This is a genomic window from Actinotignum schaalii FB123-CNA-2 (genome assembly GCF_000411135.1).
GTDB lineage: Bacteria > Actinomycetota > Actinomycetes > Actinomycetales > Actinomycetaceae > Actinotignum > Actinotignum schaalii_A.
Genome location: NZ_KE150262.1, coordinates 52,419 through 110,089, shown reverse-complemented (window position 1 = coordinate 110,089; position 57,671 = coordinate 52,419). Strand labels below are relative to the sequence as shown.

The following is a 57,671-nucleotide window of genomic DNA, read 5'->3' as shown; positions in this document are numbered from 1 at the left end:
GGCGGGAACGGTAGGAAGCGCCGTCGTCCGCCTGCTGCAAGCCAATGCGGAAGAATTTAACCTGCGAGCCGGAGCGCGCCTGCGCGTGATCGGAATTGCGGTGCGTAACCTGGAGGCCCCGCGCGATCCTGCGATTGATCGCGCACTGCTCACCACCGATGCCCACGCCATTATTGCCCAGGCGGATATTGTTATCGAATTGATGGGCGGTATCGAACCGGCGCGCGAATATATTTTGGCTGCTTTTGCCGCCGGTGCCTCGGTGGTCACCGGAAATAAGGCGCTGCTGGCCGAACACGGTCCAGAATTGTACGACGCCGCGGCGCGTGCCGGCGTTGACCTCTATTACGAGGCCGCGGTGGGCGGGGCCGTTCCGGTGGTGTACGGACTGCGCGAATCCCTCGCCGGGGATCGCGTTACCCATATTCTCGGAATCGTCAATGGCACCACCAATTACATTCTCGACGAAATGACTACCAACGGGGAAAGTTTCGATGCCGCGGTGAAAAAGGCGCAGGAGCTTGGCTATGCCGAAGCTGATCCGAGTGCCGATGTGGACGGGTACGACGCCGCGGCAAAATGCGCCATCCTGGCCTCTCTCGCTTTCCACACCCGCGTCCAGCTTTCGGATGTGCATACCCATGGAATCCGCGATATCACCCCGGAGATGATCGCTTCGGCCGGGCGGGGCGGGTACGTGGTCAAGCTGGTGGCTTCCGCCAAGCGGCGCGCGAACGGCATTGAATTGTACGTGGGCCCCACCCTTATTCCTGCTCAGCATCCGCTCGCCACCGTACACGGAGCCTATAACGCCATTGTGGTGGAGGGTGAAGCCGCTGATCGGCTCATGTTTTACGGGCCGGGAGCTGGCGGGAATCCTACCGCCACCGCGGTGCTCTCCGATCTGGTGGCCGCCGCGCATCACCGCGTGCACGGCGGGCTGGCCCCGCGCGAACTGGCTTACGGAGAGCTGCCGATTCTGCCTCCCGCCCAGGCGCGTTCGCGTTTCCAGCTGAGCATGGACGTGGCTGATCACGTGGGTGTTCTCAGCGAGGTTACCGGTACTTTTGCCCGCCACAATGTGTCCATTAGCGGGGTTACTCAAGAATCGCCCACCGCGGACCACCTGTGCCGTCTCACGGTCACCACCCACGAAGCCCTCCAAGCTGATGTGGAAGCGACCATTGCGGATCTCTCCGCCGCCGCGGGGCCGGCAACGGTGAGCACCGCGAGCTTTGTGCGGGTGGAGGTGGCCTAATGCGTATCGCCACCTCCGAAGCGCGGGTGCGGGTCCCGGCGACCTCCGGCAACCTCGGTCCCGGTTTTGATTGCATGGGTATGGCGCATAACCTCTGGGACGAGGTCAGCGTGCGCCTCACCACCGGTGCCACCCGGGTGAGTATCGAAGGGGAGGGCGCGGATGTTCTTCCCACCGGAGAAGATCACCTCATCGTACGGGCCCTGCGCCGCGGTTTTGAGGCCGCGGCCCTGCCCGGCGTCGGCTTCGAGCTGCACTGCGTTAACGCAATTCCGCAGGGGCGCGGCCTCGGTTCTTCCGCGGCGGCCGTGGTGGCCGGCTTACTTTTAGTGCGCGGCCTCGTGGATCGCCCCGATATATTCGACGACGGCGTGCTCCTCTCCCTCGCCACCGAATTTGAGGGACACCCCGATAATGCCGCACCGGCAATTTTCGGGGGCGCCGTCGTTACTTGGATGGAAGGAACGCAGGCCCGGGCGGCGCGTATCCCCACCGCGGTGGAAACCACTCTCCTTATTCCGGGTGAACAACTCCTGACTGAAAAGGCGCGGGCCGCATTACCGGATACCGTTCCGCACGCAGATGCAGCTTTTAATGCTTCGCGCACCGCGATGCTTGCCCTCGCCCTCGAGCACTACCCGGATTTGCTGTGGCAGGCCACCGAAGATCGCCTCCACCAGGACTATCGCGCCGGGGCGATGCCGGCATCCGCGGACGCGGTACGGGCCTTGCGCGCGGCCGGGTTCCCGGCCGTTATTTCCGGTGCGGGCCCATCCGTGCTAGTATTTTCACGCCTTGACGCTGACACAGTATCTATGATGCAGCGGCGTGGATTTACGGTGAATACTGCTGGAATGTCCACACAGGGCGCCTATCTGGTGTAGACTAAGGTCTAACCGACGTTCTTATACCGGTTATTTCCCACGTACTTGAAATTGTCATAAGTGCGTTAACAACCCCTGAATTCCGAGGAAGGAACCTCGTGACGGAAACCCCAACATCAGGCGCAATCTCAACGATGCGGGTGCCGCAGCTGCGCGCGCTCGCCGAAGAACTCGGCCTGGACATTGACCCGAAAGCTAAGAAGGCGGACCTGCTCGCGGCCATTCGCGAAGTTCGCCCCGCGCGGCGCGGGCGGCCCCGTAAGGAAGATAGCCTCGCCAATATCACGAAGCCGCGCGAAAAGTCCGCTGCTGCCACCACGGCCAAGACCGCAGCGAAGAAAGAAAGCGAAGCGGTTGCTACCGAAGCCGCGGAAGCTGTCGCTCCGACTCGGAAAACACGAACTGTTACCCGCGCAGCGGTATCGGCACCCAGTGCGGAAAGCGCCCCGGTAGCAGCTCCCAGCCGTGAAGAACGGGAAGATCGTGAGGAGCGTAAGGTGCGGCGCCGGGTGCGCCGGGATCACCGCGAACCGGTTCATATCGATTTGCCTGAACCAAAGCCGGAAGCCGGCCAGGCCGCGCGTCGCTCCGATTCCCTCAGCGATGAAAATACCCTCGCGGTTCTGGATGCCATTGGCGATGCCGCGGAACGCCGCGCCGGTGACCACCATGACACCACCTCGGAACGCCGCCGCCGTAAGCGCAACCGGCGCGGTGAAGAACATGACGAGGCCCGCCGCTCTCGGCGCACCGCGGAACGCACCGAACGTACTGATCGCACGGATCACGAGGCGGAGGAGTCCGCGCCGGCTTCGAAGCCCGAACGTGAGGAACGCCAGGAGATTCCGGCCGGCAAGCGCCAGGCGGAGGATACCCTCGTTCCCGTTGCCGGCATTGTGGACGCCCAGGGTAACCAGATGGTGCTGCGCACCGGCGGCTACCTGCCCGGCCCCAATGACGCGCAGATTTCCACCGCGCTGGTGCGCCAGTACGGGCTGCGCCGCGGGGATGCTGTGGTGGGCGCTATTCGTCAGCACGATGAGGATAATTCCTCGCATAATAACCGTAATAACAAGCGTAATCCGCGCCGTCGTTACAATAACCAGAACAATAACCGTTCCGGTAATCAGCTTGTCCAGGTAGATACTATTAACTCCCTGCCCGCAGCCGAAGCAGCGCGCCGCCCGGACTTCAATAAACTCACCCCGGTCTACCCGGATGAGATTTTGCGTCTGGAAACCGAACGCAAGGGCCTGTCCACCCGCGCTATCGATCTGGTTGCTCCTATTGGTAAGGGCCAGCGTGGTCTCATTGTTTCTCCGCCGAAGGCCGGGAAGACCATGATTATGCAGCAGATCGCCAAGGCGATTGCCGCTAATGATCCCGAGGTTCATATCATGGTGGTCCTCGTGGATGAACGCCCCGAAGAAGTGACGGATATGCGTCGCATCGTCAAGGGTGAAGTGATTGCTTCTACCTTTGATCGCCCGGCTTCGGATCACACCATCGTCTCTGAACTCGCTATCGAGCGCGCTAAGCGCCTGGTGGAACTCGGTCAGGATGTGGTGGTTCTCCTCGATTCCCTCACCCGCCTTTCGCGTGCCTACAATCTCGCGGCCCCGGCCTCGGGGCGCATCCTCTCCGGTGGTGTGGATGCCGCGGCACTCTACCCGCCCAAGAAGTTCTTCGGTGCGGCGCGCAATATCGAAAATGGTGGTTCGCTCACGATTATCGCCTCCGCGCTGGTGGAAACTGGCTCGAAGATGGACGAAGTTATTTTCGAAGAGTTCAAGGGCACCGGCAATATGGAACTGCGCCTCTCGCGCCAGCTCGCGGACCGGCGTATCTTCCCGGCGATCGATATCAACGCCTCGGGTACCCGCCGCGAAGAACTGCTTTACAAGCCCGAAGAACTCAAGGTCATCTGGCAGCTGCGCCGGGCCCTGGGCACCCTCGGGGTGGATGAAGCGGCGGACTTCGTGCTCAAGCGGATGCGGAATACCGAAAATAACGCGGAATTCCTCGTGTCGATTATGCGTTCCATGCAAGGATCGCGCGGCGAATAAGCCGAATAAAACACGGCGGGAAGATCCGGCCGGGGGTCGGGTACCGAGCACGCGCAGCACGTCATGATGTGATACGCGCACGGTACCTTGTCTCGGCCGGGCCGCCCGTGCCATAATTTTCTGTCGGCTCCCGGTTCACCGTGATACGGAGAACCGTGCTCGGACCCGGGAGCAGCTACGAACCAAGGAGAGATAATGAAGCAGGGAATCCATCCCGATTACCACGAGGTCTCCGTGACCTGTACCTGCGGTAATGAGTTCACCACCCGTTCCACCTACAACGGTGACCACATGCGCGTGGAAGTGTGCAATAACTGCCACCCGTTCTACACCGGCAAGCAGAAGATCCTGGATACCGGTGGGCGTGTGGCTCGCTTCGAGGCACGCTACGGCAAGCGCAAGAAGTAAGCGCCACGGAAAGGAGCGTCACCGCAAGGGCGCTCCTTTTCTTTTTGCACTATTGTCGGTAGAGCTGCCACAGTCCCGTGGCGGTAGGGCACGCGCGGGGTGCGCGTGAAGAAAGGTCCTCGTTATGGCTGATACACGTCGTGAGGTTGCCGAGCACCATCTCGCTGAATTTGAAAAAATCGAAGCGGATATGGCCAGCCCGGAAGTTCTCTCCTCCCCGGATAAATTGCGTTCACTCGGGCGGCGCTACGCCGAACTCGGGCGGGTGGTACGCGTGTACCGGCGTTTCCTCCAGGCCGAACAGGACCTGACCGAAGCCCGGGAGATCATCTCCCAGGGTGGGGAGGATGCTGAACTCTTCCGCCCCGAACTTCCCGGAATGGAAGAACGCTACGAGGCAGCCTCCCAGGAACTCACGGAAGTCCTCATTCCCCGCGATGAAGATGACGCCCGCGATGTCATTATGGAAATCAAAGGCGGGGCCGGCGGGGAAGAATCCGCCCTCTTCGCCGGGGATCTGGCCCGCATGTACGAACGTTACGCCACCTCCAAGGGCTGGACTTGGGAAGTGCTGGGTGCCAACCAAACCGAGCTGGGTGGCTACAAGGACCTCGAGGTCGCCATCCGTTCCCGCGGGCAGCTTGAGGATCCTTCCGACGGCGTATGGGCCCACCTCAAGTACGAGGGCGGGGTTCACCGGGTGCAGCGCGTACCCGTGACCGAATCCCAGGGGCGCATCCAGACCTCCACCGCCGGGGTGCTTGTTTTCGCGGAAGTGGACGACCCGGGCGAAGTGGAAATCGCCGCCAATGACCTGCGCATTGACGTGTACCGATCCTCGGGGCCTGGCGGGCAGTCCGTGAATACCACCGATTCGGCGGTGCGTATCACCCACCTTCCCACCGGGATCGTGGTGTCCATGCAGGACGAAAAATCGCAGATCCAAAATCGCGAATCTGCTATGCGGGTGCTGCGCGCGCGGTTGCGCCAGCTCCAGCTGGATCAGCAGGCCGCTGAAAACGCGGAATTGCGTCATTCCCAGGTGCGTACCCTGGACCGTTCCGAGCGCATCCGCACCTATAATTTCCCGGAAAATCGTATTTCCGATCATCGCACCGGCTACAAGGCCCATAATCTCGACGCGGTCCTCGATGGGGATCTGGATGCCGTTATTGATTCGGCCCGGATTATGGACGAAGCGGCTCGCATGGAAGCCGCGGAAGAAAAGTAGAGAGCAGCCGAGCGCTATGACCACCTGGGCGGAATTGCTGGCAGGTGCCACCGCGCAGCTCACCGCGGCCGGGGTGGATTCGCCGGCCGCCGATGCCCGCTGGTTGGCCGAAGCGGTGGCGGGCAGGCGCCCCCATCCGCGCGATACCCCATCTCCCGCCCAGTGTGAGCTTTTTGCAAGCTACCTGGCCCGCCGCGCCACGCGCGAGCCGCTGCAGCATATTACCGGGCGGATGTATTTTCGCTACCTCGAGCTGGTTTCCACGCCCGATGCGCTGATTGTGCGCCCGGAAACTGAGATCGTAGCCGAACGTGCCATTGAGCACGTGCGTGCGTGCGTGGCCGCGCAGAGCCGCGGTAACGCCGCATCTCTCAAGAACGACGGCGCAGCGGCGGCGCGCTCCCGCGCCGCCGCGCAGCAGGCAGGCCCCCTCGTCCTCGATTTGGGCACCGGTAGCGGAGCCATTGCCCTGAGTATTGCGACTGAAGTCCCCGCCGCCCGGGTGATCGGCGTCGACACAGATCCCCGGGCCCTGCAACTAGCTGCCACCAATAATGCCCGCTACGGGTCACCCGTCACTTTCCTACACCACGATGTAGCTGAGCCGCTCCCGGAACTGGACCACGCGGTGAGCGTCGTCGTCGCTAATCCTCCCTATATTCCACCCGATACGCCCGTTTGTGCAGAAGTACGGGCCGATCCGGCGCGCGCCCTGTGGGGCGGGGGAGCGGACGGCCTGGACCTGCCCAGGCTTTTTGTCGCGCGCGCGGCGCAGCTATTGCGGGACGGGGGTATCCTCGTTCTCGAACACGCGGAGACGCAGAGCGCGCCCCTGCGCGAGTATGCCCGCAGCGTCGGTTTTACCCGGGTGGCAACCGGCCGGGACCTGGCCGGGCGGGAACGTTTTTTGGAGGCAGAATATGGACACATGTGATGCCGCGGTAGCCGCCCTCGCGCGCGGCGAGCTCGTGGTTCTCCCCACCGATACCGTCTACGGGCTGGGTGCCGATGCGTTTTCGCGCGCGGCTGTCACCCGGCTCCTCACCGCGAAGGGGCGCGGGCGCGATAAGCCCTCCCCGGTTCTTGTCGCGTCGATGGACGACGCCGCACGTTTGACCTCCGGCATCCCGGCCGGCGCCCGCGCGCTCGCGGCGGCGTACTGGCCCGGGGCTCTTACCCTCATCCTCCCCGCGAATGACAGCATCGGCTGGGATCTGGGCGAAACCCACGGCACCGTGGCGCTGCGCATGCCCGATCACCCGCTCGCCCTGGAGCTGCTGCGCCGCACCGGTCCGCTGGCCGTATCCTCCGCGAATCTTACCGAGCACGCGCCGGCCCGCACCGCCGCGCAGGCTCGCGAGCAGCTGGGAGAGAAAGTCGCGGTATACCTGGACGGAGGCACCGCACCGGGCGGAGTGCCGTCCACCATCGTGAGTTTCGCGGGAGAACGGGCACACATCCTGCGCCACGGCGCTATTCCGGACGAGGATATTGCCGCGGTGGTGCCCTTGGGCTGAAGCGGTTCGGCGGCGGCGCACTGATGCAGGAGCCGGGCCGGCTAGACTGAACGGCAGCGGTCAAGGTAAGGAGAGAGCGTGCGCGTTTACCTGCTCATGATGGTGCTCAGCTGCGCCATCACCTACTTCCTCGTCCCCGCGATTCTGCGCCTGGCGCTACGCGTGGGTGCCATGACACAGGTGCGCGAACGCGATATCCACACCGTGCCTATCCCGCGGCTGGGCGGAGTGGCCATGTTCCTGGGCTTTTCAGCTTCTTTCGCTATTGCCTCTCAGATCCCCTACCTGCATCGGGTGCTCGGGCCCGCCTCGCAAGCCTGGGCGATCTGGCTGGGCGCCGGGCTCATGTGTCTGGTGGGTGCCATCGACGATATCTGGGAACTGGATTGGATGACGAAACTGGCCGGCGAGGTGCTGGCTGCCGGGGTCATGGCCTGGCAGGGCGTCCAATTCGTCACGCTGCCCTTTATGGGCCTGACCGTGGGCTCCACTCGCCTTTCGATTTTCTTTACCATCCTCATGGTGGTGATCACGGTGAATGCCGTGAACTTCATGGACGGTCTGGACGGGCTGGCCGCCGGGATCGTGGGCATTGCATCCCTGGCTTTCTTTATTTATTCCTATATTCTTACTCGCAATGCCACCCCGGGGGATTACACGTCGGTGGCCTGCGCGGCCGCGGCGGCCACGGTGGGGATGTGCGCGGGTATCCTGCCGCATAATTTCCATCCGGCCCGTATCTTTATGGGTGATTCGGGAGCGCTCATGCTCGGCATGGTGCTGGCCGCCTCCGCAATCCAGGTCACCGGGCAGATCGACCCGCAATCGACCTCCCTCGGTTACGCGCTCCCGGCATATCTGCCGCTGCTGCTGGCCCTCGCCGTGGTGGTGCTGCCGCTCTCTGATTTCATCTGGGCCGTCACCCGGCGCCTGGCCCGCGGGCAGTCTCCTTTCCACGCCGACGCCGGTCACCTTCACCACCGCCTGCTGCGCCTGGGGCATTCGCATACCGGCACCGTGCTCATCCTCTATTTGTGGACGGCCATTTTTTCATTCACCTGCATTTTGCTTATTGTGTTACCCGCCCGGCACGTCGCCCTGATTGGAGCGGCCGGGGTGGTGCTCGGTTGCGTGGTCACCTTCGGGATGTTCGGGCGACGGCGCAGCTCGGCAGCGCGCGGGGAGCGCATTCCGGAGGAGAATGCCGGAGATGCGCCCATTTCCGAAGTGGAGCCGGTGCGGGAAGCGGAGGAGGCATCATGAGAGCCCAATCCGGGTGGCGAGCTGCCCCGAGCGGAGGCGCCGGGCGATTGCTGCACCGTGCCCAGCTGAGCGCAACACTCGGTTGCGTCGTCGTCGGAATAATCGGGGTGGCGGGGTGCCTGCTTGCCGGCCAGGGCGAGCATGCCTGTGCCATGGGCTGGGCCACCCTCATTGCGCTGATACTCCAGGCGGTCACCTGGGCTAGTGCGCGCTACCTGCCCGGCGGGGCCGGGTGGGCCCTGGGCGGCTACGCGGTCAAACTCGCGGTGGTCTTCGGGGGACTCGGGGCAGTGCGAGCCCTCACGAGCGCGCCGGTGGGAACCGCGGCGCTGGCACTTGCCGGGCTCATTATCTGCGCGCTCGCAATGCAATCTTGGGTGGTGCTGCGCGCTGATCTGCGCGCGGACACACCGTGAGCCTGGCTCTGTGTAGGACTGCGCCGCGCGTACTCTTCGGGACCAGGGCGCTAAGTCCTAGTCGTGCAGAGGCGGCAAGAGTAACGTAGACCACTGTTCACGGCGGCGAAGTTCAAGGCCGTGCGGTGATGACAATTGTGATTTCCACGCTAAGATAAGTTAGCAGTGCCGTTCAGGCGGGGTTCCCGCCGCGGAAAGATTCGATGGAGAGGGTGAGCGCATGGCAGTCGGTTCGTTCGCGAATCTGAGCATGCTCGGCCTGCCGATGGAGAACGACGGGTTCCACGCCCCGGGAGTTGAGGAATTCTTCCCCGCCCCCATCTTCTTCGCCGGCACGCCATTTGAGATGAATCGCGTGATGGTGATTCGTCTTCTTGCGGCTTTAGTTCTTCTGGTTTTCTGCGTTATCTACGCCAAGCGCGCCAAGCTCATTCCGGGCCGCGCGCAGGCCGCGATGGAATCCTTGCTGGACTTCTCGCGGGTGCAGATCGGTGAAGAAATTCTTGAAGGGCAGGCACGGAAGTACCAGCCCCTGCTCGCTACCATTTTCCTCGGTACTCTCTTTATGAACCTGACCGGCGTTATCCCGGGCTTGCAGCTCGCGGGTACGTCGGTTATTGGTATGCCGCTCATTTACGCCGTGGTGGCGTACGTGGCTTTCATTATTGCGGGTATGAAAGAACGCGGGGCGGGTACCTTCTTCAAGGAACAGCTCTTCCCGCCCGGGGTGCCCTGGCCGATTTACATCATCATGACGCCCATTGAGTTGCTCTCCACTTTCATCATTCGGCCCGTCACACTGACGGTTCGTTTGTTGGCCAATATGCTTTCCGGGCACATGTTGCTCGTGCTTTGCTTCCTGGGTACCCACGCGCTCTACTTCTCCATGGGCGGGGGTCTCGGCATTGGCCTGGGTACGGTTACCCTGGTGGCCGGTATCCTCTTCACCGTTTTTGAACTTTTCGTGGCGTGCCTGCAGGCGTATATCTTCGCCCTGCTCACCGCCGCGTATATCCAACTTTCTATTTCCGCCCACTAAAAACAACAAGAAAAGGACAATCCCATGACTGGATCTGCAGCAGTTCTCGCGACCATCGGTTACGGTCTCGCGGCCATCGGCCCCGGCATCGGCGTCGGCCTCATCGGTGCGAAGAACCAGGAAGCTACCGCACGCCAGCCCGAGATCCGCGGCTACCTGCGTGTCAATATGTTCCTGTCCATCGCCTTTACCGAAGCACTCGGCCTGATCGGCTTCGCCGCGGGCTTCGTGTTCGGAGCTTAAGCAATGTATCTCGCTGAAGAACACAGTGTTATTATTCCGGCCATCCCGGATCTGCTGTGGGGCACGGTATCTTTTCTCATCGTCGCCATCGCGGTGTATAAATTCGCCTGGCCTACGTTGACGAAGATGCTCGATGAGCGGCGGGAGAAAATCGAAGAAGGTTTGCTCGCTGCCGAGCGTGCCCGCGAGGAAGTGGCTCAGGAACGTGCCACTATCCAGTCCGAAAAGGATGCCGCGGTGCGCGAAGCCGCGGATATCCGCGCCCAGGCACAGTCCAATGCCTCCGATATTATCGAGCGTGCGCGCCGGGAAGCCGGTGAAGAAGCGCGGCGCATTTCCGCCGCGGCCCAGGTTCAGATTAAGGCTGATACCGACGCCGCCGCGCGGATTCTCCGCGCGGATCTGGGTACCATGGCTTCGCAGCTGGCCGGTCGTATCGTGGGTGAGCAGATTCGCCTCGATCCGAGTGTAAATCAGGGCGTTGTCGATTCGTTCCTCGATAATCTCGAGGAACAGGCGCGAACGGGGGCGTAATGCGGTCCACGAGTAAGCAATCCGCCGCCGCGGTCACCGCCGAGTGGGACGCGCTGCTTCAGGAACATCCCGGCCGGGAAATTGACTTGGCGCGCGAACTTTTCGCCGCTGCAGACGCCATCAATGCCTCTCCCTCCCTGCGTGGAACCCTCGCGGATACCACCCGGGCTGGGGCGGCACGGAAAAGCCTGGCAGGTACCATTTTCGCCGCCCACGTGAGCGCACCGGTTCTTACGGTGCTGCGCGCGGTAGCGGGGCGGACGTGGACGGAGGACGCTGATCTCGTCACGACCGTGGATACCCTCGGCGCACACGCCGTGCTGGTGCGGGCGCGTGGCGCCGGGGTGCTCTCCGGCGTCGAAGATGAGCTCTACCAGCTCATGCGTACCCTTAAAGAAACTCCCGCTCTACGCATCACGCTCTCCCGCGAGGAATACTCCGCGGAGGAACGCGCCGCGCTCTTTGATCGCGTGGTTCCGAATATTCGGGAGGAAACTCGGGTGCTCGCGCACCGCGCCCTCGCGCGAGTACGGGAGATGACCCTGGCCGCATTACTCATGGAGTACGCGGCCCAGGCAGCTGAGTTGGGTGATGTATCCGGAGTATCGGTGCTGGTAGCCCAGCCGCTCACTCCGAGCCAAGAGGAACGTCTCCAGCGCGCCCTGACCGCGATGTACGGAACTGAAGTTTCCATCCACGTCTCGGTAGATCCGACTGTGGTGGGCGGCATGCGTATCCAGCACGGTTCGGATGTTATTGACGCGACGCTGCAGTCCAGAATTAAAGATGTACGCGATAAAGTCGCGGCCATGCCGGCGGCACCGGCGAGCAACAGGTAAGGAAAAAGAATGGCTGATCTGACAATCCAGCCCGAAGAGATTCGGGCAGCGCTCGATAACTTCGTGCGTAGCTACACGCCGGAGCAGTCCGAGAGTGAGCAAGTTGGTCACGTCACCATGACGGCGGACGGCATCGCCCGCGTGGCCGGCCTGCCCGGTGCGATGGCCAATGAACTTCTCGTTTTCGAGGATGGCACCCGCGGACTGGCGATGAACTTGGAAGAGCGGGAAATCGGCGTTGTGGTTCTCGGCGACTTCTCCAATATTGAAGAAGGTCAGGAAGTGCGCCGCAGCGGTGAGGTGCTCTCCGTCCCGGTGGGCGACGGATACCTCGGCCGCACGGTGGATCCGCTCGGCAAGCCGATTGACGGCCTGGGCGAAATTGAGAATCTCAGTGGCCGGCGTGCTCTAGAGCTGCAGGCTCCCGGCGTAATGATGCGTAAGTCGGTGCACGAACCGCTAGAAACCGGTATCAAGGCGATTGACTCAATGACCCCGATCGGGCGCGGGCAGCGCCAGCTCATTATTGGGGATCGCCAGACAGGTAAAACCGCCCTCGCGATTGATACCATCCTTAACCAGCGTAAGAACTGGGAAACCGGGGATCCTTCCAAGCAGGTGCGCTGCATTTACGTGGCCATCGGCCAGAAGGGTTCCACCATCGCTTCGGTGCGCGGCACCCTGGCCCGCTACGGCGCGCTGGAGTACACCACTATCGTGGCTTCCCCGGCATCTGATCCGGCGGGCTTCAAGTACCTGGCTCCCTACACCGGTTCGGCCATCGGCCAGCACTGGATGTACGAAGGTAAGCACGTGCTCATCGTCTTTGACGATCTGTCCAAGCAAGCCGAAGCCTACCGCGCTGTGTCCCTGTTGCTGCGCCGCCCGCCGGGGCGTGAAGCCTACCCGGGCGACGTTTTCTACCTGCATTCGCGCCTGCTGGAACGCTGCGCCAAGCTCTCCGATGAGCTGGGCGGGGGGTCCATGACCGGCCTTCCGATTGTGGAAACCAAGGCGAACGACGTGTCGGCCTATATTCCGACCAACGTTATTTCCATTACCGACGGTCAGATCTTCTTGCAATCCGACCTCTTCAACTCCAATCAGCGCCCGGCCGTGGACGTGGGTATTTCGGTGTCCCGCGTGGGTGGCGACGCGCAGATCAAGGCGATGAAGAAGGTTGCCGGTACCCTGAAGATTACCTTGGCGCAGTACCGTTCCCAGGCGGCCTTCGCGATGTTTGCTTCCGATCTTGATCCGGCTACCCGCCAGCAGCTCACCCGCGGTGAGCGCCTCATGGAACTGCTTAAGCAGCCGCAGTACACCCCGTACCCCATTGAGGAACAGGTGGTCTCGGTGTGGGCTGGCTCGAAGGGATATCTCGATGATGTCCCGGTGGAGAAGGTGCACGATTGGGAAGCCCGCATGCTCGACTACGTGCGTCACAACTCCTCGGTGCTGGAAACCATTGCCTCGACCGGTGAGATGGATAAGGATCTCGAAGCCGAACTGGAAGCCACGGTGAGTGCCTTCACGGAGTCCTACCGCACTGCCGAAAACCTGCCCGCGGGTGGGGAAGAGGATGTTCCGGCCGAGCAGGCCCGTGAAACTCTCGCGCGGCCGACGAAGGGTTAATCGATGGCCGGCGAACAGAGGATTTACAAGAGCAAAATTCGTGCGACGAGCACCCTGCAAAAGGTGTTCCGCGCGATGGAGCTCATTGCGGCCTCGCGTATCGGCTCGGCGCGCCGGGAAGCGCAGGAACTGGACCCCTACGCGCGGGCGGTAACCCGCGCGCTCGGGTTGGTGGGGCGCCACGATTTTGACGCCCAGCACCCGCTGATGCGCGAGCGCACCGATACCAATCGGGTAGCGGTGCTCGTGGTGACCTCCGATCGCGGCATGGCGGGAGCTTATTCCGCCAACGTGTTGCGCGAAGCGGAACGCACCGTGGAGAATCTGCGCGCCGAAGGTAAGGATCCGGTGCTCTACGTGACCGGGCGGCGTGGCCTGCAGTACTTCAAGTTCCGCGGGGTGAATATCGCCGGGGAGTGGAGTGGTACCTCGGATAAGCCCGATCCGGAGCAATCCGATGAAATCGCGCGCACCCTCCTCGAGGCTTTCACCGCTCCGCCGGAAGAAGGCGGCGTCGCCGAAGTTCACGTGGTCTACACCCGTTTCGAATCGATGGTGAGCCAGGTGGTGCAGGTGCGCCATATGCTTCCGCTAGCCATTGTTGACTACGGGGAAGGTGATTTGGAGGATACCGGATCGGAATTCTCGGGCGGCGGTACGGAAGAAACCGAACCGCTCTACGATTTCGAACCCTCGGCACACGACGTTTTCGAAGCGCTCGTGCCCATGTATGTTCGCAAACGTATCTCCTCGATTCTTCTCATGGCGGCGGCCTCCGAACTCGCCTCGCGCCAGCAGGCGATGCACGCGGCTACCGATAACGCCGCTGAACTTATTGAGAAGTACACCCGGCTCGCCAATAACGCGCGCCAGGCTGAGATCACCACCGAGATCACTGAAATCGTCTCCGGTGCCGATGCCCTAAGTAACGGATAACGCGCTTCGTAACGGATAAGGAACACACTATGACTGCACAACTAGAGGAGCAGACCGCGGACCTGGCCACAACCGGCCGGATTACGCAGGTCATTGGCGCCGTCGTCGACGTCGAATTTCCGTCCGACGCGCTTCCCGATATCAATAACGCACTGAAAACCACGGCTACCCTCCCCGCCGGTGACGGAAGCGTCATCGAGCAGGAGATGGTCTTGGAAGTGGCCCAGCACCTGGGTGATAACGTGGTGCGCACCATCGCGATGAAGCCGACGGACGGTCTGGTGCGCGGCGCCGTCGTGATCGATACCGGTGCCCCCATCACCGTTCCGGTGGGAGACGTGACCCGCGGGCACGTCTTCAACGTCGTGGGCGAACCGCTCAACGTCTCTCCCGATGAGATCGAGGTGAAGGAACGCTGGTCGATTCACCGTCAGGCTCCCGCTTTCGACGAACTCGAGCCGGAAACCCAGATGTTCCAGACCGGCCTCAAGGTTATCGACCTGCTCACCCCGTACGTGCAGGGTGGCAAGATCGGCCTCTTCGGCGGCGCGGGCGTGGGTAAAACGGTCCTCATCCAGGAAATGATCCAGCGCGTGGCCCTCGACCACGATGGTGTTTCCGTATTCGCCGGGGTGGGCGAACGTACCCGCGAAGGTAACGACCTCATCCACGAAATGGACGAAGCCGGGGTTCTTGATAAGACGGCCCTCGTTTTCGGCCAGATGGACGAGCCGCCGGGGGTGCGCCTGCGTATCGCGCTGTCCGGTTTGACCATGGCGGAGTACTTCCGCGATGTCGCCAACCAGGACGTGTTGCTCTTCATCGATAACATCTTCCGCTTCACCCAGGCCGGTTCGGAAGTATCCACCCTGCTCGGGCGCATGCCTTCCGCGGTGGGCTACCAGCCCACCCTGGCCGATGAAATGGGTGCGCTCCAGGAACGTATTACCTCCACGCGCGGGCATTCCATTACCTCGCTGCAGGCCATTTACGTTCCCGCGGACGATTACACCGACCCGGCGCCGGCAACCACCTTCGCCCACTTGGATGCAACCACCGAGCTCTCGCGTGATATCGCCTCCATGGGTATTTACCCGGCGGTGGATCCCCTCGCCTCGACTTCGCGTATTCTGGACCCGCAGATCGTGGGCCAGCAGCACTACGAAGTCGCGACCCGCGTCAAGGCAATCCTCCAGAAGAACCGCGAACTTCAGGACATCATCTCCATCCTCGGTGTGGATGAACTCTCCGAAGAAGACCGCCTGACCGTCGCCCGCGCGCGCCGGATCCAGCAGTTCCTCTCGCAGAATATGTACACCGCGGTGAAGTTCACCGGCGTGGAAGGCTCCACCGTTCCGGTTGCGGAAACCGTTGAAGCGTTCCGCCGTATTTGCGACGGCGAGTACGATCATGTCCCCGAGCAGGCCTTCTTCAATATTGGAGGCATCGAGGATCTGGAACGCAAGTACCACGAACTGCGGAGCGAATAATGCTGGACGTTGAGATCGTTTCCCAGCGGGAGTTGGCGTGGCGCGGGAATGCCGAATCGGTAACCGCGCCCGGCACCGAAGGCTCGGTGGGTATCCTCACGGACCACACCCCGCTTGTTGCTCTCCTCACGGAAGGCAATGTCGAGGTGCGCGGCTGCGCGGACGGGCGCGATCGCAGCTTCACAATGTCCGGCTCCGGCTTCCTCACGGTGACCGCGAACCAGGTTATTGTGGTGGCCGATTCGGTCAGCGAGCAGTCGGTCAACGGGCAGTAGGCGGAGAGCGCGAATGAGCTGGCAAAGCGTAGCACTGATCGTCGTGCTGGTTCTCCTCGCGCTCCTCATCTACTTCCTGGCGCGGGTGCGGTACCTCTTCAACCAGTGGGGGTCTTCCCAGGCGGCAGTACGCCGGCAGCACCGCTGGCATACCGGAGTGGTGTTTTTCCGCACCGATGCGCTGGAATGGTTCCGGGTGGCCTCCTTATCGTGGCGCCCGGCGCTGCGCCTCGACCGGCGTTCACTGAGCATTAACCTGGTTAAAATGCGTGACGATATCGCCACCGCCCGCGTGGGGGATGCTCATACAGAAATTGATATGGCCATGAGCCGCCAAGCGCATACCGCGCTGGTGGCGTGGGCGGATTCGGCCCCGCCCCGGGGAGATTGGGTGTTGTTCTAGATGCGCGTTGTTTTTGCTACCTGTTCGGTGGATTATTCCGGACGTCTCGACGCACATCTCGAATCAGCCACCCGGCTCCTCATGGTCAAGGCGGACGGCTCGGTGCTGGTTCATGCAGATACCGGTTCCTACAAGCCCCTCAACTGGATGATGGGCCCGACCCTCTTCACCGAAGAAGAACCGAGTGCCGCCGAACGCGAGGCGGGTGTGCGCACCATTTGGAACGTGGAGCACAAGAAAACCGATGACCGGCTGGTTATTCGGATCTATGAGGTCTTTTCCGATTACGAGCAAGACCTCGGGGAAGATCCCGGCCTTATCAAAGATGGTGTGGAAGCGCATCTGCAAAAATTGCTCGCCGAACAAGTGGAGCGCATCGCCCCGCAGGCCACGTTGGTGCGCCGGGAATACCCCACCGCTATCGGCCCGGTGGATCTTATGGTGCGCGACGGCGAGGGTGGCTATATCGCCGTCGAAATTAAACGCCGCGGCGAAATCGACGGGGTTGAGCAGCTCACCCGCTACCTCGATTTGCTGCGCCGCGACCCCCTTCTCACCCCGCTGCGCGGTATTTTCGCAGCCCAAGAAATTAAGCCCCAGGCTCGTGTGCTGGCCGAAGACCGTGGTATTGACTGTATGATCTTGAACTATGACGATATGCGTGGCATAGACCACCCGGAGGATCGACTGTTTTAGGACGGGATAATGGGGTTCTTATACGGCCGGGCAGCGTTGCCCGGCGGCGTGCGCGAATGCGATATCGCGTGGGACAACGGAGTTTTCACGCGGGTAGCGCCCAGCGAAACGCGATTGCACAAACCTACTAAGAACGACGACGCAGCTCCCGGCCACCAGGCCGCTGCGGCCGCGGGTGCCGATTCCGGCGGGGAGCTGCCCGAGGGTTGGCTTATCCTGCCCGGGCTGGTGGATGAACATTGCCACGGCGGGGGAGGAGCATCCTTCCCGGATGCTGCGGATAGCGCGGAGGTGGCGCAGGCAGCTGGCGAGCACCTGGCCCACGGCACCACCTCCATAGCCGCGGCCCTGACCACTCTGAGCGTGGAACGCATGGAGGCCGGGGCACGCCTGCTGGCCGATGCGGTGGAGGATGGGACCCTGGCGGCGATTCTTATCGAGGGGCCATTCCTTTCCAGCGAGCGGGCCGGGGCCCAAAACCCCGCCTATTTGGAAACCCCGAGCGTGGAGATCGCCAGCCGGCTCCTTGATGCGGCCCGCGGGCACGCCTGGGGGATGACGCTTGCCCCCGAGTTATCGGGGGCAAGCGAGGTGGTGGACCTGTTGCTCAAGCGCGGTGTGGTGCCCACCTGGGGGCATACCCACGCGGAGGCAGGCCCGGCACGTGAGCTCCAGGAGCGGGCGGTGGCGGGCGGGGCAACCCCGGTGGCCACCCACCTGTTTAATGCCATGCGCGAATTGCGTCACCGCGCGCCCGGCCCGGTGGCCGAGTATTTAGCTGCCGCGCGCCGCGGCAGCTGCGTCGTCGAACTTATTGGAGACGGCGTGCATATTAGCTCCGAGCTGGTGCGCAATGTGGTCGAAATTGTGGGCCCAGAAAATATCGCGCTCATTACCGACGCCATGGCGGCCGCAGGCATGGCGGATGGCACCTATGAATTGGGCGGATTGCGTGTGCACGTGACCGACGGGCAGGCGCGGCTGCGCGGGGGTAATCTCGCGGGCGGCACCTCGCATCTCCTCGATATTGTGCGCACCGTGGTCGGTGCGGGAGTGGAAGTGAGCGACGCCGTCACCATGGCGAGCGCCACTCCGGCCCGCGTGATGGGCTTGGATGACCGCGGGGCGCTCGAAGTGGGCAAACGCGCGGATCTGCTGGTGGTGGATGAGGAACTGCGCCCGCGGCGGGTCTACCGGGCCGGGAAGCTGGTCGCGCAGGACGGCAAGCTGGTGGCGTAGCCGGGCGTGCACCTTGTGTAGTGCGGCGCGCACGTTGGTAGTTTGACGCGCGCGGGTAGCCGGGCGGCTGCGGCGTCGCACGGCGCGCTAGTGGACTCAGCGCGCTTAGGGGCTACCATGGAAGAATGCGCCGGTCGAAAAAGTACTCCCGTCCCGTTCGCCCGCTGAATATCAGCGCGGCGATGGGTGGGCTGCGCTATGAGAACGGCCGGGATGGCGCCACCTACAAAGTGCGGCGCATCGCCAGCGCCGCGAAGGACTATGTGTGCCCGGGCTGCGGCGGGATTATCCGGATTGGCGAACCCAATATTGTGGCGTGGACGGAGGACACCATTTGGGGTGCCCAGTACGGGGTGGATTCGCGCCGCCACTGGCATCCGGGTTGCTGGCAGCACCGCGGCCGCGCCTAACCGGATTCCCATTGTGTGACCGGCGCAAGTAGTTTTATATTTGCTTTATGGTCTTGACCGAGACTCAGGTGAGCACCCGGGAATTACGCGAAAATCTTTCTCAGATTCTTGAAGAAACTACCCGAGAAGGAAAGCGCTTCATCATCGCGCACGAAGGTAAAGCTGTTGCCGCTCTCGTCACCGTCGACGATCTTCACGCCTTAGAAGAATTCGAGATGGCTCAGGATATCGCTGCCTATGAGTATGCCAAGCGTACTGATGACGGTGTACGCATTACCCTGGAAGATTTCAAGGCGGGTCTCGCGGAAGAGGGCTGAAGAAGCCCGGTGAGGATCGCCAGAGCCGCCGTACCCGGGGTAAGTTCCGGTAGCGGCGTTACAATCGAGTTATGAAACTTGCCACACATATTCACGAAGGTGCGGGTATTCCGCTTGTCCTGCTCCACGCTATGCCGATGACGTCCCGGATGTGGGAGGGCGTGCGCGCTGAGCTTTCGGATCTGCACACGATTGCTATTGACGCCCCCGGTTTCGGAGACTCGCCTTCCGGTCCTGAGGTCGACGCCGCCGCGGGCGCCACCACGCCACATATCAATTCCTACCTGACCGCCCTCGAAGAAACTCTGGCGGAATACGACTCCATCGTCCTCGCCGGAATTTCCATGGGCGCTACCGTCACCGCTGCTTACGCCCTGCGCAATCCCCGGCAGATCGCCGGGCTCGCCCTGCTGGACGGCTCGATCTTGGGGCCGGAGCCTTCGCCCTCTCCGCGAGAAAAAGCCATTGAGAAGCTCGCCTCGGGCCAGAGCTGGGATGTGCTGGCAGGCTGGGTGAATACCATGCTGAGCTCGGATGCCAGTCCGGAGCTTAAGGACAAGGTTGCCGCCTATTTCAAGACGGTAGATGCCGGGGCTTTCTCCTGGTTGCAGCAGATGATGCTGACCCGCCCGGATACTCGCGGGGTTATGGAGCTTGATGTTCCCATTCTGCTGCTGCGCGGGGTGGATGATCCGAATGCCAAGCATGAAGAATTTGCTCAGCTGCATGAGGCACGTCCGGATCAACCGTTCGTGGAACTTGAAGGTGCCGGCCACTTCTCCGCGGTGGAAAAGCCGCACGAGGTCGCTACCGCACTGCGCGAGCTCTACCAGGCAGCTACTCGTTAGCCGCTCAGCGCTTGGGCTAACTGCGCCTGAGGGCGTGGCCGGGGGACACGAGAAGTGCTCCGGCCACGCCCTCAAACTATGTTGGTAGATGCTATACGGCACGGCTGCGACCCGCGGGAGTTGTGTTCTAGCGCTGAGCGGCCGCCGTCGTGAGATTCGGGAATCACACGGCTCTCAAGAATCGCATGAGTCTTAGCGGGGCCACGAGGTGTTTTCAGAGCTGTAGTGCATATGTCGTACGTGCGAAGTACACCTCGAAAAAACACCTCTGCCCCAGCTCGTGAGAAGACGCTACCGGTTGTCGGTGGAATCTCCGTGTTCTTCTCTGGCAGTATTGGATTCTGCCGCTGCGGGAGACTGATCCCCTGCCTGATCTCCTGCCTGTTCTCCGGCCTGTGCCTCGCCCGCGGAAGGTGCGTCCGTTCCGGAATGTTCGCCACCCGCGGTACGTTCCTCGGCGCTGCCCACGATTTCATCCAGGGCCAGCGGGATATTCGAGGTAGCCAGCATGGTGCGCATATCCTCCAGGTAGGAGGTGAGGGTGCGCCGCTGTTCTTCCAGGCCCGCCACGTGGGCATCGGCCTGGCGCTGCGATTCTTCCGCGGCTTCACGCGCTTCGCGGCGCATCCGCTCGGCGTCTTCCCGGGCCGCGCTCACCAGTTCACGGGCCTCGGTCTGGGCTGCGCTCAGTGCCGCACTTGCCTCAGCTTCCGAAGATGAAGTCAGGGCATTAGCCCGCTTCGTGGCTTCCGCCAGGCGGCGTTCCGCACTGGCGGCCCGAGTCTCGGCGTCGTCGACAAACTTCGCCATGGCGGTACGCGATTCTTCATCGGAACGCGCGCGGGCCGCGGCCGAATCCGCCCGCAATTGCGCAACTTCACGTTCAGCCTCCGCGCGGATCTTCGCGACCTCTGCCTCTGCTTCGCTCCGCAAACGTGCCACTTCAGTTTCAGCCTCGGTGCGCAATTGCGTGACCTCTTCTTCGGCTCGGGTACGCGCCTGCGCCAATTCCTGGGCGAGAGTCGCGCGCCGCTCCTCTTCCTCGTGGGTGAGCCGGGTGGCCTGCTCGGCCTCATCGTGACGCATTTTCGCCTCCAAACGCTCAGCTTCGCGCTGGGCCGACGTCACCAGCTCCTCGGCTGTGCGCCGCGAGGTCGTTGTCAATTCGGTGGCTTCCGCCTCGGCACGCTGGCGCACCTGAGCGGCCTCGGTACGCGAGGTATCCAAAGTTTCCTGCGCTTCTTTTTCCGCGGCGGAGGTGAGATTTTCCGCCTGCGAGCGCGCCCGGGAGAGCAGTAGCTCCGCATCGGCATTCGCCCGGCTCATGACGTCCATCGCTTGCTGTTCCGCCCCGCGCAACAGTCGCTCCACTCGGGTGCCCAAGCCCGAATAGGACGGGCGTTCATCCTCGCGCAAACGGCTGTGTAATTCGGTGAGTTCACCGGACATACGCAAAACCTGGGCATCCAAACCCGCTACTCGCGACCGAGCTTCGGCGAGCGCATCCGCCAGCTGGTGAATGCGTTCATCGACCTGAGCTTTGTCGTAACCCTTGCGTACTGTTGGAAACAGTTCTAAATCCGCCATAACACCCTCTCCGCGCGCTGCTGGATAGAAATTGCTGCCCTAAGCCTACCGGTCAGCGCACCCGGTGGGGGTAGTGCTTGGCATGTGGTGAACGCTGTGGAGCTCACCACCATCGGCCGGAACGGAGTTTTATAACGGTTAGATAACGGTTAGGCTTTTCTCTAAGCCTAAAAGCGCGGCCTTGCGCCGAAAAATTCCGCCACCGAGCAGGTCACGCGGTAGTTTTAACGTAGGAATTGTCGTCGATGGTCTTTCGCCGGTGCGGTTGTACCGGGCCGCAAGCCGGAGTGAGAAGGGGAATGATGAAGAAGAACGGAGGAGTCGGTCTCGCGCTCGCGGGCTTGGCGATCCTGGTGGTGGGCATTTTGCTCGGCACCGTGTGGAAGCCTGCCTCCAGCGTCTCCGCCACCGTGGCGCCGAGCGGGAAAGGCGTGCTCGTCACGGCCCCCGGCGTTCTGGATATGGGCGGGACCGATGTGGACGTAGCCGTCTCCGGCCCCGCGCAGGACACCATTTCTGTAGGCGCCGGCTTTTCCGGTGACGTGCTCGCGTACGCGGAGGGCGCACCCGGCGCCACCATTACCGGTATGAACGACGACGCCGCACTGACGCTGACCACCTCCCAGGGGGAAGCGGACCCGGGCAAGATCCTCGCCTCGGATATGTGGTTCTCCAAGGAAGAAGCTAAGGGGAAGGTGGAATTCACCTATACCGTGACCTCCCCGGGCGCGGAATCCCTCATTATGCAGACGTCCTCCGGAGCGCTTCCGCAGGTGGAACTCACCTGGGCGCTACCGGGTGGGCGGAATTGGTCTCTTCCCGTGAGTCTCCTCGGGCTTGTTGTGGGGCTTATCGGGGTGGCATTGCTGATGACCGCCACCAAGGACCAGCGCACCTTCGCGGCGAAGGTGCGGGCTGGGCAGGATGAGCGTGTGTCGCGCGCGAAGCGGGCCGCGGATGAAACGACCATTATGCCGGCGGTGCCCGCGGGAGTTGGCGGTGCCGCCAGCGTGGATGCCGCGGCTCGGGCCGCTGCGGATTCTGCTGCCGGTGACCGGGTTGCGGCAACCGGGGGAGCGCTGGGCGCGGGCATCCTCATGGAAAGCCCACGTGCCCAGGAACTGCGCGAACGCCCCCTCGATCCGGCCGACCGTATCGAGCTGATCGCTCCGGAGGAAGGAGCTCCGGAGGAAGGAAAGCCGGAAGAAGGTACGGAAGTCGCGGCAGAACAAGACACCGCAGAAGAATCGGTTCCGGAAGAAACGCCCGTGGAAGAACCCGAGGCCGAAGAGCCGGCAACCGAGGAAGCGGAAATTGAAGAACCGGCGGTCACGCTCCCCGGCCCGGATGAGGAACCCGGCTACCGCGGCTCGCGCGCTGAATGGCAGGCCGCGGCGGATTCCGGCATCCTTCCCGCCATCCAGATGAAGGACGGTGTGCCCGTCAAGCCCGCGGAGCTCAGCGATGCAGACCGCTCGAACAACTCCGACGCCACCGGCAGCGATAGCGATACCGCCGCGGAATCCGATCCGCAAAGCTGGTGGACCATCTGGGGGCAAAGCCGGCCCCGCGCGGGTGCCGGCGCGCCCAGCTCCGCGCAGACCGCGCAGCCCGGCGAACCCGAACAGCCCACACAGAACGACGACGAGGAAGGAACGACCCATGCGTAAGGCCCTGGCCGCACTCGCGGCACTGGCATTACTGGGCGGATGCTCGGCAAGCGCCGTCGTCCTGGAACCCACCCCGGCTCCGGCAAGCCCGCGTGCCGCGCTTTCCGATAAACACTTCACCGAGCGGGTCGCCCCCGCGATTTTCGAGCAGCTAACCAAAGCCGATGCCGCGGCCAGTCCAGAAGAATTCAGCGGGCGCGGTTCGGGCCCCTTTAGCGTGGAACGCAGTGCCCACTACGCGCTCAAACGCATTCTGGCCGATAGCTACGACATGCCCGCGCTCTCCACCACCATTGATTCGGTGGCAATTTCCGGGGCGGAAGGTTTCCCGCGCAGCGCACTAGCGGTGGTGAAATGGCCGGCGAATACCACCTCCCAGGGACTCAATGTCTTTACCCAGGGTGCGGCCCGGGAAAATTGGGCGCTGTGGGCCGCCATGGATATTCTGCCCGGTAGCGTCATCCCGGAAATTCCCGCCGGCCCGGCCGGTGCGCAGCGCGTGGCCGCGGATAACGGCGAAGGCGTGGTGGCTTCTCCCCAGGCCGCCCACGATGGCTACCTCGGTACTCTCAACGCCAAGGGAAGCGCTCTGAGCTACGGCTCGGATGCCGATCCGGCCGCCCCGGACGCGGTGCGCACCCAGCTCTCCCAGACCTATGATTCTCTGGCCGGCGCGGTACAGGGCGTGGGAGCGGTTAGCCAGGCTTTCGGTCCGGCCCAAACCACCCCGGAGAGTTTCCGCGCCAGCGACGGCGGTATCCTCACCGTTTTCCAGGTCAATCAGGCCCTCGAAATTCGGCACACCGCTCAGGGCGGCTCCATTAAGGTCACGGACGCCAAAATTGCCGGGCTGGCCACCGGCCAGGCCAATACCGAGGTCACGGTTCAGGGAACCATGCGCCTCAACTATTCCTTCACCGTGGCCCTGAAAATCCCGGCGGCAGGCGCCGGTAACACAACGATCACCACGGTAGCGGCATCGAAACCGGTGCTCACCTCGGTGCAGAACGGAGGTTAATATGGCAGATATGTCCATGCGCGGCCCGGTCGATTTAGCGGCCCTGGCAGCGGCGAAGAAGCAGGAAAACGCGGCCCCCGTGCCCGGCGCCTACCTGACCACCCTCACCGCGGCCGACCTCAACGCCGAAGTGCAGCTCTCCGCGCAGGTTCCGGTTATCGTGCTTTTTGTGGCCGACGGCGAGGCTGGCGAGCTGGGCACCGCTCTGGAAGGCGAAGCGCGCCGGCGCGATGGCCACATCCGTATCGCGGTGGTCAACGCCAGCACCGAAGCGGAACTCGTCCAGGCTTTCGGGGTGCGGACCATCCCCATGGGTATCGCGCTTATCGGCGGTCAACCCGTCCCGCTTTTCCAGGGGGCACCCACCACGGCGCAGCTCACCGAACTCGTCAACCAACTTCTGGCTGCGGCCAACCGTGCCGGCGTGGCCGGCCGGGTTAGCGGGAAAGCCGATGAAGCGGGCGAAGCACCCGTCAATCCCCACCACCTGGCGGCTCTTGAAGCCCTGGACCGGGGAGACCTCGACGCTGCGGAAGCCGAATTTGAGGCACTCGCGGCAGCGGAACCCGATAGCGAGGTAGCCCAGGTGGGCCGGGCCCAGGTGCGCTTGCTGCGCTCCACCCGCGGGCAGGACCCGCAGGCCGTTATGGCTGCAGCGGATGCGGGTGGGCCGGGTGATGCGGCGGCGCAGATCGCCGCCGCCGATATCGAGGTAGCTGCCGGTCGCCCCGATCTGGGATTCGCCCGGCTTATCACCGCTATTAAGGTCACCAGTGGGGATGCGCGTGAAGAATTACGTACCCACCTGCTCGAACTCTTCACCGCGGTGGGGGCGGATACCGAAGTTGTGCGCAAAGCCCGCCGCGACCTTGCCTCCGCGCTCTTCTAAAGCGGGCGCGGGTCTCATAAGGCCGGCGTTAGTTTTCTAGCGGCATAAGATAACGAGACGCCCGAAGCCCCAGGGATCGGGCGCCTCGTGCCGTGCCGCTTAATGTCAGCGCGGAATATTTCGGGGCGATCTATTCGACCGGCACCAGCCAGACGGTGGTATCCGCCGGGATCATCTCTCCTTCACCCAAGGAACTGGCCGCCGGATCCGAGGCCAGCAGGACCCGCCAACCGGAGGGAAGCGGAGCAGCGTCGTCGAAGACCGTGAGCATAAGAACCGGTGGACGCTGCGCATGCGCAGCCCGGTTGCTGTTCGCGGCGCGATTGACATAAGCGAGCACGCCGGCGCCGTACTCATCGCACACATCCTCGAGGGAACCCACCCCGAGCTCCAGCTCATCGCGCAGGCGTAGCAGGGTGCGGAAGAAGTGGAGCGGTGAGTGCGGATCGGCCTCCTGCACATCCACCGTATAGCGCGCCCAATCTTCACCCTGCGGGAGCCAGGTGGCACCGTCCGGGGAGAAACCGAAACCGGGCCGACCCGATTCCCAGGGGAGCGGGACCCGGCAGCCATCCCGCCCCAGTTCCGCTCCCTGTGTACGGGCGAAGGTGGGATCTTCGCGCACCTCATCCGGGAGCGACGTATGCTCGGGCAGATTACGTTCCTCGCCCTGGTAAATGTAGTAGACCCCCGGCAGTCCGGCGGTGAGCTGATGCCACGCCAGGGCGCGGCGGGCCCCCAGCTCGCGATCCGGTTGTGGATCATGAGCCCCGATGCCGTTGGCTCCGCGGGAAGTGTCCCGGTAGCCCAGGCGCGAGCACACTCGCACGCCGTCGTGGTTCGAGAGCACCCAGGTGGTGGGTGCCCCCACCCGATCCGATTGGCGCAGGGACTGCACAATAATGTCGCGGAGTGCCTCGCGCTCGAAAGGCGCGGCCAAATAAATGAAGTTGAAAGCCTGGTTCATTTCGTCGGGGCGAATATAGCGAGCCAGGCGTTCCTCGGTATCCGCCCAGGCCTCCGCCACCAGAATACGTTCGGGAGAGTACTCATCCAGCACCGCACGCCACTCGCGGTAAATCTCATGGACCTCATCGCGGTCAAAGAACGGCGCCGGTTCGGGTTTCTCCGTCACCCCGGCCATTTCCACCGCCCCGGACCAATCGGGAAGTGCCGGATCTTTCATGAGCCCGTGGGCCACATCCACCCGGAAGCCGTCCGCACCCCGATCCAGCCAGAAACGCAACGTCTCTAAGAATTCTGTCCGTACCGCGGGGTTGCGCCAGTTGAGATCAGGCTGCGAGCGATCAAAAAGATGCAGGTAGTAGAGGTCCTCCTCCGCAGCCGGGGTACCGGCAACGAAAGGCAGATCGCGTACCCGTGACCAGGCCGGCCCGCCGAAAACGGAACGCCAATTGGTGGGAGGCTCGCTACCCCCGTTCTTCCCCGCGCGGAACCAGAACATCTCACGTTCGGGGGAGCCGGGGCCGGCTGCCACCGCGCGCCGGAAAAGCTCGTGATCCCACGAAGTATGGTTGGGGACGATATCAACGATGATTCTCAGGCCGGCTTCGTGCGCGGCCTCGATGAGGCGTTCGGCGTCCGCGAGAGTACCGAAACGCGGATCAACATCACGGTAATCGGACACATCGTATCCGGCGTCGAATTGCGGGGAGCGGTAGAACGGCGAAAGCCACACCGCGTCAATTCCCAGATCAGCTAGGTAATTCAGCCGGCCCTCGATGCCGCGCAGATCCCCGAGCGGCCCGCCCGAGGAAGCAAAAGAACGCGGGTAAATCTGGTAAATAACCGCGTCACGCCACCAGTTTTCACGCTCGGAAGCAGGGTGGAGGAGCATGGGCTGTCCTTTCAGTTAGGGGAGGAGGGAGTGGCCGAAGTGGGGGAGGGTACGGCTGTACCGCCGGTTTCCGCTCCGGGTGCCGCAAGGGGCGCGGCCGCGGTGGTGGAACGCACCAGTAATTCTGCCGGGAAGGTCATGGATGCCCCTGCTTTGGTGCGCTGGGTTGGCGTCAGATCTTCCATGGCTGCCCGCAGCGTAGCGCAGGCGGCGTGCGCGATAGCTGCCACCGGCTGACGCAAGGTTGTGAGCGCCGGGCGCATGAACCGAATAAGTGGAGAATCATCAAATCCAACAATCGATACATCCGCGGGCACGCGCACCCCGCGCCTCTCCAGGGCATCCAGCGCGCCGAGCGCCATAATATCTGAGCCGAACACCATGGCGGTGCACCCGCGCGCGAGGAGAGCTTCGGCCGCCCGTGCACCACCGTGGGCGGTGAAGAAAGTTTCTGCAACAATCACATCGGCCCCGGGTAGAACCTGGGCGATAGCCTCGCTAAAACCGGTTTCTTTGCGCTGGCCGGGGATATAGCGGCGCTGCCCGATGCCCAGGCCGATCCGAGTGTGCCCGAGCCCGGCTAGTAGCCGCACGGCCTGGTGCATGGATTCGGCGTCGTCGGTAGAGAAATCAGGTGCCGGAACCCGCGGATTCGCCCCGTTAATCGTGACGAAGGGAAGGCGTTCGGCCAGGTGCACGTACCGTTCCGGGGAGGCCTTGGAATCCGCGTGCATACCCGAGACGAAGACCAGCCCGCACACGTCGCGGGCCGTTAGCGATGCCACCGCTTCATCTTCGGTGAGGGCTCCGGGGGCCTGGGTTGCCAGGGTGGTGGTGTACCCGGCAGCGTTAAATTCCCGTTCGAGCTCCTGGTAGAACACCGGGAAAATGGGGTTGGTCAGTTCGGGAAGAAGCAGCCCCACGGTGCCACTTGCCTCGCTCAGACGCGGCGGGCGCTCATAGCCGAGCATATCGAGAGCTGCCAGCACCGCGGTGCGGGTTTCCTCGCTAACATTGCCCTTCTGGTTAATCACGCGCGACACCGTCGCCACGGACACTCCCGCGTGGGTGGCAACATCTTGCATGCGAATTTTACTCATGGGTACCGAGACGTCCTTGTGCTGGTCGGCGCGGTGTGCGCCGTCGTGAAACATCGTACTGAGGCTTTTCTGAAAACTCCAGCGCAGGAGTGGAGCTGCGGCGCGTGAATAGTGGGAACGTGTTCGCAGTCCGCGTGTTTGCGCGCCGTTACGCACAGAACGACGACGCAGCTCCCCGCCCTCCGCCACCCCTACTCTGAACGTGTTTCTGAAAACAAACAATGCTAAAAGGCTGTAATGTCGCGGAAAAGTCCGCAAGAGTCTCCGGGTGGAATGTAACAGCGTAAAAATGACTGCAAAAAGGGGTGAAAATTACCGAATGATGCGCTACCCTCAGAGATAACGGGGAGCGTGATGGTGCGATCCCGCGTAGCGAAGAATCAACGCAAGGAGTAAAAATGCGACGGAGCATAAGCGCGATGGCCGCGGTATCGGCGCTGGCCTTTGTTTTAGGTGCCTGCGGTGGCAATGGCGGTGCGTCGGATAAGAGCGAAGCACCTGCCGGAGCCAGCTCGGCAGCACCGGCGGCCGGCGGCGGGGCCACCATTACGGTGTGGACGGATTCTAACCGCCAGCCGGCCCTGGCAAGCGCCGCGAAGAAATTCGAATCGGAAACCGGCAACCACGTGGAGCTCGTGGTCAAGGAATTCGGGGATGTCCGCGCTGAGTTCCTCACCCAGGTCTCGAACGGTCAGGGCCCGGATATCACCGTGGGTGCCAATGACTGGCTCGGTGAGTTCGTAGCGAACGGCGTCGTCGCCCCTATCGAATTGGGCGATAAGGCGAAGGACTTCAATGACGTGGCCACCACGGCCTTTTCCACCGGCGGGAACCTGTACGGCCTGCCCTACGCGCTGGAGAACCTCGCGCTCATCCGCAATACCGCGCTGGCGGATTCCACCCCGGCCACTTTCGATGAGATGATCGCCAAGGGCAAGGAAGCCGGCGTCAAGTACCCCTTCCTCATCCAGACCACCGATAAGGGCGATCCTTACACCTACTATCCTTTCCAGCAGTCCTTCGGAGCGCCCGTTTTTGAGACGAATGCGGACGGTTCCACCTCCAAGAACCTCGGCATGGGCGGAGCGAACGGCGAAGCGTTTGCCACCTGGCTGAGCGAGCAGGGCAAGGCCGGCGTTTTCGAAACAGCGATGACGTATGACATTGCGGTCGATGCCTTCAAGAAGGGCGAATCGCCCTATATCCTGGGTGGCCCGTGGATGATTGAGGACTTCCGCAGCGCTGGCCTCAAAGTCGCGGTGGAGCCGATTCCGGCGCCCGGTCCCAAGGCGGCCACCCCGCTGGTGGGCGTGCAGGGCTTCTATGTTTCCGCGCAGTCCAAGAACCAGATTGTGGCCAACCAGTTCCTCGTTGATTACATGGCCACCCCGGAGGTACAGCTGGATATTTACAAGGCCGGCAACCGCCTCCCGGCGCTGACCGCCGCGGCTCAGGAAGCCCAGAAGGACGAGGTCACCGCAGGTTTCGCCAAGGCGGCCGAAGGTGCCCAGCCGATGCCCACCATCCCGGAAATGGGTGCGGTGTGGGTGCCCTGGGGCGTCACCGAAGCTCAGATCATTGACGGCGCCGAACCGGTGGCCGCATGGCAGAGCCTCATCCAGAATCTGCAGGCAGAACTAGCCAAGTAAGCTGCAAAAGCGAGGGTGGCTCGGAGATTTCCGGGTCACCCTCGCGTCAGCGAAGAGGTAAGTCATGAGTACGGAAACGGAGAACCGAGCCGGGCGTGCGGCGTCGTCACGCTTCAGCGGTCGCGCGGAAAAGAAGGTCCCGACGGTGGAAACCTCGCACGCGCGCACCTGGTCGGTGGGTTTTGTTATCAAGCTGGTCCTCATGGCGCTGGTCAACGCGCTGGGGATCTACATTATCGCGGCGGCTTTTAACGAAGGATCGTGGATCCTGGTAGCCGTCTTCACGGTACTGCTGGTCATTGTGGATTACGTGTATTTCTCGCGGAAACACCTGGCACCCAAGTACCTCACGCCGGGGCTGGTATTCCTCGCGATTTTCCAGGTGTTCGTTATCCTCTACACCGGATATATCGCTTTTACCAACTACGGCGACCGCCATATGCTCACCAAAGAGCGCGCCACCGAAGCACTGCTGCTCACCTCCACCCAGAGGGTCGAAGGCAGCGCACAGTACCCCCTCGCGGTCGTGGATGCGGGTGGGGAACTCGGCTTCGCTATTGTGAACGACGACGGTGCAGTGCTCGTGGGCACCGAGGATGCACCCTTCGTACCCGCAAAAAATGCCCAGGTCAGTGGCAAACGGATCACCGAGGTGCCCGGATATGAGATCCTCACGCCCGCCCAGATCGGGGCGCGGCAAGCGGAGATCACCGCGTTGCGTGTCCCCATGAGCGAGGACCCGGGCGATGGATTTATTGGAACTCAAACAGCCACAACCGGTTTCGTTTTCCAATCAACCCTCAAGCACGACGCCGCGGCCGATACCCTCACCGATATCACCACCGGCAAGGTCTATCACGCGGATTCCAGCGATGGCTTCTACCGTGCTGACGACGGTGAAACTCTCAACACCGGCTGGCGGGTGACCGTTGGCTTCAAGAACTTCGCCGATGCTTTCGGGGATGCCCGCTACGCCAGCCCCTTCCTCAAGGTGCTGGTGTGGACTTTCGCTTTTGCCTTCCTCTCAGTGGCGACCACCTTCCTGCTGGGTATGTTCTTCGCGCTGGTCATGAATGATGAGCGGATGCGCGGGCGCAAAATCTACCGCACGATAATGCTGCTGCCTTATGCCTTCCCCTCCTTTATGACGGCTTTCCTTTTCGCCGGCATGCTCAACCCGAAGTACGGTTTCTTCAACCAGGTGCTTTTCGGGGGTGCGGAGATCGGGTGGCTCACCGATCCGTGGCTGGCCAAACTTTCGGTGATCCTGGTGAATTTGTGGATGGGCTTCCCCTACATGTTCCTCATCTGCACCGGGGCACTGCAATCCATTCCGTCCGAGCTCAACGAGGCGGCGGAGATCGACGGTGCGGGTGGTTTCAAGCGGTGGCGCTATATTACTTTGCCGCAGCTCATGATCCAGGTGACCCCGCTCCTTATTTCCTCCTTCGCCTTCAACTTCAATAACTTCAACCTTATCTACATGCTCACTCGCGGTGGCCCGCAATTCGCGGATGCCTCGGTTCCGGTGGGCTCCACGGACATCCTCATTTCGATGGTGTACCAAATTTCCGGGCTTTCGGGTGCGGCAACGAAGAATTACGGCCTGGCTTCGGCCATGTCCATCCTCATCTTCGTTATCGTCGGCACGATTTCCCTCATCAGCTTCCGGCGCTCGCGTTCAATTGAGGGGGCACAGTAATGGCAAGCGAATCTACAGTCATGGCGGTTCCCGGGGGCGCTGGCGCGTCCGGGCGCGGCGGTGCATCCGGCGGCGCGGGCGTGACCGCACGCGGCGCTGTTCCCGTGATCGAGGAGAAGATCAGCCATAAGGAACGCCACCACAATAAGGTGAGTTTCGGGCGCTGGTTTTCCCAGGTGGGCTTCCGGCACCTGGTCGGGCTTTTTGCCGTCGTTTATTCGGCCTTCCCGATTATCTACGTGCTTTCGGCGGCCCTCAACCCGAATACCAAAACGACGCTGACCTCGGCGAACTCCCTTTTCTCGGAGATCTCCACCCAGAACTTCGCCCAATTGGGCACTTCCACGATGTTTTGGCGTTGGTTCGCCAATACTCTGGAGATCGGAATTTTCTCCGCGCTCGGGGCTGTTCTCATGGGCGCGGCCGCGGCCTACGCATTTTCACGCTTCCGCTTCCGGGGGCGTAAAGGTGGGTTGCTGGCCCTCATGGTCATCCAAATGTTCCCGCAGCTGCTGGCATTCGTGGCAATTTTCTTGCTGCTCAGCCAGCTCGGGGAGATTGTGCCGGTGCTCGGCCTGGATTCCAAGCTCTCGTTGATATGCGTGTACCTGGGCGGGGCTTTGGGCGCCAATACCTTCCTCATGTACGGAACCTTCAACTCCATTCCTATGGAGCTGGACGAAGCGGCGAAGATCGACGGCGCTAGCCATTCGCAGATCTACTGGACTATCGTGCTCCCGCTGGTGACCCCAATCCTCGCGGTGGTGGGGCTGCTGGCCTTCATCGGAGCCTTCAACGATTTCATCCTGGCCTCCACGATCCTCTCCAAAGAAGAGAATTGGACCCTGGCCATTGGCATGAATATCTGGGTGGGCGGCAATGAGAAGCAGTGGGGCTGGTTCACGGCCGGAGCGGTTATCTCCGCACTCCCGATTCTGCTCCTCTTCCTCTTCCTGCAGCGCTACATCGTTTCGGGACTGACCGGCGGGTCGGTGAAGGGGTAGCCCGGTGCCGGTTCGGGAGGTCGGTCACCTGGTGGCGCATCGCCGGAGCTAAGCTGCTGCCCCCCGAAATAGTTGCTCATAACCCGGACTTTCCGTCGGTGATATGCCGAGGAAAGTCCGGGTTATTGGTTTTTCAGCAGGGAGGGACTATGTGTTTTCCGAGATGTACTTCATTTGTTGTACATGCGAAGTACACCTCGGAAAAAACACCCCTGCCTCGCCGCCGGCTCGGGCCGATTCGGCTCGGCAGGCCGGCGCTGAGGGCGTGTGTGTCCGGCGTAGTGGTACTGGAGAACATCGGGCCTGACAGAGTGGTACTGCACGACAGAAAATCGGGTGTTGGCTGTAGCTCCAGTACCACTTTGTGTGTAGGCAAAGGCGTGGGCCCGGTGGTCGAGTGGTCGATCACCAGGCCCACTGTTGCGCCGCTGCCAGGCGCCGCCGCGAAGGAGCTAGTACGCGGCCCGCGCCGAGGCGGTTATTTTAAGCGGCTGCTTGAGGTGCTGCGCTAGGCAGCCGCGGCTGCCTCGGATTCCTCCGCTTCGGCCTCGCGATTCGCGGATGTTTCGGTTTCGGTGTGGTCGGCGGCGGCTGGGTCGCGATCTGCGCCCGCGCCAATACCCGCGAGTTCAGCGCCCGCGCCAGCACCCGCAGCTTCTTCCTCCGGCGCGTGGTGCAGGTAGACCACCCCGAGCGGGGGCAGCTGCACGGGTGCCGAATAGAGCCGGCCATTCCAGCCGACCTCCTCCGCGTGGACCTCCCCGAGATTGCCCACCCCGGAACCGCCGTATTCCACCGCGTCCGTATTGAGGACTTCCTTCCAGGTGCCCCCAGCCGGCAAACCGATGCGGTAATCGTGGTGGGGGATACCCGCGAAATTACAGGCCACCACAATGACGTCCTTACCGTCGGCGGAGCGCCGCAGGAAGGTAATGACGTTATTATCAGCGTCCGATCCGTCAATCCACTCGAATCCGTGCGGGGTGAAATCATCACTCCACAGGGCCGGGTGATCCACGTAGATCTCGTTGAGCCTCTTGACAAGGGACAAGATGCCATCGTGTTCGGGCTGGTCGGTTAGCCACCAGTCGAGAGATGCGTCGTCGTTCCATTCGCGGATCTGCCCGAATTCCTGGCCCATGAACAGTAGCTGCTTACCCGGATGCGCCCACTGGTAAGCGAGCAATTCGCGCACGCCGGCGCGCTTTTGCCAGTCGTCCCCGGGCATCTTTTGGTAGAGCGAGCCCTTGCCGTGTACCACTTCGTCGTGGCTGAGGGGCAGCAGGTAGTTCTCCGAATAGGCGTAGACCATGGAGAAAGTGATTTCCCCGTGGTGCCAGCGCCGATTGACCGGTTCTTCCTCGAAGTAGCGGATGGTGTCATTCATCCAGCCCATATTCCACTTGAGGCCGAAGCCGAGCCCGCCGCTATCCGTCATCGCCGTGACGCCCGGCCAGGAGGTGGATTCTTCCGCGATCATCATGACGCCGGGGTTGCGCCGGTAGGCGGTGGCGGTGACTTCCTGAAGGAAGGAAATCGCCTCGAGGTTTTCCCGGCCACCGTAAATATTGGGCTGCCATTGCCCGGCTTCCCGCGAGTAGTCCAGGTAGAGCAGGGAGGCCACGGCGTCCGCGCGGATGCCGTCGAAATGGAATTCCTCCAGCCAGTACAGCGCATTGGCGACCAGGAAGTTGCGCACTTCGCGGCGCCCGAAATCGAAGACCAGGGTGCCCCAATCCGGATGTGAGCCGCGCTGCGGATTCGGGTCCTCGTAAAGCGCCTGGCCATCGAAACGCGCCAGCGCCCACTCGTCGGTGGCGAAATGCGCGGGAACCCAGTCGGTAATCACCCCGATGCCGGCCTGATGCAGCCGGTCAATGAGATAGCGCAGATCATCGGGGGTGCCGTAGCGCGAGGTGGGGGCGTAGTACCCGGTCACCTGGTAGCCCCACGAGGGCGTGAAAGGATGCTCCGCGACCGGCATGAATTCCACGTGGGTGAAGCCGCAGTACTTGACGTGCCCGATGAGCTGGTCGGCGAGCTCCCGGTAGGAAAGCCCCTTGCGCCACGAACCCAGGTGAACTTCGTAAATGGAAACCGGCCCGGACGCCGGATCGGTACGCTGGGCCATCCAAGCGTCGTCGTTCCATTCGTAAGTGGATTCGGTGACGATGGAGGCGGTGGACGGCGCGGTTTCACTGTAGCGAGCCATGGGGTCGGCCTTCTGGTGCCAGCTCAGATCCTTGTACTGGATCTCAAACTTGTAGCGCGCCCCCGCGCCGGCGCCCGGTACGAAGAGTTCCCACAGCCCTGAACTGCCCAGGGAGCGCATCGCGTGCAGGGAACCATCCCAGCCGTTGAAATCACCGACCACCCGCACGGCGAGCGCATTGGGAGCCCATACCGAGAATGCCACGCCCGTCACGTCCCCGAGAACGGAGGGGAAATGGCGCACATGCGCGCCCAATGCGTTCCACAATTCTTCGTGGCGCCCCTCCGAAATGAGGTAAATATCGGTTTCACCCAGGGTTGGCAGGAAACGGTACGGGTCATCCCCGCGGCTTTCCACACCCCCGTAGGAGGCCACCACCCGGTAGTCGGGCACGTTGGGGGTATCGAGAACCGCGCGCCAAATCCCGTTGTATTCGTGCACGGCCGGCACCCGCCCGTCCAGCGTTTCAATAAATACCGCATCAGCGAGCCGCCGAATGGTGCGAATCGTGACGGTGCTGCCGTTGGAATGGGGCCCGAGGACATCGTGGGGTGCGTAGTACCAACCCTTGGAAACAGCCTCGAGCGTGCCTTCATCAACTTCTACGTAATCAGACATGTGTGCCTCTCTGCACGATGGAGCGTAGGCGGTCAGAGCGGGAAACCACCCGCGCGCGCCGGTGATGTGCTGTGTCCTGCCAAGCGGTATCGCGGAATTTCCGGGAAGTACCGCGCGACTATCTACATCTCCCAGGATACCGGAAAGATGCGCGATCTCGGGCTGCGGGCGCCTGCCGTGGACAGCGCGCGGGCCGGGTGCGGGGAGCTTGCGGGCGCGGGTGGTGGCGTGTCAAGGGCGACGACGCCGCAGCCCGCCGCGGCCGCGGCGGGCTGACCTGCTGATCTGCTAGTTCTCGAGCAGGCGGTGGACTCCGCCCAGGGGCAGATCGATCCAGTCCGGGCGCTGATTGACCTCGTAGACAACTTCGTAAAGTGCCTTGTCGAGGAGGAGGGCGCGCAGCAGGGGCCGGTGCTCGGAGGGAATGTCGCCGTAGCCGGCCAGGAATGCGCCTTCGGCGGCTCGGGTCCAGGCACGCATGCGAGCAGCGGGCTGTCCATCGCGTTCGCCCTGGCCACCGGCGTAATCGAAGGAGCGCAGCATGCCGGCCACATCGCGCAGGGCGAGGTCGGGGGTGACACGCTCGGAGAGTGGCCGCAGGGGCTCACCTTCAAAATCGAGGGCCACCCAGCCGCGCCCGGGGACATCCACGACCTGCCCCAGGTGATAATCTCCGTGAATGCGCTGGAGGGCCGGCCAGGGGGTGGCTGCGGCAGCGGCGAAAACTGCGGTGATGTGCGCGCTGTGGTTTTCCAGCTCCGGGACTGCCGCCAGGGCGGCGCGGGCGCGGGACTGCCAGCTGGCCAGCTGCGCTTCGCGCAGCTGCGGCGTCGCCGCGGTGGTGCCGAGTCGGGTGGCGAGCGCGGTGTGGAACGCGCGGGTCAGGGCTCCTAGCTCGCGGATACGCTCAGCGAAATCGCCCAGTAGCGCGGCGGCTTGATCCGGCGCGGCGGGCGGGCAATTCGGCGCGGGCACATCCGCGGCAGCAGTCGAAGTATCCGGGCCGGGCGAATCCGCGGCGGGGAAGGAACTCGTGACCACGCGCCAGGCGTCGTGGGCGCCGGTGAGGAATTCCTGCGCCACCAGCACATCGCTGCCCGCTGCGGCCGGGCCACCCACGAGCGCTGCCGAACCCCATTGCGCGGGGACTGTGCCGGTATCCGAAAGCGCGGCCTGCAATTCCACATCCGGGTTCGCCCCCGGGCTCAGCACCCGAAACAGCTTGATAATGAGGGGCACGGTGCTGGTCTGGTAAATAATCGAGCTATTGGATTGCTCGCCACTCAGCGGTTGGGCACTGCGGTAGCTGCCCGGGAAGCCGGCCGGACGGGTGACCAGGTGGAGGGTGCTCGCGCCGGGCCGGTTACCCGCGTTGCTGGCCGCCGGGGATTTGATGCTAGGTTTGCTGCCCGGCTGGCCGGTGGCAGCCTCGAAGAGGAAGCGCTGGCCGGCAGGATGCGTCGTCGCATCGAAAATAACGTGGCCGTGGGCGCGGGTAACCAGGGCGGTTTTGCTTGGGAAGGGTGCGGCTGGCGCCACGGTATCGGGGGCAAGGAGCAGCGGGACGTTATAAAGCACGGTCCCGGCTTCGATAATGCACCAGGTGAGGGTGAAGGACTCTGCTCCGCATGCAAAGTCGGCACGGGCGCGCAGGTAGAGCGGGTGGGGCTCGCCCCGGTACCAGCGCCGGGCGTGCATCCACGACTCAAGTTCCGGCATCCGCTCACCAATATCCCAGCTCACGCTACGCTCCCTTCGTCACGCGCTGCGCTGTCCGCAGCGGCGGGCGTTTCCGCAGGTGCCACTCCCGCAGGTGCCGCTCCCGCAGGTGCCGCTCCCGCAGGCGCCGGCAGCGCCGCATCCACCTGCGCCGGGCGGGATAGCGCCGCGAAGTCCACCTGCTCTCCGCTTTCTTCCGCTCGTGCGCCCTCTACCGGGCCGGGCTGCGCCTGTCCGGGTGCATCCAGTTTGAGCCAGAAGAAATCACGGCTGCCCAGCGTTACGTCGTAGCTACCATCGGCGCGAACCTCCGGGAAACCGGCCCCGCCAAACACATCCGTGACCAACCAACCGGCGTAATCAGGCAGCTCAATGCGCCCGGCACGCGGGGTATTGGCCAGGTTCATGATGCAGAGGATGGTCTCCTCCGGGCAGGAACGGGTGAAAGCGAGGATCGCGTCATTATTCGCTTCACGCAGCACAAAATCACCCGAGCCCATGGCCGGGTGCCCGCGCCGCACCTCCAGAATCCCGTGAACCCAGTGGAGCAGCGAAGCCGGCTGTGCCAGCTGCGATTCCACGTTGACCGCCTGGTAGTTATAGGACAGCGAAGTAATAGCCGGCAGGTAGAGCTGGCCCGGATCCGCGGTGGAAAAACCGGCGTTGCGATCCGGACTCCACTGCATGGGGGTGCGCACGCCGTCACGATCAGGCAACCAGATATTGTCGCCCATCCCGATTTCGTCCCCGTAGTAGAGGTAGGGCGAGCCGGGCAGGGAAAGTAGCAGCGCGTGCGCCAGCTCAATTTCCGCCCGGGAATTCCCCAGCAGTGGGGCGAGGCGGCGGCGGATCCCCACGTTGGCTCGCATGCGCGGATCATCGGCATACCAGCCGTACATGAGGGCACGTTCCTCCGTGCTCACCATTTCCAGGGTGAGTTCATCGTGATTACGCAAGAATGTACCCCACTGGGCCCCGGCCGGAATCGCGGGCGTGCGCTCCAGAATCTCCCGGATCGCGGTGGCACGCTGGTCGCGCAAGGCGTAATAGATACGCGGCATCACGGGGAAGTGGAAGCACATATGGCATTCGGGCGCTTCTTCCGTCCCGAAATATTCGACGACGTCTTCCGGCCACTGATTCGCTTCCGCCAGCAATAGCGTGCCGGGAAATTCCTCGTCGAGGACCCGGCGCACTTTCGCGATAAACGCGTGCGTTTCCGGAAGGTTTTCGCAATTTGTGCCTTCCCGCTCGTAGAGGTAGGGGATAGCGTCCAAGCGCAGCCCGTCTACCCCCAGTTCGCACCAGAAACGGAAAACGTTGAGGACCGCCTCGTGCACCTTGGGATTATCGAAATTCAAATCCGGTTGGTGGGAGAAGAAACGATGCCAGAAATACTGTTTGCGCACCGGGTCGAAAGTCCAATTCGATACCTCGGTGTCCACAAAAATAATTCGGGCATCCTCATATTTTTTATCGGTATCTGACCACACGTAGAAATCCCCGTAGGGCCCTTCCGGATTAGCTCGGGAGGATTGGAACCACGGGTGATCCGCGGAGGTGTGGTTGATAACAATATCGATAATCACGCGGATGCCGCGCCGGTGGGCCTGATCAACGAGCTCCCGAAAATCATCCATCGTGCCGTAGCGGGGATCCACGGCGGTGTAATCGGCAACATCGTACCCGCCGTCCCGCCCCGGGGAGGGGTAGAACGGCGGGATCCAGATACAGTCGATCCCCAGCCACTGGATGTAATCGAGGTGCGCGATAAGGCCGCGAATATCACCGACGCCATCAGCATCGGTATCCCCAAAAGCCTTGAGCAGGACCTCGTAAAACACCGCGTGGCGGTACCACTCCGGATCATCGCTGAGCCCGCGGTGTTCGGACTGGGCGACGCGAGGCCCGGACGTGGCGGCATTGAGGGAAGGAAGGGACATGCAATCAGGCCTTTACCGAGAGGATATGCGCCGGGGTAGTGAAGGGGTTGAGGCGTACGAAGGGCCGGTTATTCCACTGGAAGTGCCCGCCGCCCAGCTCATCCACCACCTCAATATGCTCGGGCGCGTCGCCCCGCGGTAGGCCGCTAGCATCGAAGGTACCGAAAGCGGACATATCCAGAGAGATCTCCGCTTCCTGGGTGGTGTGCGGGTCGAGATTGAGCACCACAATCACCCGGTCCGCGGTTCCCGAAGGAGTTTCCTCCGGGCGCGCCACCTTCGTGAAGCACAAAATATTCGGGTTCGACGTGGGATTAATGGTGATCCCGCGCAGGCGCTGGAGGGCCACGTGCTCCTTGCGGATCTCATTGAGACGGGTGAGAAGCCCTTGGATACCGTAGGGGTCGCGGCTGTAATCCCGCGGGCGGTATTCGTACTTCTCGTTATTATTCATTTCTTCGAAGCTACCGCGCGGCTCCGATTCCACGAATTCATACCCGGAGTAAATCCCGTATGTGGGCGAGCCCGTTGCCGCCAAAATCGCGCGGATTTTCCACCCGTTCGGGCCGGAATGCTGCAGGTAGGGGGTGAGGATATCGTGCGTCGTCGGCCAGAAAGTGGGACGCAACATCGCATCCGATTCCCGACCCACCTCCCACAGGTAGTCCTCGATTTCTTTCTTTTCATTACGCCACGCGAAGTAGCAGTAGGACTGGTGGAAGCCTACCGCGCCCAGGCCCCGCATCATCGGCGGGGCGGTGAAAGCCTCGGCCAGGAAAATAACCTCCGGGTGAGTCTGGCGGAATTCGGCCAGGAGCCGCTGCCAGAAACTCACCGGCTTGGTGTGCGGATTATCCACCCGGAACAGCGTAACCCCGTGCGAAACCCACGTTTCCAGCACGCCCTTGACCGCCTGGTAGATGCCTTCCGGATCATCATCAAAATTGAGCGGGTAAATATCCTGGTACTTCTTCGGGGGATTTTCCGCGAAAGCGATGGTACCGTCCGGGCGATGCAAGAACCACTCGGGGTGTTCGTGTAGCCACGGGTGATCCGGGGAGCATTGCAGCGCAATATCGAGGGCAACTTCCATGCCCAGATCCCGGGCGGCGGCCACAAAAGCATCGAAATCCTCGAAAGTGCCCAGATCCGGGTGGATGGCGTCATGCCCGCCCGCCTCACTGCCGATGGCGTAGGGGGAGCCGGGTTCACCGGGCTGGGCGATCAGCGAATTATTCTTCCCCTTGCGATCGGTCAGGCCAATCGGGCTAATCGGGGTCAGGTACACCACGTCAAAGCCCATGGAGGCGATGCGCGGCAGATCTTCGGCCGCGGTGCGCAGGGTTCCGGAATGCCAGGTGCCTTCATCGTCGCGCCACGCTCCTACCGAGCGCGGGAACATTTCGTACCACGCGCCGTGCAGGGCCAGTTCGCGGTCCACGGCGAGGGGGAAGCGCGCCGATTCACTCACGAAATCGCGCACCGGGTAGCGTTGAATAATATCTTCGACGACGCTGGAGGTTACGGCCGCGAAACGTACCGAAGCCGGGATGGACTTTTTTCGAACGACGTCGATAGCGTCATTAATCGCCGGCCGGTCTTGTGAGCCGCGCGGCAGCAGCTTCGCCACCCTCTTGAGTAGCTGCTCGGCTTCGAGGAACACCAGGTCAATATCCTGGCCGACCGGGAGTTTCGCTTCGGCGGTATGACGCCAGGTGGCCAAGGGATCCGACCACGAACGCACGAAGAAAGCCCAATCGCCAGGCGCGGTGGGGGTGAGCCAGCCTTCGTAACGGCCCAGGCCCGGGCGTACCAAGACCATGGGAGCACTCTGAACTTCGCGACCCTGCGGATCAACAAGGACAGCTTCGCAGCCGAAAAGATCGTGCCCTTCACGCCATACGGTGGCCTGCACGGGGAAAGCTTCGTTGACGGTTCCCTTAGCTGCCAACGAGCCGTTTTGCACGCACGGGGTTACATCCATAATCGGGATGCGGGCGATATTGGCGCGTGGAGCGGGGGCGGGGGCCACGGGAGCCTGCGGGAACGCCGGCGGGTAGCCTTCCGGGTTCGGGCGGCCGTGGGTGGTGGGGGAGGTGGGGGAGGTGGCGACTTTCGCGGTGGGTTCCGCAGGTTTCGCCGCGGTTTTTGTGGTTTTAGCCGTGCTGGTGCTTCGCGTGGATTTCGCGGTGCTGGCCTTGGCGGGGGTTTTTGCCGTTGTGGTGCCCTTTGACGCGCCGCTGGTTTTCGCGGTGCTGCTGCTCTTCGTCGAGCGCCGGGTGGTCGCAGGTTTCTTCGACGCTGCTGCCTTTGTGCCTGCCGGTTTCTTCGTGGCGGCTGGCTTCGCGGCCGCGGGCGTAGCTGCGGGCGTGGCTGCCGGCTTCTTTTCGGGCGTGGGGGCCGAATTCTTCGCGGGCGTCGTCGGTTCAATGGACATGGCTTATCTCCTCGTATCCTCGGGCGACATATGGCGGGCGTGCGCGCAAACGGCAGCGATCCCACGGCTCGAGCGGCGGCGCGCGAGCCGATGATGCGTCTGTGTAAGGATGCTCACAAGCCCAATCCTATTAGGTTTCCGGGCTTCTAGCACACCGGCCCGCGGGGGGGGTGGACGCGTGGCAGGCTGGCTGCGTCGTCGTATATACGAGTCTAGGCACGGCGCACGGGAGGGACTATGTGTTTTCCAAGCTGTACTGCACTTGTTGTACATGCGAAGTACATCTCGGAGAAACACTCCGCCTCCCGTCGGCTCGGCTAGCCGGCCTGCGTGGGATGCAAAACGTGCGTTTTGGACCGTGAACCTCGTAGAATGTACGTCCCTGACATAAATCCGGGCTAAATATGTCACTGGCGTACATTTTGTGGGCGGGCCACGGTCGGGAGGTGGCTGCCGCGGTGGGGTGAGGCTATCGGCCTGCCGTGCGGAGGGGGTGTTTAACCGTTGTAGTGGTACTGGAGAACAGCGGGCCTTACAGAGTGGTACTGCACGACAGAAAATCGGGGGTTGGTTGTAGCTCCAGTACCACTTTGTGATCCAGCCCGATGGTAGGCGGTCAGGTTCGCCGTTAGGTTCGCAGAAAGCAACCTCCTGACGTGGAACTCTATAAAAAGCAACGTCCCAACGGTGGAACTAGCAGGATGCAACATCTCGATATGACGTGCCCGCAGAAAGCAACGCCTCAGCGTTGGGTACCGCAAAAAGCAACTCCAGCGCACGAAATCGGTTTCTTAATGTAGTTGGCGTTGCTTTTTGTGTTTGGCGGTGGTAGCCGTTTAGTAGCTGAGCAGCGCTAGCGGCGTGATGCGTCGCCCGGGGCGCTCAGTACTTCCTGAAAGCCCGCAATTTCTCAGCTTTCTGGAGCGGTGCAGCCGGGCAGACTCCGGCGCCCCGCGCCTGCCGCGCGGCTAATACACCATCTGGAGTGCCTCACGCACCTCCGCGAGCGTCTTATTGGCGCGCTCATTGGCGATGTCAATGCCCCGGCGCACAATCCCATCTACGTAGCCGGGATCCTTGACGAGCTCGGCGCGCTTAGCCCGGATAGGGGCAAACATCTCATTAATTGATTCGGTGACGATCTTCTTCAGAGTTCCGGCCCCGCCGTCGCCAATTTCATCCGCGATCTCCGCGGCGGGCCGTCCCTGCGCCAGCGAAGCCAGCAGCAGCAGATTCGCCACTTCGGGGCGGTTTTCCGGATCGTAGGTAATATGCCGATCCGAATCCGTGACCGCTTTTTTGATGCGCTTGGCGGTTTCATCCGCGCTCATACCGATTTCGATGGTGTTACCGCGCGATTTGCTCATCTTGGCGCCATCCAGCCCCAAAATAGAGGTGCCTTCGGAAAGCAGGGCTTGCGGACGCGGGAACACCGGGGTTTCACGCCCGGCCGGGCGGCCGTAGCGAGCCTCAAAACGATCAGCGATCACGCGGGCCTGTTCGAGGTGGGGGAGCTGATCCTTACCCACCGGCACCAGATTGGCTTTGCAGAAAAGAATATCCGCGGCCTGGTGCACCGGGTAGGTGAGCAGTAGCCCGGACAGGGGCCGCCCGCCGGTTGCCTCGTGTTCCGCCTTGACGGTGGGATTGCGACGCAGTTCGGCGTCGGTCACCAAAGACAGGAAGGGGAGCATGAGTTCGTTGAGGCCGGGAATAGCTGAATGCGGGAAAATAACCGCGGCATCCGGGTCGATACCCACCGCGAGGTAATCAGTGGCCAGGGAACGCACCCGCTCCCGGATAGGGCCGGTACCATCACGATCTGTAATGACCTGAAAATCGGCGATCACAAGCCAGGTTTCCACACCCTTACGCTGTAATTCCACCCGGTTGCGCAGCGAACCGAAGTAGTGCCCCAGGTGGAGATTCCCGGTGGGACGATCCCCGGTGAGAACCCGGAATTCCTCCGGAGAAGTAGTGATCTTCTCCTTGATTTTCTCACTCAGGCGCTGCGCATGCGCCAGGGACGCGGCGGACGTGGACCGTTCGAGGGATTCCTCGACACTCATACCTTGCTCCTTCAGTCATACACCCAGGCCATGCCCCGAATTTCCCGGAAGCATGCTCTGCTTGTCTATTGTAGGCGCCGCTCGCCCGCTACCGCTCCGGATTGGCGAAGTACAGCTGCATCGTCAGCGGCTCCACCCGGGTGGAGGCCCCGGGCTGGTAGATACGCTCCGAGGACCGCGGGGTGGGCCAGGAAGAATCCCAGGCCAGCGCGAAGGGATTACCGCGCCCCTGCGGGAACCGGATAGGAACGTGGTGATTTGAGCCGTTGATGACCACGAGCGCATCGGCGTCGCGCTCAGAACCGGAACGCAGCATTTGCAACAACCGATTCGAAGGATCGAACCACCGGTGCTCGGGCATCGGTTCGCCGGTATCAGCAAACCACTGCAGATCGGGAATGTGATCGCGCCCGGAGGGCGATTCGGTGTAGAACATGCTCGGGCGCAAGACCCGGTGTTCGGAACGCAGCCGGAAGAGGTACGCCACGGTTGCCTGCAGCTCGCGCTGCCATTCCTCGCGGTCCCAATCCAGCCAGGACACGTGATTATCCTGGCAGTAGGCGTTGTTGTTCCCGAATTTCGTATCGGCAAATTCGTCGCCGCCGTAGAGCATGGGTACCCCGGCGCTGAAAACTAGCGTGCCGATGAGGTTGCGCATGGTGCGGGGGCGTGCCTTGAGCACGCCCTCGGGAAGCGGGGAGGTATCGGTGCCTTCCCCTTCTACCCCGTGGTTCCACGAGCGGTTGTTATCGGTGCCGTCCCGCCCGTTTTCTCCGTTGGCTTCGTTGTGCTTGGAATCGTAGGAGACCAGGTCGTAGAGGCTGAAACCATCGTGCGCGGTAATGAAATTGACGGAGGCAAGCGGCCCGCGCCCGGAGGGGGAACGCCCGTGCCCGAAAAGATCGGCGCTGCCGGCCAGGCGGGTCGCCACGTCGCGCAGGTCCCCGCCCAGGCCGCCGCCGGCAACCGCGCGCTGATCGGCCACCCAGAACTGCCGGATGGAATCGCGGTAGCGGTCATTCCAGTCCGCGGTGGGCGGCAAGAAATTACCGGTTTGCCAGCCGTTCGGCCCCAGATCCCAGGGCTCGTTAATGAGCTTGACGTTGGAAAGAATGGGATCGGTGGCCATCGCCAGGTAGAGGGGGTGGTTGGTATCGAAATGATCGCCCCGGCGTGCCAGGGTGGCGGCCAGGTCGAAACGGAATCCGTCCACGCCGATCTCGCTCACCCAGTAGCGCAGCGAATCGAGGGTGAGCTGGAGGACGGGCGTGCGCCGGAAATCCAGAGAATTCCCGGTGCCCGTGGTGTCATAAAACTGGCCGGGCTGGTTGGGTACCTGCATGTAATAGGTGGTTTGCCCGAAGCCGCGTAGCGAGACGGTGGGTCCGTTGACCCCGCCTTCACAGGTGTGGTTATAAACCACGTCAAGGATGACTTCCAGGCCGGCATCGTGGAGACGTGCCACCATATCGCGTACTTCTTGCAGCACGGCCAGGGGTCCAGCGGCGCGCGCGGTGGCGGTGGCCAGGCTCGGCTCGGGAGCGAAATAGGAGAGGGTGGAATACCCCCAATAGTTGGTGAGATCGCGTTCGGTGAGGAACGGTTCTGACATTTTCGCGTGGATGGGCAGTAGCTCCACGGCTGTCACGCCCAGGGAACGCAAATAATCGGTGACGATCGGGTGCGCTAGGCCGGCGTAGGTCCCGCGTAATTCTTCGGGGAGGGCGGCTAGCTGCTGGGTGAGTCCGCGCACGTGCGTTTCGTAGATAACCGTGTGGGACCAGGGCGTATACGGGTGGCGGATATGCGTTTCCGTGGGTGCGGTCACGACGCCGCGGCACATGGCCTCCAGGGAATCGGTATCGTCACGTTGCGGCGGAACCGGGACGGGATCCAGAGCGTCATTCACCTTGTGCCCGTACAATTCGGGTCCCAAGCGCGGGGTGCCGGTTATGGCCCGCGCGTAGGGATCAAGAAGGAATTGCGCGGGGTTAAAACGCATCCCGGTATCGGGATTCCACGGGCCGTGTACCCGGTAGCCGTATTCTTGACCGGCACGCACCCCGGACACGTGCCCCACCCAGGTGGTGAAACTCGCGTCCCGATGCAGGGAATAGCGACGCTCGGTGATACCCGAGGCACTGCGATCAATAAGGCACAGGTCAACAGCGGTCGCGTGCGGAGCCAGGACAGCGAAATCCGCCCCGGTATCGGTGAGGTGCGCCCCCAGACGCACGGGCCGCAATCGGACGGGCAGAGCACGCTCGGAGGCGCGCGCCACGTACCGGGATGCGGTCGGGGAAGTAGCCGGTAATGAAGTCACCTTCGTATTGTCGCAAAATATCGGCGTTCGGCAAGAATCCAGAAGAGTGATATTAGAATTTTGGTGGAAGGGCGACCGGCACGCGGCCGGTTCCGGAAGGGGCACGATGGTGGGGTACGACGGCGATTTAATCCTGGCACGCGGGAATCTGGACCGGGATGAACTTTCCCGAAACGACCCGCAGCGCCTGGCGGAATTGGCGGAAAATGCGGGATATCTGCTTATTTCGGGGTGGGGTGCTGTCCTGGATAATGACGGTGCACCCCTCCTCTTGAGCCGCGGTGAGCTCCCGCGCGCCACCGCGGATTCACCAACTGTTTACCTGGGGAAAGTTGCGGGGCGCCCCTATTTTGCGTGCGATCTCACCACCGTTATCGGCGGTGGGCCCACTCGTGATAACCCGGAAGTGGATGCTCCGGGCTACCGGATTGGCTCGCTGCAAAATTACGCACCGTCCTGGAGCGCGGATATGTCGGCACTGGTGACCGCGGCGGTAGCGATCCTCAATACCTGGCGTGCTACCCGCTGGTGTGCGGTATGCGGCCAGCGCATCACCGTGGATAGCAGCGGCTGGAGCGGGCAGTGCCCGGAAGGCCACGTGGTCTTTCCGCGCACCGACCCGGCCGTCATTATGGCGGTGCTTGATTCGAATGATCGTATTTTGCTGGCGCATAACGCGCGCTGGCCCGCTGGGCGGCACTCCGTACTCGCGGGTTTTGCCGAGGCGGGGGAGTCACTGGAAGCGGCGGTGCGCCGCGAGGTGCGCGAAGAAGTAGGTGTTCCGCTGGGCGAGATAAGCTACTTCGCCAGCCAGCCCTGGCCCTTCCCGCGTTCCCTCATGATCGCCTACGTGGCGCGGGTGGAGCCGGAGGCGGAAGTCCGGGCGGGTGGGGCGGATGCCCTGGTGCGCGTGGACGGGGAAGAAATCGACCATGCCGCCTTCTACAGCGCCGCACAATTAGATGCGGCCCTGCGCGAGGGTAGCCTCACCCTGCCCGGACCTTCCTCGGTGGCCGCGGCTCTCATCACCGAGTGGTACGGACCCGAAATTCGGCCCTATCTGGGCTGGTAATAATTAGCCCGAGTGCCGCTCTAGTTCCCGGGGGAGGCGAGTTCAGCGAGTTTCGCTTGCACTTCTTTCAGGCTCGGATTTGTCAGGGTGGCGCCGTCGGCAAACTCAAGGGTGGGCACCACTTTATTGCCGCCGTTGAGAGCCGCAACCTTGGTGGCCGCGGCCTCATCTTCTTCAATATTCACCGCGTTCCAGGTGATGCCGGCCCGCTTGAGCTGGGCGGAAAGGTTGCGGCAGTAGCCGCACCAGGGCGTTGTATACATTGTGAAATCAGCCATGGAGTGATCTTAAGGTGCGAGATGTTCGGCGCGCCACGGGTTTCGATGAGGGGAAAATTTCTGTCGGGGGCGTGTGGCATCCTGAGAGAGCAAGGAGGAACACGATGGACTCACCCGAGGAATTGCTGGAATTTCTGGATCCGGATCAGCGCGCGGTCGCTACCGCTTTACGCGGTCCGGTGTGCGTGCGTGCCGGGGCGGGCACCGGGAAAACTCGGGCTATTACCTACCGGATCGCCTACGGGGTGCGCAGCGGGGTTTATGCCCCACACAACGTTATGGCGGTTACCTTCACCTCCCGCGCGGCCGGGGAATTACGTTCGCGCCTGCGGGATCTCGGGGTGGGCGCTGTACCCGCCCAAACATTCCACGCCGCCGCGCTGCGCCAACTCTCCTACTTCTGGGGTACCGCGGTGGGGGGCACCATCCCGCGGATCACCGAATCGAAATTCGGGCTGGTCTCCCAGGCTGCCGGCCAGATCGGTCTACCTACCGATAAAGTGAGCATCCGCGATCTCACCGCGGAAATCGAATGGGCTAAAGTCTCGATGATCAGCCCGGATAACTACCCGGAAGCCGCCCTGGCGGCCGGGCGCGGGGAAGTCGCCGGCCAGCTCAGTAGCGATATAGCGCGGCTGGCGAAAACCTATGAAGAAGTGAAAACCGAACGCCGCGTTCTCGATTTCGATGATGTTCTCCTCCTCCTCGTCGGGATCCTGCTGGATCGGGCGGATATCGCTCGCCAGATACGCGAGCAATACCGCCACTTCGTGGTCGATGAATACCAGGATGTTTCCCCCCTCCAACACCGCCTGCTGCAGCTATGGCTGGGGGACCGGAAGGATCTGTGCGTCGTCGGGGATGTTTCCCAGACCATTTACTCCTTCGCTGGCGCATCCTCCTCCTACCTCGCCCGCTTCCAACAGGAATACCCGCGGGCTCGCATTATCGAACTCACCCGTGATTACCGTTCCACCCCGCAAATTGTGGCGGCTGCGAATACCGTTATTGCCGATGATGTTTCGGAAGGCGCGGTGCAGCTGGTCTCCCAGCGCCGCTCCGGGCGCCCTGTTACCTTCCGGGAATACGAATCAGAGGGGGCGGAAGCCGCCGCAGTTGTGAGCGCGATCCAAGCGCTCGCCGCGGAAGGCACCGCGCTCTCGGAGATAGCCATTCTGTATCGCACCAATGCCCAATCGGCGGAATTTGAGGCAGCACTGTCCAAAGCGGGGGTGTCCTACCAGGTGCGCGGGGCGGAAAAGTTCTTCTCGCGCCGTGATGTCCGCGAAGCCATGGTGGCCATGCGCGCCGCGGCACGCTCCGGGGTGCATGGCCCGCTGGCGGATAACGTGCGCACCGTGCTGCGCCAGATGGGGTGGCGGGATGAAGCGCCGGCCACTGCCGGCTCCGCGCGGGAAAAATGGGAAGCCCTCCACGCCCTCATCACTCTCGCGGAGGATATGGAGGATAACCGGGCTGCCTCCATGGCTGATTTCGTGGTGGAACTGGAAGAACGCGCCGCCACCCAGAATGTTCCCGAATTGGAAGGCGTTACGCTTTCCTCCCTGCACGCCGCTAAAGGTTTGGAATGGGAAGCGGTTTTCTTGGTGGGGATGAGCGAAGGACTCATGCCCATTTCCCTCGCGAAGAAACCTGCGGCTATTGAAGAAGAACGCCGCCTCCTCTACGTGGGAATCACCCGGGCTCAAGAATTTTTACAGCTTTCCTATGCCGCCTCCTCCGGGCACCGTTCGGGCCGGAAAGTCTCCCGCTTCCTTACCGGGCTGTGGCCACAATCAGAAGAGGAAGAAACCTCGCGGGCCACCCGCTATCGGCGGCGCTCGCGGGCCGCTGCGGAAGAATTCGCCGCTGACTACCCCGAAGATGTGGCACTCTTTGAGCAACTCGTAGCCTGGCGGGCCCAACGCGCCCAGGCCACCGGCAAACCCGCCTACACAATTTTCCATGACACCACGCTGCGGGCGCTCGCGATAGCAAAACCGCGCAGCATCCACGCACTCGCCCAAATCAAGGGGGTGGGAGCTACAAAACTCGCTATCTACGGGGAGGAAATCCTCGCCCTGCTGGCCGAACACTGAGCGCAAGCGCTCCTGGCCGGTTATTCTTAGGCCGCTGCGGGGCCTGCTTCGCAGGGGCAACGCTCATGCGAGGAAAGCGCAACCCGGTAGGGGTAACCGGGCAGCGGCGGCACTACCCACTGGGTTCCCCGAGCATAGTCCGCTTGCCCACCCAGGGCTACAAGCGCGCTGTGCACCGCGAGCGCTGCCGCGAGGGGTACCCCGGGAGTGAAGGGAGCATTTCCGCGGGTGCTAAATACCTGGGGAGCCAGATAGCGCCAGGCAGGATCCGCGTCCATCGCTGCGAAAAGCAAACACCGAGCACACGGCCCACTCCCCGGAACCACCACCGGGCCCACCCGAATATCAATATCCTCGATATAGGCCAGCAGATAAGGAATGCGCTGCGTTTCCCACGGGGAACACCGCAGCGGATCAGGTAGCTGCAAAGAGGTCACCAGCGCGAGATCGGGACGGCCCCATTCCCAAGCAGGCCCGGCCGGTTGGGCGGCCACGCGATTTCCGCGCCCGGTGGCCGCCGCTTGGTTCGCGTGCTTCGCTTGCTTCGCGGCCCGTTCTATTCCCAGCGGCGTAACCCGATGGGCCTCCGCAGCAACCTCGATGACCGTAGTTCCCCAGCCGCGCTCGCGAAAGTAACTTTGCAGTGCCTGGTGCCGCGCGAATGTACGCCAGCTTGGCCGCCGGAAAATTGGGTGGTCAGTGCCGTGGGGTCTGCTGGTATCCGAGGTGAGAATATAGCCCAGGCCACCGGCAGCAAGAACTGTGCAGATCTCTACCGCCAGGGCATCCAAACGCTCAACGAAAACTGTGCGCCAGGCCAGGTCGGGGGAACCCGGCGGGGAAGTTTCTAGCAAGTCGGAATCCCGAAGCGTGCCCAGAAGCGAGCGTGCCCGCTCCTTGCTCACCGCGCGCCGCTTACACGCATCGAAGAATTCGCTTTCCGTACCGACGGAAGCTAAGGAGGAAACTACCTGCTGTTCCGCCACAGAAAGCCCCGTTAGCCGCAGTGCGACGCGCGGATCAAGACCGATCTGCACTTCATGCGTATCTGACCAGTACACTCCCAGCGGCGAGCGAATCATCATGAGACCACCTTGATAAACACCATGGCCTCAGCATAAAAAGCGCATCGCACCAGCGCGAAAGCCCATCCACAGGCACGGGTATTATCCCCAGAGCTGCCTTAGTTATCCACAGCGGGTTCTTCAGGTCACTCGGGTCTTTCGGGTCCCGCGGGTCACTCGGGGCGCGTGGGTCCTTCAGGTCACTCGGGTTGCTCGGGTCCTTCAGGTCCGGACGTGTCGGTCGTGCTCGAGTCCCCGGTGGCCTGGTGCGGCGTCGTCGTACCGAAACCCGGTTCGTGCGGCGCGTTGCCGAAAGGCGTGCCCCCATCACTATTGCTCAGAAGCTCCGCGAGGAAAGCATCCAGCTCCTCATCCAGCGCGGAGGGTTGTTCCGCGGGGGAGAAGAAACGGTCCGGATCGTCGAGGTGTTCGGGGAGCGGCAGTAAATCGGGGTGCTTCCAGAGCGCGTCGCGCCCCTCCATGCCACGTTCCCGGGCGGCGCGTGCCCAGAAGGCTGCCGCTTCACGCAAACGCCGCGGCGCGATATCGAAACCAACAAGAGGGCCGAAAACGCGGTTCGACGGCGCTTCGGTTACCTCGCGGCGCGTGAGAGCCTCCGACAGCTTCATACTATGGGGAAGCTGGGCCGCCACCGCGGTGCTCGTGACAGCGCTGACCCAGCCCGCCACCAGCGAAACAATATGCTCGAGGCGCTCCAGCGTAGCCTGCTGGGTGGGGGTGCGGGTGAAAGCGAAAACCTCATTCATGTCCAGGTCCGGCATCTGCCCGGACATGAGCTGTTCGGGATCGAGCTGGAGCTCGCGGACCTTCTCCTCGATGGCGTCGGTATCGATGGCGATATCGGCGGCGTAGGCGGCCACGGCGTCAAGAATCGTGCTGCGCAACCACGGTACCTGGGAGAAGAGCCGGGCTGCGGCCTGTTCGCGCACCGCCACGTAGAGCTCAACTTCACGCGCATCCACATCCAAGCCCGCGGCGAATTCCGAAATATTAGCCGGCACCAGCGCGGCCGTTTCGCCCTCCACCAGCGGGAAACCGGCGTCCGCGGTGCCGAAGGAAATGTGGGCGAGTTCCGCGAGCCCTTGGCCGTATTGCATTCCCAGTAACGACGCCGTCATTCCGGAGAGCATCCCCTCCAGCCCGCCGGGAATCCCCCCGAGCATCCCGCCCGATAGCATCTGGCGCATCTCCTCCGGGGCGCGTTCGAGCTGCGCGCTGAGAGCTTCACCGAAAGCCCGCGCGAGGTTCGCACCTACCGGAGCGGTGAGTTTCCGGAAGGTCGGGAGGGAATGAGCGATCCAGTCCAGGCGCGACCACACCTGGTTCGGGCCGCGCGGCGGATCGAAAACCGTGACCGGGTCAAGCCACAAACTTGCCACGTCCATCGCGGAGCGGGCCTGATCACCCGCGGCGGCGGTGGGAAGCCCCGGCCCGGATTTATTCACGGTATCCCGGGCGACCTGCTCCCCGATTTTCCAATTGACCGGCCCCTCACCCGAGGAACCGAGCATGGCGCGGATCTGATTCATCACCAGCCCGATATCAGCCGGCAGGCCCGCGCCGGCCGCGCCGCCCATCCCGGGAAGCCCGGGGAACGCTCCGCTGCCCGTGCCGGTGCCAGTGCCGTTCCCGGATGTTGCATCGCCGCCGGGGGCGAGGGACCGCAGGATTTCCTCGGCCGCCTCATCGCCGAGGACTGCCCGCAGCATCTTTTCCCATTCGTCACGCGGCTGTGAATTCTCAGTCATTCTTCTCCTCGAGGTCCACCACTAAGCCTAAAACACCGCGGGCCCGCGCGGGTAGGCGCCTCCGCCCCTGGCGCAGGAGCCGGGGCCCGCGCGGTACCGGCACGCTGTCGTGAACGGCGGGATAGGCGAACGGCGGGATAGGCGAGCGGTGGGATAGGCGAGCGGCGGGACACGTGAGCAGCGGGACACGTGAGCAGCGGTAGGACTGAGCCGCGCGATCAGGCATGATGGAGAGGTGATGAAAAAACGTGGTCAGGCAGGTAGTCCCCGTTCCGCGCGCCGCAATTCTCGGGCCGCGCGCCGCAGCGGCTTTATTTTTGCGAGCCTGGCGGTCCTCGCCCTTCTGCTCCCGGGTGCCTACACGGTGGAAATGGCCGGCCCGGCCCTTGACGTGACCGGAGAAGTGGCCGGTACTCGGCTGGTGAACGTGGAGGGCGTGCCCACCTATCCCACCGATACCCAGCTCTATATGACCACGGTGTCCGCGGCGGGCAACCCCGAGGTGGGAACCCTGGGTGCACACGCACTCTGGGCGTTGGTTGACCAGGAATCTCAGCTACTGCCGGTGCGCCTGCTTTATCCGCCCACGCTTTCCAGCGCGGAAGACGATGCCCGCAACGCCGAACTGATGAATAATTCCCAAACCGTCGCGGCCGGAGTTGCTTTGGAAAAGGCCGGCCACCACGTCACCATGAAGCTGCGGGTGGCGGACATTCCGGAAGGCTCTCCGGCGGCCGGTCAGCTTGAAGCAGACGATATTATTACCGGCATTGCTGCCCCGGGCACCGCACCCACCACCGTCTCCACTTTCGGGGAACTTTCGAAAGTCCTGCACGCTACCGAACCGGGGAGCACCGTCACGGTTTCCTACCAGCGCGGCGGCGAAGCCGGCACCACAACAATTATTACCGCGCCCTTCCCGCCGGATGAAACCGGCTGGATCCACCCCGGCTCCCTGCTGGGAGTGTCCCTCGCTGTTGAGGACGTGCAGCTCCCGGCCACCGTCACCTACGCGGTGGAAGGCATCGGCGGGCCCTCGGCCGGCCTCATATTTGCGCTGGGCATGTACGACGAACTCACTCCCGGCTCCCTGGGCGGCAGTGCCGTTATTGCCGGCACCGGCACCCTCGCTTTCAACGGGGAGGTGGGGCCCATCGGCGGAATCCAGCACAAGATCGTGGGGGCGCGCGAGCGGGGCGCCACCGATTTCCTCGCCCCGGCCGCGAATTGCGGGGAAACAATCGGGTACGAACCGGAAGGCTTACGTATCTGGGCGGTCCGGAATTTTGACGACGCCGCAGCTGCCGTCCGGGCCATCGGCGCGGGGCGTACCCCGGCACTCCCCACCTGCCAGGATATGGCTGCGGGCCGGTAGGGGCGTGTTCGCGGGCGGCGTCGTCGTACCAAAAAACCGTTGACGCACGCGCGATTCTCAGCTTTTTCCGCTATGTTTGATAGGGAATAGTGATGGCCGGGCGCACCCCTGCGCCGCGGAAGAAGTTGAGGATTTCGTTTGAGTACAACCGCACATCCCCGTTTGAGGCGGGAGACGCCGGGAGCTTTTTGGTGGACACTGGGTGTTCTCGCCATTCTGCTCGTGGCGCTCGTCGTCGGATCGGGCGTTTACACCGACGTTAAATGGTACGAACAAATCGGCGCGGCTCGCGTGTTCTGGACCCAATGGGGCTGGACCATCGCGCTGGGCACCATTGGCACCCTCCTGGTTGCCATTGTGCTGTGGCTGAATTTCCGCCTCGCGCGCACAAAAGATGAGGGCATCCAGGCCCCCAGCGTCGCGGGCTACCGCAAGGCGGCGGAAAAGTACCGCTGGGCCACCAACCTGGGCCTGCCGCTGCTCGCCGGCCTGATTTTCGGCGCGCCGCTGGCGGGTGAATGGCGCACCTACCTCATGTGGATTTTCCGTACGCCTTTCGGGGATACGGATCCGCAGTTCGGGCGCGATGTGGCCTTCTACGTCTTCACGCTCCCGGTGCTGCAATCAGCGTTGAGCTTCGCGATTACCCTGCTGGTGATCGGGGCGATCGGTGCGGTGCTGGGCCATTACCTCTACGGCGGGGTCACGGTGGATTCGGGCAAGGTGCGGGTACGCAACCGGGCTCGGGTGCATTTCTCCGTGCTGGGGCTGCTGGCCTTTATCCTGGTGGCTGCCTACTTCTGGTTGAGTCGCTACACCCTGCTGCTGTCCAATAATGATCGTTTCTCCGGGGCGTCCTATACGGATATTAACGCCAAGCTGCCCGGGCTCACGATCCTCGCGATTACCTTCCTGGCTATCGCGGTGCTTTTCGTGATTTCGGCGCTGCGCGGTTCCTGGCGGATTATTACCGCCGGGCTGGTGGTGGCCCTGGTCACCGGGGCCACGGTGGGCTGGGCCTGGCCGGCACTGGTGGAGCGCTTCCGGGTCACCCCGAACGCTATCGAGATGGAAACACCGTATATTGACCGCAATATTTCGGCCACTCTCAAGGCATACGGCCTGGATAACGTGGAGACCATTCCCTATAACGCCCGCACCGATGCGGAAGCCGGGCAGCTGCGCAATGACGCGGAATCCACCGCGCAAATCCGTCTCCTCGACCCGAATATTGTGTCCCCCACCTTCAACCAAATGCAGCAGAACCGCCAGTACTACGGTTTCGCCTCCCAGCTGGCGGTGGATCGCTACAACCTCAATAAGACGGACCGGGATACCGTGATCGCGGTGCGAGAACTCAACCTGGACGGCCTGGGCCCGGACCAGCGCAACTGGGTCAATGACCATACGGTCTACACCCACGGCTACGGCGTGGTGGCTGCCTACGGTAATACCACTTCCGCCTCCGGCGCCCCGCAATTCCTCCAGTACGGTATTCCCTCCCAAGGTGAGCTGGGCGAATATGAGCCGCGCGTGTACTTCGGGCAGAACAGCCCCGAATACTCCATCGTGGGGGCTCCGGAAGGCACCGCGCCCTGGGAAATTGACTATCCCTCCGATGCCGCGGAAGGCTCGCAGGTTCTCAATACCTACACCGGCGACGGCGGCCCCTCGGTCGGGAACTTCTTTGACAAACTCATGTTTGCCATCAAGTTCCGCTCCACGGATATTTTCTTCTCCGATCGTGTGACTTCCGAATCGCAGATTCTTTTCAATCGCGACCCGCACGAGCGGGTGCGCAAGGTGGCCCCCTACCTCACGCTTGATTCCAAGGCTTACCCGGCCGTAGTGGATATGGACGGGGATCCGGCCACTCCTAAGCGCCTCGTGTGGATTATCGACGGGTACACCACCTCGAATAACTATCCTTATTCGGCGCGGGAATCCCTGGCCGCGGCCACCACGGACGCCCTCAACTCGCGCGGCATGTACGGGGCGGCCTCCGGCCAAGACGTCAATTACATCCGTAACTCCGTCAAGACGGTTGTGGATGCCTATGACGGTTCGGTTTCCCTCTACAAGTGGGATGAGAAAGACCCGATCCTGCGGGCCTGGGAGTCAATCTTCCCGGGTATGGTGCAGCCGATGGACAAGATGTCCGGTGATCTCATGGCGCATGTGCGCTACCCGGAGGACCTGTTCAAGACGCAGCGTTCGCTGCTGACCCGCTACCACGTCAAGGACCCGGCCTCCTTCTACTCCGGTGGTGACTTCTGGAATGTTCCGAACGAACCGGCGGTGGATACCGCTGGGGCTAGCGGGATCGCCGCGGCGCAAACCGATAGCAAGCAGCCGCCCTACTACCTGACGTTGCAGATGCCGGGCCAGGATTCCGCGGAATTCTCCCTATCCACGGGCTATATCCCGGGCGGGCAGACGGATCGCAATATTATGACCGGTTTCTTCGCGGTGGATTCCAATGCGGGATCCACGCCGGGGGAGAAACGCGAGGGGTACGGCAAGCTGCGGCTCCTCGAGCTGCCGCGCGACCTCACGGTACCCGGCCCGGGCCAGGCGCAGAATAACTTCCTTTCCGACCAGAATGTTTCCCGCGCGCTCAACCTGCTGCGTTCGGGTGGTACCACGGTGCGGATGGGTAATCTGCTCACGCTCCCGGTGGGCGGTGGCATGCTCTACGTGCAACCGGTTTATGTGCAGGCTTCGCAGGGCACCACCTACCCACTCATGCAGTACGTGCTCACTGCTTTCGGTGATGGGAATATCGGATTCGCGCCCACCCTGGAAGAGGCTCTCAACCAGACTTTCGGGGGTGATTCGGGTGCCCAGGCCGGGGACGCCGGATTGCAGAACGTCAAGGAAGATATTTCCGCCGGTGATGGCAAGGCGCCCGCGGCGGGCACGCCCGGTACTACCCCGGGCGCCGCGCCTACTCCCGGTACGACGACGCCCGCCCAACCCGCGCCCCAGCAGCCCAGCGCTGCACCGGGTGCCGCGGCTCCCGCTCCGGCTCCGGCCGCGGGTGGCACCCCGCAGGAGCGTTTGGATGCCGCGCTGCAGAGCATGAAGCAGGCGGTGGGTCAGGCAGATAGCGCGATGAAGAGCGGTGACTGGGCGGCCTACGGTCAGGCTCAGAAGAACCTGCAGACAGCGCTCGACCAGGCCATCGCAGCCCAGAAGGAGCTAGAAGGCGCTCGGTAAGCCGCGGTAGCAACCTGGCTAGCAGCCGACTTAGTGGCGGCCACCCGTTCGCGGGTGGCCGCCACTTGGCGTTTCTGGTGTCTTTAGCCTCTCTACCCTCTCTACCGGCTCTCTAGCGCCGGGAGCGGGAGGCGGGTGGCAGGGCTAGTGCCTGAGCGTTTATTCATAGGTTGAGCTGGGCGAATGCTGCGCGGCGTCGTCGATAAAGATACGGCGTAACCGTGGTTTCGCGCGACCGCTAGTGCAAGAAGTAGTAGAAAAGCTACGTATTTATGGATACTTATTCGGCTGGTGCCCCAGTCTCGGTATATTCAGTTTTATGAATGCTGTTGTGGTGGCTGTTTGTTTGATGCTCCTCCTCGCGGTACTTCGTGTTCACGTGGTACTGGCTCTGTTTATCGGCGCGCTCGCCGGTGGTTTACTCAGCGGGATGGGCCTGGAGGGGACCATGGTGGCCTTCCAGGAAGGCCTGGGTGCCGGGGCGAAAATCGCGCTCTCCTATGCGCTGCTCGGTGCTTTCGCGATGGCGGTGGCCCATTCGGGGCTGCCGAATCTGCTGGCACAGTGGATGCTCGGCCATCTGCGCAGCTCTGACGGGACGGGTGCTCGTAAGCGTGCTTTCACCCGCTGGGCCATGCTGGCGGGGATTTGCGCGATGGCGGTGATGAGCCAGAACCTCATCCCGGTGCATATTGCTTTTATTCCGCTGCTTATCCCGCCGCTCCTAGTGGTCATGAATAACCTGCGCCTGGATCGGCGCGCGGTGGCCTGCGCGCTCACCTTCGGATTGGTGACCACGTACATGTTCCTCCCCATCGGCTTCGGAAAGATCTTCCTCACCGATATCCTGCTGGGGAATATCGCGAAGGCCGGCATGGATGTGAGTGGCATCAACGTGATGAGCGCCATGGCGATTCCGGCGGCGGGGATGGTGGTTGGGCTGCTGCTCGCCGTCTTTGTTACCTACCGCAAGCCGCGTGAGTATCGGGATGTGGCGGTGGATACCGGCGCGGCCGGGGGCACGAACACGGGCGGCGTGGCCGGTGCGGC

Annotated in this window: 47 protein-coding genes (1 of these 47 only partly in view); 35 read left to right on the top strand and 12 right to left on the bottom strand. The window is 62.8% G+C overall.

Going from position 1 to position 57,671, the window contains the following annotated elements:
* The 23 genes from HMPREF9237_RS00455 to HMPREF9237_RS00345 form a co-directional block, all read left to right on the top strand.
* On the top strand, positions 1-1,258 hold the 3' portion of the coding sequence (locus tag HMPREF9237_RS00455; protein ID WP_016441740.1) for a homoserine dehydrogenase. The gene continues 29 nt to the left of window position 1, outside the view; the window shows 1,258 of its 1,287 coding nt (coding positions 30-1,287); the start codon falls outside the window, past its left edge; its stop codon occupies positions 1,256-1,258.
* Entirely contained in the window at positions 1,258-2,142 is an 885-nt protein-coding gene (gene thrB, locus HMPREF9237_RS00450) for a homoserine kinase (RefSeq protein WP_016441739.1), read from the top strand. Before HMPREF9237_RS00455 ends, thrB begins: the two co-directional genes overlap by 1 nt.
* A 98-nt stretch (positions 2,143-2,240) precedes the next feature.
* Complete coding sequence (gene rho / locus HMPREF9237_RS00445; protein ID WP_016441738.1) at positions 2,241-4,208, top strand: transcription termination factor Rho; 1,968 nt, start codon at positions 2,241-2,243, stop codon at positions 4,206-4,208.
* 195 nt (positions 4,209-4,403) lie between these two features.
* On the top strand, positions 4,404-4,616 hold the full coding sequence (gene rpmE / locus HMPREF9237_RS00440; RefSeq protein WP_016441737.1) for a 50S ribosomal protein L31: 213 nt from the start codon (positions 4,404-4,406) through the stop codon (positions 4,614-4,616).
* A 124-nt stretch (positions 4,617-4,740) separates the two neighbouring features.
* Complete coding sequence (prfA, locus tag HMPREF9237_RS00435; RefSeq protein ID WP_016441736.1) at positions 4,741-5,847, top strand: peptide chain release factor 1; 1,107 nt, start codon at positions 4,741-4,743, stop codon at positions 5,845-5,847.
* Positions 5,848-5,863: 16 nt separating this feature from the next.
* Complete coding sequence (prmC, locus tag HMPREF9237_RS00430; protein ID WP_016441735.1) at positions 5,864-6,781, top strand: peptide chain release factor N(5)-glutamine methyltransferase; 918 nt, start codon at positions 5,864-5,866, stop codon at positions 6,779-6,781.
* Positions 6,768-7,364, top strand: coding sequence for an L-threonylcarbamoyladenylate synthase (locus tag HMPREF9237_RS00425; protein WP_016441734.1), 597 nt, complete (start codon positions 6,768-6,770; stop codon positions 7,362-7,364). Before prmC ends, HMPREF9237_RS00425 begins: the two co-directional genes overlap by 14 nt.
* Positions 7,365-7,442: 78 nt before the next feature.
* A complete protein-coding gene (locus tag HMPREF9237_RS00420; RefSeq protein ID WP_016441733.1) occupies positions 7,443-8,627 on the top strand; it encodes a glycosyltransferase family 4 protein in 1,185 nt (394 codons plus the stop codon).
* A complete protein-coding gene (locus HMPREF9237_RS00415) occupies positions 8,624-9,043 on the top strand; it encodes a hypothetical protein (protein ID WP_016441732.1) in 420 nt (139 codons plus the stop codon). The genes HMPREF9237_RS00420 and HMPREF9237_RS00415 overlap by 4 nt, the downstream gene beginning before the upstream one ends.
* A gap of 220 nt (positions 9,044-9,263) precedes the next feature.
* Positions 9,264-10,082 carry a F0F1 ATP synthase subunit A gene (gene atpB, locus HMPREF9237_RS00410; protein ID WP_016441731.1) on the top strand — a complete coding sequence of 273 codons (819 nt, stop codon included), beginning with the start codon at positions 9,264-9,266 and terminating at the stop codon, positions 10,080-10,082.
* 24 nt (positions 10,083-10,106) lie between these two features.
* Positions 10,107-10,325 (top strand): ATP synthase F0 subunit C, encoded by a 219-nt coding sequence (gene atpE / locus HMPREF9237_RS00405; RefSeq protein ID WP_016441730.1) that lies wholly within the window; start codon positions 10,107-10,109, stop codon positions 10,323-10,325.
* A 3-nt stretch (positions 10,326-10,328) separates the two neighbouring features.
* On the top strand, positions 10,329-10,859 hold the full coding sequence (gene atpF, locus HMPREF9237_RS00400) for a F0F1 ATP synthase subunit B (RefSeq protein ID WP_016441729.1): 531 nt from the start codon (positions 10,329-10,331) through the stop codon (positions 10,857-10,859).
* Positions 10,859-11,698, top strand: coding sequence for a F0F1 ATP synthase subunit delta (locus HMPREF9237_RS00395; RefSeq protein WP_016441728.1), 840 nt, complete (start codon positions 10,859-10,861; stop codon positions 11,696-11,698). The genes atpF and HMPREF9237_RS00395 overlap by 1 nt, the downstream gene beginning before the upstream one ends.
* 9 nt (positions 11,699-11,707) lie before the next feature.
* On the top strand, positions 11,708-13,333 hold the full coding sequence (atpA, locus tag HMPREF9237_RS00390; protein WP_016441727.1) for a F0F1 ATP synthase subunit alpha: 1,626 nt from the start codon (positions 11,708-11,710) through the stop codon (positions 13,331-13,333).
* A gap of 3 nt (positions 13,334-13,336) precedes the next feature.
* On the top strand, positions 13,337-14,269 hold the full coding sequence (locus HMPREF9237_RS00385) for a F0F1 ATP synthase subunit gamma (RefSeq protein WP_016441726.1): 933 nt from the start codon (positions 13,337-13,339) through the stop codon (positions 14,267-14,269).
* A gap of 29 nt (positions 14,270-14,298) precedes the next feature.
* Positions 14,299-15,759, top strand: a complete 1,461-nt coding sequence (gene atpD / locus HMPREF9237_RS00380; RefSeq protein ID WP_016441725.1) for a F0F1 ATP synthase subunit beta — start codon at positions 14,299-14,301, stop codon at positions 15,757-15,759.
* Complete coding sequence (locus HMPREF9237_RS00375) at positions 15,759-16,034, top strand: F0F1 ATP synthase subunit epsilon (protein WP_016441724.1); 276 nt, start codon at positions 15,759-15,761, stop codon at positions 16,032-16,034. Before atpD ends, HMPREF9237_RS00375 begins: the two co-directional genes overlap by 1 nt.
* A 13-nt stretch (positions 16,035-16,047) precedes the next feature.
* Entirely contained in the window at positions 16,048-16,437 is a 390-nt protein-coding gene (locus tag HMPREF9237_RS00370; protein ID WP_016441723.1) for a DUF2550 family protein, read from the top strand.
* Positions 16,438-17,133, top strand: a complete 696-nt coding sequence (nucS, locus tag HMPREF9237_RS00365; protein WP_016441722.1) for an endonuclease NucS — start codon at positions 16,438-16,440, stop codon at positions 17,131-17,133.
* A gap of 9 nt (positions 17,134-17,142) precedes the next feature.
* Entirely contained in the window at positions 17,143-18,372 is a 1,230-nt protein-coding gene (locus HMPREF9237_RS00360) for an N-acetylglucosamine-6-phosphate deacetylase (protein WP_016441721.1), read from the top strand.
* A 125-nt stretch (positions 18,373-18,497) separates the two neighbouring features.
* On the top strand, positions 18,498-18,782 hold the full coding sequence (locus HMPREF9237_RS00355; protein ID WP_016441720.1) for a hypothetical protein: 285 nt from the start codon (positions 18,498-18,500) through the stop codon (positions 18,780-18,782).
* Between the two features lie 47 nt (positions 18,783-18,829).
* On the top strand, positions 18,830-19,099 hold the full coding sequence (locus tag HMPREF9237_RS00350; RefSeq protein WP_016441719.1) for a type II toxin-antitoxin system Phd/YefM family antitoxin: 270 nt from the start codon (positions 18,830-18,832) through the stop codon (positions 19,097-19,099).
* 71 nt (positions 19,100-19,170) lie between these two features.
* Positions 19,171-19,947 (top strand): alpha/beta fold hydrolase, encoded by a 777-nt coding sequence (locus HMPREF9237_RS00345; protein WP_016441718.1) that lies wholly within the window; start codon positions 19,171-19,173, stop codon positions 19,945-19,947.
* 291 nt (positions 19,948-20,238) lie between these two features.
* On the opposite strand, the gene HMPREF9237_RS00340 is transcribed toward HMPREF9237_RS00345, so the two are convergent.
* Positions 20,239-21,534 (bottom strand): hypothetical protein, encoded by a 1,296-nt coding sequence (locus tag HMPREF9237_RS00340; RefSeq protein WP_016441717.1) that lies wholly within the window; start codon positions 21,532-21,534, stop codon positions 20,239-20,241.
* A 299-nt stretch (positions 21,535-21,833) separates the two neighbouring features.
* On the opposite strand from HMPREF9237_RS00340, the gene HMPREF9237_RS00335 reads away from it, so the two are divergent.
* Genes HMPREF9237_RS00335 through HMPREF9237_RS00325 form a run of 3 tightly spaced genes read left to right on the top strand, consistent with a single transcriptional unit; the run spans position 21,834 to position 25,111 of the window.
* Entirely contained in the window at positions 21,834-23,204 is a 1,371-nt protein-coding gene (locus tag HMPREF9237_RS00335) for a hypothetical protein (RefSeq protein ID WP_039898117.1), read from the top strand.
* Positions 23,197-24,222, top strand: a complete 1,026-nt coding sequence (locus HMPREF9237_RS00330; RefSeq protein ID WP_016441715.1) for a hypothetical protein — start codon at positions 23,197-23,199, stop codon at positions 24,220-24,222. Before HMPREF9237_RS00335 ends, HMPREF9237_RS00330 begins: the two co-directional genes overlap by 8 nt.
* A 1-nt stretch (position 24,223) precedes the next feature.
* Positions 24,224-25,111, top strand: a complete 888-nt coding sequence (locus HMPREF9237_RS00325) for a tetratricopeptide repeat protein (protein WP_016441714.1) — start codon at positions 24,224-24,226, stop codon at positions 25,109-25,111.
* A 130-nt stretch (positions 25,112-25,241) separates the two neighbouring features.
* Here the strand turns inward: HMPREF9237_RS00325 and HMPREF9237_RS00320 are convergent, their stop codons facing one another.
* Together HMPREF9237_RS00320 and HMPREF9237_RS00315 are read right to left on the bottom strand one after the other, a co-directional pair.
* The gene (locus tag HMPREF9237_RS00320; protein ID WP_016441713.1) at positions 25,242-26,969 is read right to left on the bottom strand and encodes a glycoside hydrolase family 13 protein; all 1,728 of its coding nucleotides are present in this window, start codon (positions 26,967-26,969) and stop codon (positions 25,242-25,244) included.
* 11 nt (positions 26,970-26,980) lie between these two features.
* The gene (locus tag HMPREF9237_RS00315; RefSeq protein ID WP_051106978.1) at positions 26,981-28,069 is read right to left on the bottom strand and encodes a LacI family DNA-binding transcriptional regulator; all 1,089 of its coding nucleotides are present in this window, start codon (positions 28,067-28,069) and stop codon (positions 26,981-26,983) included.
* A 398-nt stretch (positions 28,070-28,467) separates the two neighbouring features.
* Between HMPREF9237_RS00315 and HMPREF9237_RS00310 the strand changes: the two genes are divergently transcribed.
* From HMPREF9237_RS00310 to HMPREF9237_RS00300, 3 genes are all read left to right on the top strand, one after another.
* Positions 28,468-29,718 carry a sugar ABC transporter substrate-binding protein gene (locus HMPREF9237_RS00310; RefSeq protein ID WP_016441711.1) on the top strand — a complete coding sequence of 417 codons (1,251 nt, stop codon included), beginning with the start codon at positions 28,468-28,470 and terminating at the stop codon, positions 29,716-29,718.
* Between the two features lie 64 nt (positions 29,719-29,782).
* Positions 29,783-31,420, top strand: coding sequence for an ABC transporter permease subunit (locus tag HMPREF9237_RS00305; protein WP_016441710.1), 1,638 nt, complete (start codon positions 29,783-29,785; stop codon positions 31,418-31,420).
* Positions 31,420-32,424, top strand: a complete 1,005-nt coding sequence (locus tag HMPREF9237_RS00300; RefSeq protein WP_016441709.1) for a sugar ABC transporter permease — start codon at positions 31,420-31,422, stop codon at positions 32,422-32,424. Before HMPREF9237_RS00305 ends, HMPREF9237_RS00300 begins: the two co-directional genes overlap by 1 nt.
* 508 nt (positions 32,425-32,932) lie before the next feature.
* On the opposite strand, the gene glgB is transcribed toward HMPREF9237_RS00300, so the two are convergent.
* The 4 genes from glgB to HMPREF9237_RS00280 form a co-directional block, all read right to left on the bottom strand.
* Positions 32,933-35,254: a 1,4-alpha-glucan branching protein GlgB gene (gene glgB / locus HMPREF9237_RS00295; protein WP_016441707.1), complete on the bottom strand. Its 2,322-nt coding sequence runs from the start codon at positions 35,252-35,254 to the stop codon at positions 32,933-32,935.
* Positions 35,255-35,542: 288 nt separating this feature from the next.
* Positions 35,543-36,997, bottom strand: a complete 1,455-nt coding sequence (locus HMPREF9237_RS00290; protein WP_016441706.1) for a hypothetical protein — start codon at positions 36,995-36,997, stop codon at positions 35,543-35,545.
* Positions 36,994-38,916 carry a maltose alpha-D-glucosyltransferase gene (treS, locus tag HMPREF9237_RS00285; protein ID WP_016441705.1) on the bottom strand — a complete coding sequence of 641 codons (1,923 nt, stop codon included), beginning with the start codon at positions 38,914-38,916 and terminating at the stop codon, positions 36,994-36,996. Before treS ends, HMPREF9237_RS00290 begins: the two co-directional genes overlap by 4 nt.
* Before the next feature lie 4 nt (positions 38,917-38,920).
* Positions 38,921-40,900, bottom strand: a complete 1,980-nt coding sequence (locus tag HMPREF9237_RS00280; protein WP_394532937.1) for an alpha-1,4-glucan--maltose-1-phosphate maltosyltransferase — start codon at positions 40,898-40,900, stop codon at positions 38,921-38,923.
* A 121-nt stretch (positions 40,901-41,021) separates the two neighbouring features.
* On the opposite strand from HMPREF9237_RS00280, the gene HMPREF9237_RS09655 reads away from it, so the two are divergent.
* A complete protein-coding gene (locus HMPREF9237_RS09655; RefSeq protein ID WP_231366636.1) occupies positions 41,022-41,447 on the top strand; it encodes a hypothetical protein in 426 nt (141 codons plus the stop codon).
* An 874-nt stretch (positions 41,448-42,321) separates the two neighbouring features.
* Here the strand turns inward: HMPREF9237_RS09655 and trpS are convergent.
* Both trpS and glgX read right to left on the bottom strand, forming a co-directional pair.
* Positions 42,322-43,422, bottom strand: coding sequence for a tryptophan--tRNA ligase (gene trpS / locus HMPREF9237_RS00270; protein ID WP_016441703.1), 1,101 nt, complete (start codon positions 43,420-43,422; stop codon positions 42,322-42,324).
* Positions 43,423-43,510: 88 nt separating this feature from the next.
* Positions 43,511-45,745, bottom strand: a complete 2,235-nt coding sequence (gene glgX, locus HMPREF9237_RS00265; protein WP_231366635.1) for a glycogen debranching protein GlgX — start codon at positions 45,743-45,745, stop codon at positions 43,511-43,513.
* A 46-nt stretch (positions 45,746-45,791) separates the two neighbouring features.
* Between glgX and nudC the strand changes: the two genes are divergently transcribed.
* Positions 45,792-46,817 (top strand): NAD(+) diphosphatase, encoded by a 1,026-nt coding sequence (gene nudC, locus HMPREF9237_RS00260; RefSeq protein WP_231366634.1) that lies wholly within the window; start codon positions 45,792-45,794, stop codon positions 46,815-46,817.
* 20 nt (positions 46,818-46,837) lie between these two features.
* Here nudC and HMPREF9237_RS00255 read toward each other — a convergent pair whose 3' ends face one another.
* On the bottom strand, positions 46,838-47,095 hold the full coding sequence (locus HMPREF9237_RS00255) for a mycoredoxin (protein ID WP_016441700.1): 258 nt from the start codon (positions 47,093-47,095) through the stop codon (positions 46,838-46,840).
* 104 nt (positions 47,096-47,199) lie between these two features.
* Here HMPREF9237_RS00255 and HMPREF9237_RS00250 point away from each other — a divergent pair, with 104 nt between their 5' ends.
* Positions 47,200-49,194 carry an ATP-dependent helicase gene (locus tag HMPREF9237_RS00250; RefSeq protein WP_016441699.1) on the top strand — a complete coding sequence of 665 codons (1,995 nt, stop codon included), beginning with the start codon at positions 47,200-47,202 and terminating at the stop codon, positions 49,192-49,194.
* 26 nt (positions 49,195-49,220) lie between these two features.
* On the opposite strand, the gene HMPREF9237_RS00245 is transcribed toward HMPREF9237_RS00250, so the two are convergent.
* A complete protein-coding gene (locus tag HMPREF9237_RS00245) occupies positions 49,221-50,279 on the bottom strand; it encodes a hypothetical protein (RefSeq protein WP_016441698.1) in 1,059 nt (352 codons plus the stop codon).
* 179 nt (positions 50,280-50,458) lie between these two features.
* Positions 50,459-52,027 (bottom strand): zinc-dependent metalloprotease, encoded by a 1,569-nt coding sequence (locus tag HMPREF9237_RS00240; RefSeq protein ID WP_016441697.1) that lies wholly within the window; start codon positions 52,025-52,027, stop codon positions 50,459-50,461.
* Between the two features lie 238 nt (positions 52,028-52,265).
* On the opposite strand from HMPREF9237_RS00240, the gene HMPREF9237_RS00235 reads away from it, so the two are divergent.
* From HMPREF9237_RS00235 to HMPREF9237_RS00225, 3 genes are all read left to right on the top strand, one after another.
* On the top strand, positions 52,266-53,402 hold the full coding sequence (locus HMPREF9237_RS00235) for a PDZ domain-containing protein (RefSeq protein WP_016441696.1): 1,137 nt from the start codon (positions 52,266-52,268) through the stop codon (positions 53,400-53,402).
* A 138-nt stretch (positions 53,403-53,540) separates the two neighbouring features.
* A complete protein-coding gene (locus HMPREF9237_RS00230) occupies positions 53,541-56,621 on the top strand; it encodes a UPF0182 family protein (RefSeq protein ID WP_016441695.1) in 3,081 nt (1,026 codons plus the stop codon).
* 319 nt (positions 56,622-56,940) lie between these two features.
* The coding region (locus HMPREF9237_RS00225) for a Na+/H+ antiporter NhaC family protein (protein ID WP_016441694.1) at positions 56,941-57,671 on the top strand (731 nt) is incomplete at its 3' end.

Coding starts and splice junctions, on each gene's coding strand:
- HMPREF9237_RS00280 (WP_394532937.1), bottom strand. CDS start 40,900: ATGGATGTAACCCCGTGCGTGCAAAACGGCTCGTTGGCAGCTAAGGGA.
- HMPREF9237_RS00310 (WP_016441711.1), top strand. CDS start 28,468: ATGCGACGGAGCATAAGCGCGATGGCCGCGGTATCGGCGCTGGCCTTT.
- HMPREF9237_RS00240 (WP_016441697.1), bottom strand. CDS start 52,027: ATGACTGAGAATTCACAGCCGCGTGACGAATGGGAAAAGATGCTGCGG.
- nucS (WP_016441722.1), top strand. CDS start 16,438: ATGCGCGTTGTTTTTGCTACCTGTTCGGTGGATTATTCCGGACGTCTC.
- HMPREF9237_RS00425 (WP_016441734.1), top strand. CDS start 6,768: ATGGACACATGTGATGCCGCGGTAGCCGCCCTCGCGCGCGGCGAGCTC.
- prmC (WP_016441735.1), top strand. CDS start 5,864: ATGACCACCTGGGCGGAATTGCTGGCAGGTGCCACCGCGCAGCTCACC.
- HMPREF9237_RS00245 (WP_016441698.1), bottom strand. CDS start 50,279: ATGATGATTCGCTCGCCGCTGGGAGTGTACTGGTCAGATACGCATGAA.
- HMPREF9237_RS00355 (WP_016441720.1), top strand. CDS start 18,498: ATGCGCCGGTCGAAAAAGTACTCCCGTCCCGTTCGCCCGCTGAATATC.
- HMPREF9237_RS00340 (WP_016441717.1), bottom strand. CDS start 21,534: ATGGCGGATTTAGAACTGTTTCCAACAGTACGCAAGGGTTACGACAAA.
- prfA (WP_016441736.1), top strand. CDS start 4,741: ATGGCTGATACACGTCGTGAGGTTGCCGAGCACCATCTCGCTGAATTT.
- HMPREF9237_RS00375 (WP_016441724.1), top strand. CDS start 15,759: ATGCTGGACGTTGAGATCGTTTCCCAGCGGGAGTTGGCGTGGCGCGGG.
- rpmE (WP_016441737.1), top strand. CDS start 4,404: ATGAAGCAGGGAATCCATCCCGATTACCACGAGGTCTCCGTGACCTGT.
- HMPREF9237_RS00385 (WP_016441726.1), top strand. CDS start 13,337: ATGGCCGGCGAACAGAGGATTTACAAGAGCAAAATTCGTGCGACGAGC.
- HMPREF9237_RS00415 (WP_016441732.1), top strand. CDS start 8,624: ATGAGAGCCCAATCCGGGTGGCGAGCTGCCCCGAGCGGAGGCGCCGGG.
- atpD (WP_016441725.1), top strand. CDS start 14,299: ATGACTGCACAACTAGAGGAGCAGACCGCGGACCTGGCCACAACCGGC.
- trpS (WP_016441703.1), bottom strand. CDS start 43,422: ATGAGTGTCGAGGAATCCCTCGAACGGTCCACGTCCGCCGCGTCCCTG.
- HMPREF9237_RS00300 (WP_016441709.1), top strand. CDS start 31,420: ATGGCAAGCGAATCTACAGTCATGGCGGTTCCCGGGGGCGCTGGCGCG.
- HMPREF9237_RS00335 (WP_039898117.1), top strand. CDS start 21,834: ATGATGAAGAAGAACGGAGGAGTCGGTCTCGCGCTCGCGGGCTTGGCG.
- atpA (WP_016441727.1), top strand. CDS start 11,708: ATGGCTGATCTGACAATCCAGCCCGAAGAGATTCGGGCAGCGCTCGAT.
- HMPREF9237_RS00370 (WP_016441723.1), top strand. CDS start 16,048: ATGAGCTGGCAAAGCGTAGCACTGATCGTCGTGCTGGTTCTCCTCGCG.
- HMPREF9237_RS00345 (WP_016441718.1), top strand. CDS start 19,171: ATGAAACTTGCCACACATATTCACGAAGGTGCGGGTATTCCGCTTGTC.
- HMPREF9237_RS00360 (WP_016441721.1), top strand. CDS start 17,143: ATGGGGTTCTTATACGGCCGGGCAGCGTTGCCCGGCGGCGTGCGCGAA.
- HMPREF9237_RS00350 (WP_016441719.1), top strand. CDS start 18,830: ATGGTCTTGACCGAGACTCAGGTGAGCACCCGGGAATTACGCGAAAAT.
- glgB (WP_016441707.1), bottom strand. CDS start 35,254: ATGTCTGATTACGTAGAAGTTGATGAAGGCACGCTCGAGGCTGTTTCC.
- HMPREF9237_RS00320 (WP_016441713.1), bottom strand. CDS start 26,969: ATGCTCCTCCACCCTGCTTCCGAGCGTGAAAACTGGTGGCGTGACGCG.
- HMPREF9237_RS00330 (WP_016441715.1), top strand. CDS start 23,197: ATGCGTAAGGCCCTGGCCGCACTCGCGGCACTGGCATTACTGGGCGGA.
- HMPREF9237_RS00305 (WP_016441710.1), top strand. CDS start 29,783: ATGAGTACGGAAACGGAGAACCGAGCCGGGCGTGCGGCGTCGTCACGC.
- thrB (WP_016441739.1), top strand. CDS start 1,258: ATGCGTATCGCCACCTCCGAAGCGCGGGTGCGGGTCCCGGCGACCTCC.
- atpB (WP_016441731.1), top strand. CDS start 9,264: ATGGCAGTCGGTTCGTTCGCGAATCTGAGCATGCTCGGCCTGCCGATG.
- HMPREF9237_RS00250 (WP_016441699.1), top strand. CDS start 47,200: ATGGACTCACCCGAGGAATTGCTGGAATTTCTGGATCCGGATCAGCGC.
- HMPREF9237_RS00235 (WP_016441696.1), top strand. CDS start 52,266: ATGAAAAAACGTGGTCAGGCAGGTAGTCCCCGTTCCGCGCGCCGCAAT.
- atpE (WP_016441730.1), top strand. CDS start 10,107: ATGACTGGATCTGCAGCAGTTCTCGCGACCATCGGTTACGGTCTCGCG.
- HMPREF9237_RS00325 (WP_016441714.1), top strand. CDS start 24,224: ATGGCAGATATGTCCATGCGCGGCCCGGTCGATTTAGCGGCCCTGGCA.
- treS (WP_016441705.1), bottom strand. CDS start 38,916: ATGTCCCTTCCTTCCCTCAATGCCGCCACGTCCGGGCCTCGCGTCGCC.
- HMPREF9237_RS00255 (WP_016441700.1), bottom strand. CDS start 47,095: ATGGCTGATTTCACAATGTATACAACGCCCTGGTGCGGCTACTGCCGC.
- HMPREF9237_RS00395 (WP_016441728.1), top strand. CDS start 10,859: ATGCGGTCCACGAGTAAGCAATCCGCCGCCGCGGTCACCGCCGAGTGG.
- HMPREF9237_RS00315 (WP_051106978.1), bottom strand. CDS start 28,069: ATGAGTAAAATTCGCATGCAAGATGTTGCCACCCACGCGGGAGTGTCC.
- atpF (WP_016441729.1), top strand. CDS start 10,329: ATGTATCTCGCTGAAGAACACAGTGTTATTATTCCGGCCATCCCGGAT.